Source organism: Rhizobium cerradonense (assembly GCF_030182455.1).
GTDB lineage: Bacteria > Pseudomonadota > Alphaproteobacteria > Rhizobiales > Rhizobiaceae > Rhizobium.
This window is the reverse complement of sequence record NZ_JAQJCK010000004.1, coordinates 454,697-511,626: the sequence shown is the minus strand read 5'-3', so window position 1 is coordinate 511,626 and position 56,930 is coordinate 454,697. Positions and strand designations below refer to the sequence as shown.

Annotated in this window: 53 protein-coding genes and 1 tRNA gene (2 of these 54 running past the window's edge); 26 read left to right on the top strand and 28 right to left on the bottom strand. The window is 60.7% G+C overall.

The annotated features are described in order from the left end of the window. Positions 1-940, bottom strand: partial view of a histidinol-phosphate transaminase gene (gene hisC / locus PH547_RS13110; RefSeq protein WP_104824531.1) — the 5' portion only. It extends 170 nt beyond the left edge of the window; 940 of the gene's 1,110 nt are visible here — the first part of the coding sequence; the start codon lies at positions 938-940; its stop codon lies beyond the left edge, outside the window. Positions 941-1,043: 103 nt separating this feature from the next. Next, positions 1,044-1,823 (bottom strand): class I SAM-dependent methyltransferase, encoded by a 780-nt coding sequence (locus tag PH547_RS13105; protein ID WP_104825233.1) that lies wholly within the window; start codon positions 1,821-1,823, stop codon positions 1,044-1,046. Positions 1,824-1,876: 53 nt separating this feature from the next. Here PH547_RS13105 and gloB point away from each other — a divergent pair, with 53 nt between their 5' ends. The 3 genes from gloB to PH547_RS13090 all read left to right on the top strand — a co-directional run bounded on the left by gloB (position 1,877) and on the right by PH547_RS13090 (position 4,359). Beyond that, a complete protein-coding gene (gene gloB / locus PH547_RS13100; RefSeq protein WP_104824532.1) occupies positions 1,877-2,647 on the top strand; it encodes a hydroxyacylglutathione hydrolase in 771 nt (256 codons plus the stop codon). Next, entirely contained in the window at positions 2,647-3,072 is a 426-nt protein-coding gene (locus PH547_RS13095) for a cupin domain-containing protein (RefSeq protein WP_104824533.1), read from the top strand. Before gloB ends, PH547_RS13095 begins: the two co-directional genes overlap by 1 nt. 132 nt (positions 3,073-3,204) lie before the next feature. Then, positions 3,205-4,359 (top strand): esterase, encoded by a 1,155-nt coding sequence (locus tag PH547_RS13090; protein ID WP_104824534.1) that lies wholly within the window; start codon positions 3,205-3,207, stop codon positions 4,357-4,359. A 21-nt stretch (positions 4,360-4,380) separates the two neighbouring features. Here PH547_RS13090 and yddG read toward each other — a convergent pair whose 3' ends face one another. Further along, a complete protein-coding gene (gene yddG, locus PH547_RS13085; RefSeq protein WP_260303177.1) occupies positions 4,381-5,280 on the bottom strand; it encodes an aromatic amino acid exporter YddG in 900 nt (299 codons plus the stop codon). Positions 5,281-5,329: 49 nt separating this feature from the next. Continuing rightward, the gene (locus PH547_RS13080) at positions 5,330-6,106 is read right to left on the bottom strand and encodes a DUF3108 domain-containing protein (RefSeq protein WP_104824536.1); all 777 of its coding nucleotides are present in this window, start codon (positions 6,104-6,106) and stop codon (positions 5,330-5,332) included. A gap of 237 nt (positions 6,107-6,343) precedes the next feature. On the opposite strand from PH547_RS13080, the gene rpmB reads away from it, so the two are divergent. Both rpmB and PH547_RS13070 read left to right on the top strand, forming a co-directional pair. After that, entirely contained in the window at positions 6,344-6,646 is a 303-nt protein-coding gene (gene rpmB, locus PH547_RS13075) for a 50S ribosomal protein L28 (RefSeq protein ID WP_104824537.1), read from the top strand. A 117-nt stretch (positions 6,647-6,763) separates the two neighbouring features. Continuing rightward, positions 6,764-7,399: a queuosine precursor transporter gene (locus PH547_RS13070; RefSeq protein ID WP_104824538.1), complete on the top strand. Its 636-nt coding sequence runs from the start codon at positions 6,764-6,766 to the stop codon at positions 7,397-7,399. 47 nt (positions 7,400-7,446) lie between these two features. Here the strand turns inward: PH547_RS13070 and PH547_RS13065 are convergent, their stop codons facing one another. The 4 genes from PH547_RS13065 to PH547_RS13050 all read right to left on the bottom strand — a co-directional run bounded on the left by PH547_RS13065 (position 7,447) and on the right by PH547_RS13050 (position 12,480). Further along, a complete protein-coding gene (locus tag PH547_RS13065; RefSeq protein ID WP_104824539.1) occupies positions 7,447-8,463 on the bottom strand; it encodes an esterase-like activity of phytase family protein in 1,017 nt (338 codons plus the stop codon). Positions 8,464-8,649: 186 nt separating this feature from the next. Beyond that, positions 8,650-10,542 (bottom strand): cobaltochelatase subunit CobT, encoded by a 1,893-nt coding sequence (cobT, locus tag PH547_RS13060; RefSeq protein ID WP_104824540.1) that lies wholly within the window; start codon positions 10,540-10,542, stop codon positions 8,650-8,652. 18 nt (positions 10,543-10,560) lie between these two features. Further along, positions 10,561-11,550: a cobaltochelatase subunit CobS gene (cobS, locus tag PH547_RS13055; RefSeq protein WP_104824541.1), complete on the bottom strand. Its 990-nt coding sequence runs from the start codon at positions 11,548-11,550 to the stop codon at positions 10,561-10,563. 309 nt (positions 11,551-11,859) lie between these two features. Further along, positions 11,860-12,480 carry a J domain-containing protein gene (locus PH547_RS13050; protein WP_104824542.1) on the bottom strand — a complete coding sequence of 207 codons (621 nt, stop codon included), beginning with the start codon at positions 12,478-12,480 and terminating at the stop codon, positions 11,860-11,862. 105 nt (positions 12,481-12,585) lie between these two features. Here PH547_RS13050 and PH547_RS13045 point away from each other — a divergent pair, with 105 nt between their 5' ends. Next, the gene (locus PH547_RS13045; RefSeq protein WP_104824543.1) at positions 12,586-12,873 is read left to right on the top strand and encodes a BolA family protein; all 288 of its coding nucleotides are present in this window, start codon (positions 12,586-12,588) and stop codon (positions 12,871-12,873) included. Between the two features lie 4 nt (positions 12,874-12,877). Here the strand turns inward: PH547_RS13045 and PH547_RS13040 are convergent, their stop codons facing one another. The 3 genes from PH547_RS13040 to PH547_RS13030 are packed head-to-tail and all read right to left on the bottom strand — an operon-like array spanning position 12,878 to position 15,905. Then, positions 12,878-14,188 (bottom strand): HlyC/CorC family transporter, encoded by a 1,311-nt coding sequence (locus PH547_RS13040; protein WP_104824544.1) that lies wholly within the window; start codon positions 14,186-14,188, stop codon positions 12,878-12,880. Further along, complete coding sequence (gene aroB / locus PH547_RS13035) at positions 14,185-15,318, bottom strand: 3-dehydroquinate synthase (RefSeq protein WP_104824545.1); 1,134 nt, start codon at positions 15,316-15,318, stop codon at positions 14,185-14,187. The genes PH547_RS13040 and aroB overlap by 4 nt, the downstream gene beginning before the upstream one ends. Then, positions 15,315-15,905 carry a shikimate kinase gene (locus PH547_RS13030; RefSeq protein ID WP_104825234.1) on the bottom strand — a complete coding sequence of 197 codons (591 nt, stop codon included), beginning with the start codon at positions 15,903-15,905 and terminating at the stop codon, positions 15,315-15,317. The genes aroB and PH547_RS13030 overlap by 4 nt, the downstream gene beginning before the upstream one ends. 160 nt (positions 15,906-16,065) lie before the next feature. Here PH547_RS13030 and PH547_RS13025 point away from each other — a divergent pair, with 160 nt between their 5' ends. The 5 genes from PH547_RS13025 to PH547_RS13005 all read left to right on the top strand — a co-directional run bounded on the left by PH547_RS13025 (position 16,066) and on the right by PH547_RS13005 (position 19,956). Beyond that, positions 16,066-16,233: a hypothetical protein gene (locus tag PH547_RS13025; protein WP_028754795.1), complete on the top strand. Its 168-nt coding sequence runs from the start codon at positions 16,066-16,068 to the stop codon at positions 16,231-16,233. 14 nt (positions 16,234-16,247) lie between these two features. Continuing rightward, positions 16,248-17,204 carry a site-specific tyrosine recombinase XerD gene (xerD, locus tag PH547_RS13020; RefSeq protein ID WP_285168403.1) on the top strand — a complete coding sequence of 319 codons (957 nt, stop codon included), beginning with the start codon at positions 16,248-16,250 and terminating at the stop codon, positions 17,202-17,204. A gap of 63 nt (positions 17,205-17,267) precedes the next feature. Further along, on the top strand, positions 17,268-18,221 hold the full coding sequence (locus PH547_RS13015) for an acetyl-CoA carboxylase carboxyltransferase subunit alpha (RefSeq protein ID WP_285168402.1): 954 nt from the start codon (positions 17,268-17,270) through the stop codon (positions 18,219-18,221). 231 nt (positions 18,222-18,452) lie between these two features. Further along, positions 18,453-19,730 carry a L,D-transpeptidase family protein gene (locus tag PH547_RS13010; protein ID WP_283047717.1) on the top strand — a complete coding sequence of 426 codons (1,278 nt, stop codon included), beginning with the start codon at positions 18,453-18,455 and terminating at the stop codon, positions 19,728-19,730. After that, positions 19,723-19,956 carry a sulfurtransferase TusA family protein gene (locus PH547_RS13005; protein WP_283047718.1) on the top strand — a complete coding sequence of 78 codons (234 nt, stop codon included), beginning with the start codon at positions 19,723-19,725 and terminating at the stop codon, positions 19,954-19,956. The genes PH547_RS13010 and PH547_RS13005 overlap by 8 nt, the downstream gene beginning before the upstream one ends. Before the next feature lie 221 nt (positions 19,957-20,177). Here PH547_RS13005 and PH547_RS13000 read toward each other — a convergent pair whose 3' ends face one another. Continuing rightward, positions 20,178-21,365, bottom strand: coding sequence for a CobW family GTP-binding protein (locus PH547_RS13000; protein WP_285168399.1), 1,188 nt, complete (start codon positions 21,363-21,365; stop codon positions 20,178-20,180). Between the two features lie 13 nt (positions 21,366-21,378). After that, on the bottom strand, positions 21,379-22,545 hold the full coding sequence (locus tag PH547_RS12995) for a D-alanyl-D-alanine carboxypeptidase family protein (protein ID WP_483315541.1): 1,167 nt from the start codon (positions 22,543-22,545) through the stop codon (positions 21,379-21,381). A 217-nt stretch (positions 22,546-22,762) separates the two neighbouring features. Here PH547_RS12995 and PH547_RS12990 point away from each other — a divergent pair, with 217 nt between their 5' ends. The 5 genes from PH547_RS12990 (at position 22,763) to PH547_RS12970 (ending at position 25,866) form a co-directional block, all read left to right on the top strand. Further along, positions 22,763-23,923 carry a M20 aminoacylase family protein gene (locus PH547_RS12990; RefSeq protein ID WP_285168396.1) on the top strand — a complete coding sequence of 387 codons (1,161 nt, stop codon included), beginning with the start codon at positions 22,763-22,765 and terminating at the stop codon, positions 23,921-23,923. A 118-nt stretch (positions 23,924-24,041) separates the two neighbouring features. Beyond that, positions 24,042-24,118, top strand: a tRNA-Arg gene (locus tag PH547_RS12985). A gap of 594 nt (positions 24,119-24,712) precedes the next feature. Continuing rightward, entirely contained in the window at positions 24,713-24,964 is a 252-nt protein-coding gene (locus PH547_RS12980; RefSeq protein WP_285168395.1) for a BrnT family toxin, read from the top strand. Continuing rightward, positions 24,958-25,272: a BrnA antitoxin family protein gene (locus PH547_RS12975; protein WP_283047723.1), complete on the top strand. Its 315-nt coding sequence runs from the start codon at positions 24,958-24,960 to the stop codon at positions 25,270-25,272. The genes PH547_RS12980 and PH547_RS12975 overlap by 7 nt, the downstream gene beginning before the upstream one ends. Before the next feature lie 81 nt (positions 25,273-25,353). After that, a complete protein-coding gene (locus PH547_RS12970) occupies positions 25,354-25,866 on the top strand; it encodes a EutP/PduV family microcompartment system protein (protein ID WP_285168393.1) in 513 nt (170 codons plus the stop codon). Positions 25,867-25,916: 50 nt separating this feature from the next. Here PH547_RS12970 and PH547_RS12965 read toward each other — a convergent pair whose 3' ends face one another. Next, positions 25,917-26,183: a BON domain-containing protein gene (locus PH547_RS12965; protein WP_104824557.1), complete on the bottom strand. Its 267-nt coding sequence runs from the start codon at positions 26,181-26,183 to the stop codon at positions 25,917-25,919. Between the two features lie 204 nt (positions 26,184-26,387). On the opposite strand from PH547_RS12965, the gene dxr reads away from it, so the two are divergent. Both dxr and PH547_RS12955 read left to right on the top strand, forming a co-directional pair. Continuing rightward, positions 26,388-27,581: a 1-deoxy-D-xylulose-5-phosphate reductoisomerase gene (gene dxr, locus PH547_RS12960; protein ID WP_285168391.1), complete on the top strand. Its 1,194-nt coding sequence runs from the start codon at positions 26,388-26,390 to the stop codon at positions 27,579-27,581. A gap of 38 nt (positions 27,582-27,619) precedes the next feature. Then, complete coding sequence (locus PH547_RS12955) at positions 27,620-28,534, top strand: pyridoxal-phosphate dependent enzyme (protein ID WP_285168390.1); 915 nt, start codon at positions 27,620-27,622, stop codon at positions 28,532-28,534. A gap of 81 nt (positions 28,535-28,615) precedes the next feature. Here the strand turns inward: PH547_RS12955 and hemA are convergent, their stop codons facing one another. The 4 genes from hemA to PH547_RS12935 form a co-directional block, all read right to left on the bottom strand. After that, entirely contained in the window at positions 28,616-29,827 is a 1,212-nt protein-coding gene (hemA, locus tag PH547_RS12950; protein ID WP_104825237.1) for a 5-aminolevulinate synthase, read from the bottom strand. 214 nt (positions 29,828-30,041) lie between these two features. Continuing rightward, a complete protein-coding gene (locus PH547_RS12945; protein WP_285168389.1) occupies positions 30,042-30,836 on the bottom strand; it encodes an FAD binding domain-containing protein in 795 nt (264 codons plus the stop codon). A gap of 20 nt (positions 30,837-30,856) precedes the next feature. Continuing rightward, on the bottom strand, positions 30,857-33,202 hold the full coding sequence (locus tag PH547_RS12940) for a xanthine dehydrogenase family protein molybdopterin-binding subunit (RefSeq protein ID WP_104824562.1): 2,346 nt from the start codon (positions 33,200-33,202) through the stop codon (positions 30,857-30,859). A gap of 83 nt (positions 33,203-33,285) precedes the next feature. Beyond that, positions 33,286-33,774: a (2Fe-2S)-binding protein gene (locus tag PH547_RS12935; protein ID WP_104824563.1), complete on the bottom strand. Its 489-nt coding sequence runs from the start codon at positions 33,772-33,774 to the stop codon at positions 33,286-33,288. Between the two features lie 300 nt (positions 33,775-34,074). Between PH547_RS12935 and PH547_RS12930 the strand changes: the two genes are divergently transcribed. The 3 genes from PH547_RS12930 to PH547_RS12920 all read left to right on the top strand — a co-directional run bounded on the left by PH547_RS12930 (position 34,075) and on the right by PH547_RS12920 (position 40,918). Next, complete coding sequence (locus tag PH547_RS12930; RefSeq protein WP_104824564.1) at positions 34,075-34,371, top strand: YMGG-like glycine zipper-containing protein; 297 nt, start codon at positions 34,075-34,077, stop codon at positions 34,369-34,371. A 367-nt stretch (positions 34,372-34,738) separates the two neighbouring features. After that, entirely contained in the window at positions 34,739-36,664 is a 1,926-nt protein-coding gene (locus tag PH547_RS12925) for an autotransporter assembly complex protein TamA (RefSeq protein WP_285168388.1), read from the top strand. Positions 36,665-36,727: 63 nt separating this feature from the next. Continuing rightward, a complete protein-coding gene (locus tag PH547_RS12920) occupies positions 36,728-40,918 on the top strand; it encodes a translocation/assembly module TamB domain-containing protein (RefSeq protein WP_285168387.1) in 4,191 nt (1,396 codons plus the stop codon). Between the two features lie 222 nt (positions 40,919-41,140). On the opposite strand, the gene PH547_RS12915 is transcribed toward PH547_RS12920, so the two are convergent. Further along, a complete protein-coding gene (locus tag PH547_RS12915; protein ID WP_028751246.1) occupies positions 41,141-41,569 on the bottom strand; it encodes an Lrp/AsnC family transcriptional regulator in 429 nt (142 codons plus the stop codon). A gap of 197 nt (positions 41,570-41,766) precedes the next feature. Here PH547_RS12915 and rocF point away from each other — a divergent pair, with 197 nt between their 5' ends. The 3 genes from rocF (at position 41,767) to PH547_RS12900 (ending at position 44,535) form a co-directional block, all read left to right on the top strand. Continuing rightward, a complete protein-coding gene (rocF, locus tag PH547_RS12910) occupies positions 41,767-42,702 on the top strand; it encodes an arginase (protein WP_104824567.1) in 936 nt (311 codons plus the stop codon). Between the two features lie 19 nt (positions 42,703-42,721). Then, positions 42,722-43,924 (top strand): ornithine--oxo-acid transaminase, encoded by a 1,203-nt coding sequence (rocD, locus tag PH547_RS12905; RefSeq protein WP_285168385.1) that lies wholly within the window; start codon positions 42,722-42,724, stop codon positions 43,922-43,924. A gap of 134 nt (positions 43,925-44,058) precedes the next feature. After that, a complete protein-coding gene (locus PH547_RS12900) occupies positions 44,059-44,535 on the top strand; it encodes a chemotaxis protein CheW (protein WP_104825238.1) in 477 nt (158 codons plus the stop codon). 85 nt (positions 44,536-44,620) lie between these two features. Here PH547_RS12900 and PH547_RS12895 read toward each other — a convergent pair whose 3' ends face one another. The 9 genes from PH547_RS12895 to PH547_RS12855 form a co-directional block, all read right to left on the bottom strand. Further along, positions 44,621-46,279: an OFA family MFS transporter gene (locus PH547_RS12895; RefSeq protein ID WP_104824569.1), complete on the bottom strand. Its 1,659-nt coding sequence runs from the start codon at positions 46,277-46,279 to the stop codon at positions 44,621-44,623. Positions 46,280-46,397: 118 nt separating this feature from the next. Then, a complete protein-coding gene (locus PH547_RS12890; RefSeq protein WP_104824570.1) occupies positions 46,398-46,655 on the bottom strand; it encodes a formate dehydrogenase subunit delta in 258 nt (85 codons plus the stop codon). Beyond that, complete coding sequence (gene fdhD / locus PH547_RS12885; protein WP_285168380.1) at positions 46,645-47,472, bottom strand: formate dehydrogenase accessory sulfurtransferase FdhD; 828 nt, start codon at positions 47,470-47,472, stop codon at positions 46,645-46,647. The genes PH547_RS12890 and fdhD overlap by 11 nt, the downstream gene beginning before the upstream one ends. 52 nt (positions 47,473-47,524) lie before the next feature. Then, a complete protein-coding gene (gene fdhF / locus PH547_RS12880; protein ID WP_104824572.1) occupies positions 47,525-50,404 on the bottom strand; it encodes a formate dehydrogenase subunit alpha in 2,880 nt (959 codons plus the stop codon). A 6-nt stretch (positions 50,405-50,410) separates the two neighbouring features. Further along, the gene (locus PH547_RS12875; protein WP_104824573.1) at positions 50,411-51,967 is read right to left on the bottom strand and encodes a formate dehydrogenase beta subunit; all 1,557 of its coding nucleotides are present in this window, start codon (positions 51,965-51,967) and stop codon (positions 50,411-50,413) included. Then, positions 51,964-52,443, bottom strand: coding sequence for a formate dehydrogenase subunit gamma (locus tag PH547_RS12870; RefSeq protein ID WP_104824574.1), 480 nt, complete (start codon positions 52,441-52,443; stop codon positions 51,964-51,966). Before PH547_RS12870 ends, PH547_RS12875 begins: the two co-directional genes overlap by 4 nt. A gap of 117 nt (positions 52,444-52,560) precedes the next feature. Beyond that, on the bottom strand, positions 52,561-53,457 hold the full coding sequence (locus tag PH547_RS12865; protein ID WP_104824575.1) for a LysR family transcriptional regulator: 897 nt from the start codon (positions 53,455-53,457) through the stop codon (positions 52,561-52,563). A gap of 620 nt (positions 53,458-54,077) precedes the next feature. After that, positions 54,078-54,416, bottom strand: coding sequence for an ArsR/SmtB family transcription factor (locus tag PH547_RS12860; protein WP_104824577.1), 339 nt, complete (start codon positions 54,414-54,416; stop codon positions 54,078-54,080). Between the two features lie 101 nt (positions 54,417-54,517). Beyond that, positions 54,518-55,288, bottom strand: coding sequence for an SDR family NAD(P)-dependent oxidoreductase (locus tag PH547_RS12855; RefSeq protein ID WP_104825239.1), 771 nt, complete (start codon positions 55,286-55,288; stop codon positions 54,518-54,520). A gap of 98 nt (positions 55,289-55,386) precedes the next feature. Here PH547_RS12855 and PH547_RS12850 point away from each other — a divergent pair, with 98 nt between their 5' ends. Next, positions 55,387-56,160, top strand: coding sequence for a DeoR/GlpR family DNA-binding transcription regulator (locus PH547_RS12850; RefSeq protein ID WP_104824578.1), 774 nt, complete (start codon positions 55,387-55,389; stop codon positions 56,158-56,160). Between the two features lie 117 nt (positions 56,161-56,277). Next, positions 56,278-56,930, top strand: partial view of a glycerol-3-phosphate dehydrogenase gene (glpD, locus tag PH547_RS12845; RefSeq protein ID WP_104824579.1) — the 5' portion only. It continues 859 nt past the right edge of the window; the window shows 653 of its 1,512 coding nt (coding positions 1-653); its start codon is at positions 56,278-56,280; its stop codon lies beyond the right edge, outside the window.

Genomic DNA, 56,930 nt, shown 5'->3' with positions numbered 1-56,930 from the left:
CGATATCGGGGAAGTGAACAAGCACGAAGTTGGCGACCGACGGCGTCACCTCGAGGCCGATCGATTCGAAGGCCTTCGTCACTTTCTCGATCCACAGCGTATTGTGCGCCACGGCCTTCTGGGTGAAGGCCTGGTCGCGGATGGCGGCCGCACCGGCGGCAATGGCTGCCGCATTCATGTTGAACGGGCCACGCACACGGTTCAGCGCATCCACCACATCGGCCGGCCCATACAGCCAGCCGACGCGCAGCGCCGCAAGCCCGTAGATCTTCGAGAAGGTACGGGTCATGACGACATTGGGATTAGAGGAGACAAGCTCGAGGCCGGCTTCATAATCGTTGCGGCGGACATATTCGGCATAGGCAGCGTCAAGCACGAGGATAACATGCTTCGGCAAGCCCGCCTGCAGACGGCGGATTTCGCTGACCGGCACATAAGTGCCCGTCGGGTTGGCCGGATTGGCGATGAAGACGATCTTGGTCTTGTCGGTTACAGCGGCAAGAATCGCGTCGACATCGACAGTACGATCCTTCTCCTTGACCGTCACCGGCGTTGCGCCTGCGGCCAGGATCTGGATCTTGTAGATCAGGAAGCCGTGCTCGGTGATGATGCCTTCATCTCCGGCGCTGAGATAGACATGGCAGAGCAGGCCGAGCAGCTCATCGGAACCGTTGCCGCAGAGGATATTGGCGGTGTTCAGGCCGTGAATGTCGGCGATCGCCTGACGCAACTCCGTGGCCTGCCCGTCCGGGTAGCGTTCCAAATGCTCGCCGGCTGCGCGGAAGGCTTCGATGGCCTTGGGGCTTGCACCGAACGGCGTCTCGTTCGAGGAGAGCTTGAACACCCGCGCCACGCCCGGCGCATGCTCCTTGCCCGGCACATAGGCGGCGATATCGAGAATGCCGGGGCGCGGGACGGGCTTGCTCATTTCCATGCTCATGGGATCGACCTTGGGAAGGGCCGGAAAATTCCGGCTTTAGACATCTCGTGGCATTAATGCGGATTGACGAATTTGTCGAGTGTTTGCCAGTTGGCAAGCCTGCTCATGCACCGTCGCGCGTCGTCGGTATGCCGCGCGGCGCCAGCACCGGCACGAAGACGCGGCGCGAGGCGCGGACGGCGACCGGCAGGCCCTGGTAAAGCCGCTTCTGCGCCTCGACGATGATGACGCCGGAAAAAGCCGGCCAGAGCGTACGCCCGATCCGTTCGAAGGCGCGTCTGAGCCGCAGGACGGTGCGCAGCTTCGAGGGCGGAAAGAACAGCGCCTCGGCGGTCGCACCCGGCGTAAAGTTGGTCTCTCGCAGCAGTGAAGTAAGCTGCCCTCGCGAATAGGGCCGACCGGAGCCGAAGGGTGTATGCTCCATGCGCGCCCATACGCCCGTGCGGTTCGGCACGACGATGACGAGCCGGCCGCCAGGCGCCAGCACGCGCCAAAGCTCCTTCAGCGTCTCGCGCGGGCTTTCGGCGAATTCCAGCGAATGCACCATCAGAACCCGGTCGATGGAACTGTCCGGCAGCGGCAATTCCTCGTCGAAGATCAATGCTGTCGCCGAAACCGAATCCACCGGCCAGTTCACGGCGCCCTGCCCGGCCGGCATGAAGGCGAAAGTGCGTTCGGTGTCGGCGCGGAAACGATCGAGATAGGGAACGGCATAGCCAAGGCCGACAAGCCGTTCTTCCGGCAGCCGCGACCAGATCGAGGAAAGCGCCATGGCGATAGACTGCTCGGCCAAGCGCCCAAGCTCGGAATGATAGAATTGGCGGAGATCGACGATATCGGCGTGCATCGCCACAAATGTTATCAGCCACCCGTTGGACTTCAAGGCCGAACCGCCTACATTCCGATTCAAGCGCATCGATAAGGACTATTTCGACCATGAAACCCTTGGAATTAGAGGTATTTATCTGCCGCTCAGACAATTTCGGCGTGCTCGTCCATGATCCAGAAAGCGGCTACACGGCGTCGATCGACGCGCCTGAAGCAGAGCCTATCCTGGCGGCCGCCAAGCGTCGGGGCTGGACGATCACCCACATCCTCACCACCCATCACCACACCGATCATGTCGAGGGCAATCTGGCGCTGAAGGAGCAATTCGGCTGCGAAATCATCGGCCCGATCAATGAAGCAGTCGCCATTCCCGGCCTCGACCGCGCCGTCAGCGACGGTGACACCTTCGAGTTCGGCGATCATACCGTCAACGTCATCGAGACACCGGGCCATACGGCTGGTCATGTCTGTTACCACTTCGAGGATGACAAGCTGCTTTTTGCCGCCGACACGCTCTTTGCGCTCGGCTGCGGCCGGCTGTTCGAGCGGCCGGCGGCGGATATGTGGGCATCCCTCCAGAAGCTCGCCGTATTGCCGGACGAAACGGCAATCTATTTCGGCCATGAATATACGCTGTCCAACGCCCGCTTTGCCGTTACCATCGATCCCGACAATGAAAGGCTGAAGGCGCGCGCCGCCGATATCGAGGCGCTGAGGGCCGAAGGCAAATTCACCATTCCGACGACGCTCGCGCTGGAGAAAGAAACCAATCCCTTCCTGCGCGCCGCCGATCCATCGATCCGCAGGAATCTGCTGATGGAAAGCCGCAGCAACGAGGAAGTCTTTGCCGAAATCCGCAAGCGCAAGGACAATTTCTGATGCGGCCGGAAGAGATCATCGAGGCACTTTCCATGCAGCCGCATCCGGAAGGCGGCTGGTATGTACAGACGTTCCGCGACGAGCATGGCGGCAACCGCGGCCATTCGACCGCGATCTACTATCTGCTACAGGCGGGCGAACGCTCGCATTGGCATCGGGTGCGCGACGCCGCGGAGGTCTGGCACTACTATGCCGGCGCACCGCTTGCGCTGTATCGCTCCGCCGACGGCAAAACGAGCGAGACGATCGTCCTCGGCGTCGACCTCGCAAAAGGCGAGCGTCCGCAGGCGATCATCCCCGCCGATTGGTGGCAGGCGGCCGAAACTCTCGGCGATTTCACCCTCGTCGGCTGCACGGTCGCGCCGGGCTTCGAATTTTCCAGCTTCGAAATGGCCGCTCCCGGCTGGAAGCCTTCATCAGACTGAACTTTTCCCGTTCTTTGATATCACGTACGACCCAAGGTGGCTGCTTTGCGGACAGCCGCCTTGAAAAACCTTCGCACTGCCGCAGCTTTACACGGGGAGAGAGAAATTGGTTGATGTGGAGGAGATTTTTTCGTGCGCTTGTTGTTCCCCGTGTTTGTTCTGGCGGGCTGTGTCATGAGCCTTCCCGCCGCTGCCCTTGACGCTCCCGCCGCACCGCCGGCGGAACGTCCGCTGAAGGAATTCGTCACCTCCGTCGGCAAAGACGGATCGATCACCTTCCGCCTCTACGCTCCTTCGGCAAAAGCCGTCACCGTCGTTCTCGGCTCGCACAATCCGATCGCGCTGCAACGCGGCGATGACGGCATATGGGCTGCCAAGACCGAGCCGACGAAGCCCAACCTCTATGAATACTATTTCAACGTCGACGGCTTTCGCAGCATCGATCCCGGCACAAATTCGCCCAAGCCGCAGCGGCAGGTGAATACCAGCCTCATCCTCGTGCCCGGCAGCATCCTCGATATTCGCAATGTTCCGCACGGCGACCTGCGATTGGTGACACTACATTCCAAAGCGCTCGATTCGGAGCGCCAGATGTATGTCTACACACCGCCCGGCTATAGCAATCCGACGAAGCCACTACCCGTGCTCTATCTCTATCACGGCTTCGGCGACACGGCCGCATCCTGGATTGCGCAGGGACGGGCACCCCAGATTCTCGACAATCTGCTGGCGGAAAAGAAGATCGAGCCGATGATCGTCGTCATTCCGGACACGGAAACCGACGTGCCGGATGCGGTTGCGGAGAATTTCCCCGCCGCCGAACGCCGGAAAAACTTCTATCCGGCAAATGCCGAAGCAGCGGATCGAGAACTCATCGAGGATCTCATCCCCTATATGAAAAACCATTACCAGGTGCGCAGCGATGCTGACGGACGTGCGGTCGCCGGCCTGTCGCAGGGCGGATACCAGGCGCTCGTTTCCGGCCTCTCGCATCTCGGCACCTTCGGCTGGGTCGCGACCTTCAGCGGGGTGAGCACGACCACCGTGTCGAACAAGGCCGTTGACGCAGCTTTGAGCGGCCCTGACAAGGTCAACAAGCTACGCAACTTCACGGTGACGGTTGGAAGCAAGGACCAGGTCGTCGGCAAGGACGTCGCCGGCCTGAAGGCGATGCTCGAAGAGAAGAAAATCAAACACGACTATCAAGAATACCCGGACCTCGGGCATGAGATGGATGTCTGGCGGCCGTCGCTGATCGCATTCCTGCAAAAAGTCTTCAAGGAATAGGCGGCAACGACCGGAGCGGAGCTATTGCGCCGCTTCCGCCTGTGCCGGGCCGGTATTGTCCCGGCGCAGGATCATCCTGTGCGCTGCCAGCACCGCCCCGCCGGTGACCAGAATGCAGGCAAGCGCGATGCTCCAGCTAGGTTCGGCAAAGCCGAACAAAGTGAGGATCAGCGTCGAGAGCAGCGGTGCAGCATAGCTCGCCGCGCCGAGAATCTGGATATCGCCGTTTTTGACGCCGTAATCCCAGGCATAGAAGGCAGCGCCTACCGGAAAAAGCCCGAGCCCGAATACCGCAATCCATTGCGACGCCGCTTCCGGCCAGATCGTATCCTCCAGGCCAAGATGGCAGACGAGGGAAAGGGCTGATGTCACCAGACAGAAGATAGTGACGACATCGGTCGATACCGCCTCGAACCGGCGGGTGATCAACGAATAGCCGGACCAGGTGAAGGCGCAGAGAAATGCCGCACCGTAGCCGATGGCATGGGCACCCTCGAAGTGAAACCCGTTGCGGCCGACGATCAGCACCGTGCCAGCAAGACCCATCAGCGCGCCGACGATATGGTACCAGCGCAGCCGCTCGCCCGGCAGGAGCGCCGAGCCGACCACGATCAGCAACGGCCAGAGATAGGCGATCAGCCCCGCCTCGACCGCCGGCGCATGGCGCAGCGCGGTGAAATAGAGGAAATGATAGCCGAACAGCCCGGCGATGCCGGTGATCCAGACCTTGGCCGGCTGGCGCAGCAACTGCAGGCGCTCCGGCCTCAAGGCGAGAACAACGATGCCGGGGATGCTGCCGATGGCGAAACAGATGGCGAGCAATTGAAACGGCGGCATCTTACCCGATGCCACCGTCAGCAAGGCCAGAAACGACCACATCACGATGGCCGCAAATCCCGTCAATGTTGCGCGAAACTTCAAGTCGGCCCCCAGTCTGTCGCCGCGGGCTCTTTCCGAATCGAAAGCCCGTCTAGCTACCGTATTTCACGGCAGTAATCGTCACCGTCCCGTATTGCGTCGGGATACGGACGTAGACAGGCGCATATACATTCATGGCATCAGCCTTGGCAAACCAGATCTCCATGCCGTCGCTCTTGGCGAGATAGAGATAATCCTTGCGCGTTCCCTTATAGCCGCTCTTCGGCGTGAAGCGTACGCCACAGGCAATCGTCTTGCCCTTGAAACCATCCGTCGAAAACGGGTGCGATCCCTTCGGCGACAGTTTCAGATCCATGCGCATCTCGCCGTCGAAGACAGGCAAGGTCTGATTGCAGAGGTTGAGATTGGCGGTCGCTGGAAAGATCATGCCGGAAATCGGATCGAGTACCGAGTGCAGATCTCCGTTGCTGAGCGGAATCCAGCTTTGCGGCCGCTTCGGCTCCGGCGTGATCGTATTCGACGTCACATTGCCATCGGTATAGGCGACATCATAGGTGCGTTCCTTCTTTCCGCTCTTGTAATAGAGAGTGTAATGCGTCGCCTGCAGCTTGTTATCGCCGACCGTGCCGGTCACATCGGTTTTCGCATCGATCGACGTGACGAGATCGGCAAGGCCCGCCGACGTAATATCGCCCCGGATGGTAAACTGCTTATCCTTGACCTCGGTCTTGAAATCCGCCCTCGCGATCGGAAAACCGGCGAGCGACACGCGATACTGTGTTTCATGCCGCAGTTCCTCGGCCGATGCCGCCAAGGGCATCGACGCCAGCAGGGCCGAAACAAAAAGCCACCTTCCAAAATGAACCATGACCAAAGCCTTCAACAAAGAGCAGACAGCATATATAGGCGCTTTATGCCCTTGCTGCGACAATCAGAAAACAGCAGCTTTTTGACGGAATTGCGGGAAAGCTCAAGGTTTGGCTTGACGTAGCCGGTCGCTCTGACTATAGAACCGCAACTTTCCAATTATGGCCTGTTGGATTGCGCGCCGGGTTTTGCCCGGGATGACTATCCGATGGCCAAGAAAAACAAAAGTAGGTGTACTATGTCCCGCATGTGCGAATTGACCGGCAAGGCCGTCCTCGTGGGCAACAATGTCAGCCACGCCAACAACAAGACCAAGCGTCGGTTCCTGCCGAACCTCTGCCAGGTCACGCTGATTTCTGACGTTCTTGGCCAGCGTTATCGTCTGCGCGTTTCCGCTGCAGCACTCCGCTCGGTCGAGCATCGCGGCGGTCTCGACGCTTTCCTGATCAAGGCAAGCGAAAACGAGCTCAGCATGCGCGCCCGCCTGCTGCGTCGCCAGATCGTCAAGAAGACCGCTGAAGCTGCTGCCGTAGCAGCCTAAGCTTCCGCGCTTCTAGAAATAATACGGGCTGAAAGGCTTGCACGGATAACCTCCGGACAAGCCTTTTTCCATGCCCGGTTTGTTCCTCGAACTGGTGGCATCACCCAGGATAAAAAAATGCTGACGTCACGCTATACGCTTGTCTACGTTCTGCTGATGACGCTCGTCGTCGTCGCCTCCAACATCCTCGTGCAGTATCCGCTGCAGGCTGAGCTCGCCGGTATCAATCTCGCCGACATCCTGACCTGGGGCGCTTTCACCTATCCCGTCGCCTTCCTGATCACCGACCTGACCAACCGCCAGTTCGGGCCGAAGGCCGCGCGCAAGGTGGTCTTCGCCGGCTTCGTCGTCGGCGTTACGCTATCTTTCTTCACCGCACAGCCGCGTATCGCGATCGCCTCCGGCTCAGCCTATCTCGCTGGCCAGCTTCTCGATATCTCGGTCTTCAACCGCCTGCGCCGTATGGCCTGGTGGCGCGCGCCGCTGTTCGGTTCGCTGATCGGCTCGATGCTGGACACGGTGATGTTCTTCTCCTTCGCCTTCGCGCCCTTCTTCGTCTTCTTCGGCCCCAACGATCCCTTCGCAATCGACTGGGCGCCAATTCTCGGCACTTTCTCGACCTCGGCGCCGCGCTGGATTTCCTGGGCGATCGGCGATTTCTCGGTGAAGATGACCGTCGGCTTGGTCATGCTGCTGCCCTATGGCGCGCTGATGAACGTGTTGAAGCCGACGCAGCCGGTCCGCGCCGCGTAAACAGCTACCCATGCGATTTCATGAAAGCCCGCAAGTCGCGGGCTTTCTCATTTCTGGCTGACCAGCTTCTCATCCCTCAGCCGGAATTCCAGCATCAGGCTTCGCTGCAGGATCGAATGATTGTCGTCGGAGACCATGATCAGGTGGATCGCGCCATCGGCGGCGCGGAAGGCGTCCAGTCCTTCCATATTGTCGATCTGCAGATTGGACCCTGCCTGGAAGATGACGTTGCCGTCGACGACCGCGCCCGGCTTGATATCGCCGCCCGCGATGCGGCGGATACGTACGCCGATACCGTGCGCCAGATCGAAGCGCCGCTCCAGCAGCAGTAGATCGCCGTCGGGTAGGAAAACACCGTCGCTGGCGTCGAAATCGTCGTAATGGCGCACGGTAAAGCGGCCCTTCAACGGTCCGTCCAGAATCGCCGCCAGCATGTTCCCCTGATCGTCCAGGCTGCGCTCCGCGACGATCACCGCTGCTCCCGCAAGCGGGCTCGATTGCGGTGCAGTCATCAGGGCTTCCAGGCTGCGGTTGCCGCGCAATAGTTTCTTCGGAATTAGGATCGGAACGCTGCCGTCGGGCGGAGAAGTCTCGAAACCAGGATCGGGATAGGTGTCGACGCGATGATTCTGCTCATAGCTGACGAGCACATGGTTTCCCCGCAGCGCCAGCCCTTCCGCATCCATCGCGCCTTTGCCGGCATCCGTCTCGCCGAAGCGATCGATCATCGGCATGATGTGGGCATCGACAATGCGCCTCAGCCTGCCGTCCTCATCGCGCTCGATGGCCCCCGTCAGCCAATGACCGGTATCCAGGACCGAAACGAAATGACGCTGATCAGGACGGAAGCGGATGGCGGAGAGGGCGCCGAGAAGTGCGTTGCCGGAGCTGAGTTCAAGACCGCCGAGAAATTCGAGCGCACCGAACCGTGTCTGTTCGGAACCGGGCTTGAATGCCGTTATCGCCGTCGCGTGTATTTCCGCCGGCCCACCTTCCGACGTATCCATAGAGCCGCAGCCGGCGAGCAGCATCACAAGCATGGTCGCGCGGCAAAGGCGTTTCATGGGCTCTCACGGGGCCTTGCAACTAGAGCAATTCCAGGAAAAGTGCGTAGCGGTTTTCCGTCCGGAATTGCGTTAAAACAAAGAGATGGAGCAGTTCAGCGATTCCGTGAAGCGATGAACAGCTCTAGGCGGAAAATCGGCGGAAGCACCGGCCGGAAGGCCGATACAGGTTGGACTATAGGCTGTTCAGCTTGCGCGACGCATACGCGGCAGGCTGGCCTGATCCTCAAACAGCGATGCGAGCTGTTCGGTCATGGCGCCAGCCAACTCGTCGGCATCGACGATCGTCACGGCGCGGCGATAATAGCGAGTGACATCATGGCCAATGCCGATTGCCAGCAGCTCCACGGGCGACCGCGTCTCGATCTGCTCGATCACGGCGCGCAGGTGCCGCTCCAGATAGTTGCCCGGATTAACCGACAGCGTCGAATCATCGACCGGCGCGCCGTCCGAGATCATCATCAGGATGCGGCGCTGCTCGCGGCGGCCGAGCAGGCGGTTATGGGCCCAGATCAGCGCCTCGCCGTCGATATTTTCCTTGAGCAGGCCTTCGCGCATCATCAGGCCGAGATTGGTTCTCGCCCGTCGGTAGGGCTCGTCGGCCGATTTGTAGATGATGTGGCGGAGATCGTTGAGCCGGCCGGGCGTCTGCGGCTTGCCGCCGGCGAGCCATTTCTCGCGTGCCTGTCCGCCCTTCCAGGCCTTGGTGGTAAAGCCGAGGATTTCGACCTTGACACCACAGCGTTCCAGCGTGCGCGCCAGAATATCAGCGCAGGTCGCGGCGACGGTAATCGGCCGGCCGCGCATGGAACCGGAATTGTCGATCAGCAGAGTCACGACCGTATCGCGGAATTGCGTGTCGCGCTCCATCTTGAAGGAGAGCGCCTGCATCGGATCGATGATCAGGCGCGTCAGGCGCGCCGGATCGAGATACCCCTCTTCCAGGTCGAAATCCCAGGCGCGGTTCTGCTGCGCCATCAGCCGGCGCTGCAGGCGGTTCGCAAGCCGCCCTACGGCGCCCTGAAGATGCGCGAGCTGCTTGTCGAGGAAGGCACGCAGGCGCTCGAGCTCCACCGTGTCGCAGAGTTCCTGCGCCGTGGTCGTCTCGTCGAACTCCTCGGTGAAGACGTGGTAGTCGACCTTTTCGTTGAAGTCGGCGAAGGGCGTATTCGGACGGCGGGTCTCTCCCGGCGTTTCCGAATCCTCTTCGCCCTCTTCGCTCATGTCGTCGTCGGAGATTTCGGCGCCATCCATCTCGCCGTCGTCCATCTGCTCATCGGAAGCTTCGCTGTCCTCGGCAGGCGCGGAGTCGGAACCGTCGTCGCTCTCGACGTCCTGATCATCCTGATCTTCGCCGCTCGGCTTGTCCTCCTCGGCAGACTCCTCATCGGAATCCGGCTCCATGTCCTCGTCGCCGTATTCCTCGGCCATGTCCATGGCCGTGAGCATATTGCGGACGACGCGGGCGAAGCTCTGCTGGTCGTTGATGGCAGAAAGCAGATTGTCGAGTTCGCCGCCGGTCTTGTCCTCGATAAAAGGACGCCAGAGGTCGAGCACCTTGCCGGCGCTTTCCGGCGGCCGCTGACCGGTCAGCTTCTCGCGCACGATCATCGCCATGGCCTCGCCGATCGGCGCGTCTTCCTGCCGCTCGATACCGGAGAAATTCGCCTTGGCGTATTTCTCCGAATTCATCGAATTGAGGTTGGCCGCCATGCCGCTCATGCGCAATGCCCCGATCGATTCCACGCGGGCCTGTTCGACGGCATCGAAGATGGAGCGCGCCTCGGCGCCCTGCGGCGCCATGGTGGCGTGGACGCGGGCGTCGTGGCAGGCAAGCCTCAGCGCCATGGAATCGCCAAGGCCGCGCGTCACCGCCAGCTCATGCGCCGTCGGCCGCTTCGAAAGCTCCGGCAGGCGAATGCGCTCGCCCGTCATCCCCGGGCGTTCGTTGGCGAAGGCCACTTCGACCTCGGCATCGCCGGCGATCGAGCGCACGCAGCCGGTAATCGCCCGACGCAACGGCTCCATGTCCACCGGAGCGCCCGGCTTCGCTTTGGAATTGTCTCCGCGACCTGCCATGACTTGCTGGCTCTTCTCTTAGGCTTCGAGCACGATGTTGGCGGCGCTTTCCTTCAGCTCGACGCCGAAAGCGCGCTGATATTGCTCGGCGACCAGCGGCCGCTCCAGCTCATCGCACTTGTTGAGGAAGGTCACACGGAAGGCAAAGGCGACATCGCCGAAGATTTCCGCATTTTCCGCCCAGGTGATGACCGTACGCGGGCTCATGACGGTGGAAAGATCGCCGTTCATGAAGGCCGCGCGGGTCAAATCGGCGACGCGCACCATCTTGGACACGGTATCGCGGCCTTTCTCCGTGCGGAAAGACTTTACCTTCGCCAGCACGATATCGACTTCGTTGTTGTGCGGCAGGTAGTTCAGCGTCGTCACGATCGACCAGCGGTCCATCTGCGCCTGGTTGATCTGCTGCGTGCCGTGATAGAGGCCCGTCGTATCGCCGAGACCGATGGTGTTGGCGGTCGCAAACAGGCGGAAGGCCGGGTGAGGACGGATAACACGGCTCTGGTCGAGCAGCGTCAGGCGGCCGGACGATTCCAGCACGCGCTGGATGACGAACATGACATCCGGGCGGCCGGCATCGTATTCGTCGAAGACGAGCGCGACATTGTGCTGATAGGCCCAGGGCAGAATGCCGTCCTTGAATTCGGTGACCTGCAGGCCGTCCTTGACGACGATGGCATCCTTGCCGACGAGGTCGATACGGCTGACATGGCTGTCGAGGTTGATACGCACGCATGGCCAGTTAAGGCGGGCTGCGACCTGCTCGATATGCGAGGACTTGCCGGTGCCGTGATAGCCGGAGATCATCACGCGGCGGTTATGGGCAAAGCCGGCGAGGATGGCGAGCGTCGTCTCGCGATCGAACAGATAGTCGGTGTCGAGGTCGGGCACATAGGCATCGCCCTTGCTGTACGCCGGAACGCGGATATCGGAATCGATTCCAAAGACTTCACGGACCGAAACGGTCGTGTCGGGAAGCTCGGAAATATCAAGGTCAATCTTGCTCATCATGTCTCCAAGGCGGGCGACTGTCACCCAGCCATATCAATCTCAGCTTTTTTCATCCGTGACGCCGCAGCTTATTGTCCGCATCCGTCCGGTCGGGACATCGGCGATACTTCTCCGGGACTGAAGCGAAACCTCGGCGCGATGAAATGATCGCTTACGAGCATTCTGGAACTGAGTCCCGGACAAGAAACGCCGCGCCCGGAAAGTTGACCGAGGTGCAGCCAGCCAAAAGCGCACCTTGCCGCAGTCGCCTGCGGCCTCAGCCGATTTGGACCATACCTGATTGAAGACGGAGAGCAAGGACAGGAATTAACAAAAACCGTTCTGCTTCAACAATTGATAGGCCTGAATGACCGCGCGAAACCGTTCCTCCGAGCCGCGATCGCCGCCGTTGGCGTCCGGATGGTGCTTTTTCACCAGTTCCTTGTAACGGCTCTTGATCTCGGCGCTGGTGGCATTGGCACCCAGCCCCATCGTGTCGAAGGCTTTCGCCTCGAGCGTCTTCAACTTGCGCTCCTGGGGGAAGCGCGGACCGCGTCCCTGCCCCTGCCCGTCCTTGACGAAACCGAAGGGATCGCGAACGCGGGAATAGGAACCGGAGCGGATGTCGGATTGCAGCGGGCTGTTGCGGGCCGACTTATTGACGCCGACGGTCCAGGTCGGGCGATGACCGGTGATGGCTTCCTTCTGGTAACGCGCGATCTCACCGTCCGAGAGGCCGGAGAAATAATTGTAGCCCTTGTTGTAATCTTTGACGTGCTCGAAGCAGAACAAAAAGAACTGCCCTTCCGCATTGCGCCCGACCGGCGCACGATGCGTACCCTTTTTGTCGCAGCCGTCCCATTGGCACGTCGGCGGAGCCTGTTCGGCCTCCGGCTCGCGCTTGCGGCGGGTTCGAATGCGATCGAAATATTTTGAATCGAGTCTCATGGCGCCCTAATTATGGGGCCTCAGCCACCCCACAACAAGAATTGACAAATGGGAATGTTGCAGGCTTTGTGAAACCTTTTTCGCGAACGAGGTGACGGCGGGAATATGGAAACGACGCTTCAATCCCGCATTGAGAAAAAGCTCAACGACGCCTTCGCGCCCGAGCGTCTCGCTGTCATCAACGAAAGCCATATGCATGCCGGCCATCAGCCCGATATGACCGGAACGGGCGAAACTCATATAAGGGTTCGCATCGTCTCCGCCAAGTTCGCCGGCATGACACGCCTTGCCCGCCATAGGGCAATAACCGAGCTTTTGAAGCCGGAACTCGATGCCGGCCTCCATGCCCTGGCCGTGGAGCCGGCAGCACCGGGCGAAGCGGTGCGGTGGTAACCAGCTACTCCGGCTTCCCCTCTTCCGTTTCCGCTGGCCTGATCCTGATCTTGGTGATGCGGTTCTTCTCCCGCTTCATGACGATGAAGCGCTTGCCGTAGAAGGTGAACGCCTGGCGCTCTTCCGGAATGGTCATTGATTCGTGAATGACGAGGCCGGCGATCGTCGTTGCCTCCTCGTCCGGCAGATCCCAATCGAGGGCGCGGTTCAGATCGCGAATCGGCACGACGCCATCGACGACGATCGAACCATCGGCCTCCTGCCGCACGCCCTGAATATCGAGATCGTGCTCGTCGGCAATATCGCCGACGATCTCCTCCAGAATATCCTCCAGGGTGACGATGCCCTGCACTTCGCCATATTCGTCGACGACGACGGCGAAATGCTGCTTGCGGCGCAGGAAGGCATTGAGCTGATCTTCGAGATTGGTGCTGTCGGGCACGAACCAGGGCTTCTGGGCGATCTTGACGATATCGAGGTTTTCTGGCTCGACATTCCGCTCCGCCAGCGCCCTCAACAGATCCTTGGCATGCACGACGCCGATGATGTTGTCGATCGTACCGCGCCAGAGCGGCATGCGCGTATAGGGGCTGTCGAGAATAGCCCTCACCACGACTTCCGGCGGATCGTCGGCATTGATGGCGCGCATTGCCGTGCGATGGACCATGATGTCGGAAAGCTCCAGCTCGCCGAGATCGAGCACACCGCCCAGCCGGTCGCGGTCCGCCTTGACCACCGAACCTTCGCGATGCAGCAGATCGACGGCGCCGCGCAATTCGTCATACGCCGACAGCATCGACACTTCCCTGGAGAGATTGACACCGAAGATGCTCAGTATCTGACGCACGATGGCGTTGACGACGCTCGACACCGGCCCGACGACGATGACGAAGAGACGTATCGCACCGGCGACATTCAGCGCGAAGCGGTCCGGCGTCGCAATGGCCCAGCTCTTCGGCAGAACCTCGGCGAAAATGACAAGGATGACTGTCATGGCGGCAGTGGCGATCGCCACACCGGAGTTGCCGAACAGGCCAAGGAACAAGCTGGTCGCAAGCGACGACGACAGAATGTTGGCGAGATTGTTGCCGATCAGCAGCGCGCCGATCAACCGGTCGCGACGCTCGATCAGCAGCCGCACGATGCCGGCGCGGCTGTCACCGTTGGCTTCCAACGTGTGGATGCGGCTACGCGAAGCCGCCGTCAGCGCCGTCTCCGAGCCGGCGAAAAAGGCCGAAAGCAGCACCAGCGCGATGATCGAGATGATCTCGGGCCAATATTCCCACAGAACAGCCAGGGTGCTTTCGACCGTCATTGCGGATGTTTTTCCCTTAGGAAACTGAGAACTTCGGAGGAAGGAACGTCATCGGCGACGAAGGATTGCCCGATGCCGCGGGTCAGGATGAAGGTTAGCTTGCCGCTCTTGACCTTCTTGTCCTGGGCTATCGCGTCCATCAGTACCTCGGCCGGCGGCAGCTCGCCCGGAATGTCGCCCATCCGCGTCGGCAGGCCGACCGCCTTCAGGTGCGTCTCGACTCGGTTCGCGTCGTCGGGGCTCGCCAGATTGAGGCGCGAAGAAAACTCGTGCGCCAACACCATGCCGATCGAAACACCCTCGCCATGCACCAGCCGCCGGCTGTCATAGGCGGTGGCCGCCTCCAAGGCATGGCCAAAGGTGTGGCCGAGATTGAGCAGCGCCCGCGGACCGTTTTCGCGCTCGTCGGCAACGACGACGTCGGATTTTGCCTGGCAGCTCGCAGCAATCGCCTCTATTCGCGCCTCGCCGCCGGAGAACACCTCTTTCCAGTTGGCCTCCAGCCAGGCGAAGAAATCCGGCTTGTCAATCAGGCCGTATTTGGCAACCTCGGCATAGCCGGCGCGGAATTCTCGTTCGCTGAGCGTATTCAGCACGTCGGTGTCGGCGAGCACGAGATCGGGCTGGTGGAAGACGCCGACAAGGTTCTTGCCGTGATGGGTGTTGATGCCGGTCTTGCCGCCGACAGAAGAATCCACCTGCGACAGCAGCGATGTCGGCACCTGCACGAAACGAACGCCGCGGCGCACGATGCCGGCAGCAAAGCCGGCGAGATCGCCGATCACGCCTCCGCCAAGCGCGATGACGGCATCGTTGCGCTCGACACGGGCGGTCAGCACGGCATCGCAGACGGCCATCAGATGCTCGAAGCTCTTGGTCTTCTCGCCGGCCGGCAGCACCAGCTTCGACGGCTGAATACCGGCTTCTTGAAGGCTCGCAATCAGGGCATCGAGATAGAGCGGCGCGACATTTTCGTCCGTAATGACAGCCGCTCTGCGGCCCTTCAGCCTTGCTGCGATTTCCTTGCCGGCGCGCGCAATCAGGCCAGGGCCGATCAGAATGTCATAGGCGCGCTCGCCGAGGGGCACGCGGACGAGACGCTCGGCCGATGCCGATGGGATCGCATTCATGGTGTCTTGCTTTCTTCTTTCCCCTCGACGATGGCAGCAAGGACTTCCTTGACCATAACTTCCTTGCCCACATCGCGGGACAAAACCGTGAGATCGGCTTCCGCATAGATCGGATAGCGCGCATTCATCAGCTTTTCGAGGGTCTGCTTCGGATTTTCGGTTTTAAGCAGCGGTCGCGTATCGCGCTTGTTGACCCGCTCCCAGAGCACGTCGAGATCGGCTTTCAGCCAGACCGACAGGCCGCTGCGTTTGACGTGCCGGCGCGTGCGGTCGTTGATGAAGGCGCCGCCGCCGGTGGAAACGACGCGAGGGCCGCCCTTAAGCAGCCGCTTGATCACCCGCGTCTCCAGCGCCCGGAATTCGTCTTCGCCGTAGGCCTCGAACAGCTCGGCGATCGTCATGCGCGACACGCGCTCGATCTCGATATCCGTATCGACGAAGGGAATGCCGAGCTGATGCGCGACCAGCCGGCCGACCGAGGATTTTCCGGCCCCCATCAACCCGACGAGGACAAGATTGCGCGTACCCAATACGGCACGCGCTCTGTCTCTAAGGCTTTCTGCAAGGGTCAGTACTTGTTCACTCATCGGCCCATTCACAATTTGTTTGGAAACGGTATCGTCAAATGCGCCTGTAGCGTCAAGACGCCGCAACATAAACATGTCTGCAATATCCTTCGGCTAACGCTTGTCGGATATGATTACAGTATAGCGTCGGACCAATGATTGGGACGAGGAGAGTTTCTGAATGCCGACCCTGTTTCGCTTCCTTGTCATCTGTGCGGTGATCGCCGGATCGGTCTATGGAGCAATGTGGGCCCTTGTGCTCTTCGTCGATCCGCAGCCGCGCGATGTGACGATCCGCATACCGTCTGAGCGCGTCAACCCGCCAGCGACCGGCTCGGTGAAGCCGTGAGCGCGGAGTTTGCCGTGAAGGACCTGAGCCGCGTCCATATGGAAGCCTTCCTCGAAATGATGAGCGCCGAACGCGGCGCGGCGGTCAACACGCTGCAGTCCTACGAGCGCGACCTCGACGATCTCCATTCCTTTTTGTCCGAGCGCAACGTCCGCCTGACGGAAGCGGCATCGAACGATCTCGGCGCCTATCTCTCCGGTCTTTCCCGCCAGGGCTTCAAGCCGTCGTCGCAGGCCCGCCGCCTGTCGGCCATGCGCCAGTTCTATAAATTTCTCTATGCCGAGGGTCTGCGCACCGATGATCCCACCGGCATTCTCGACGCGCCGAAGAAAGGCCGCGCCCTGCCGAAGACCATGGGTGTCGACGAGGTGACGCGCCTTCTCGCCCAGGCCGAACAGGAAGCGGCCGTCGAAGGCCCGGATCAATTGCAGCATCTACGCATGCTGGTTCTGCTGGAGCTGCTCTATGCCACCGGCATGCGCGTCAGCGAACTCGTTTCCCTGCCGGCGAAAGTCCTGGACCAGGAAGGGCGCTTCCTGATGATCCGCGGCAAGGGCAACAAGGAGCGGCTGGTGCCGCTGTCGCAATCGGCGATCGCTGCGCTGAAGACCTATGGCCGCCGACAGGCGCTGGAGGCGGCAAAGGCCAAGCAGCCCGCTCCAGAAAGCCCATGGCTCTTCCCCGCGGCCTCCAAGCAGGGCTATCTGCCGCGCCAGGTCTTTGCGCGGGATTTGAAGGATCTTGCCATTCGCGCCGGGCTGACGCCCTCGTTGATCTCACCGCATGTCATGCGCCATGCCTTCGCCAGCCACTTGCTCGCCAATGGCGCGGACCTCCGTGTGGTGCAGGAACTTCTTGGCCATTCCGACATTTCGACCACACAAATCTACACACATGTGCTGGAAGAACGGCTTCACCAACTGGTGCAAACGCATCACCCCCTTGCCAAACAGGCCAAAAAACGGGAATAGGACCGGCACACAGGCTATACGTGCCGTCTCTCGTCACGGGCAAAAGGATCGGAAACGCACCTCATGCACAATTATCTCGACTTCGAAAAACCCATCTCGGATCTCGAAGGCAAGATTCACGAGCTGAAGAAACTGGCAAGCGAAGACGAGAGCATCGATACGTCCGACGAAGTCGGCCGGCTCGAAATTCGCGTCCGCGAAGCCATGGCCGATATCTATTCGAAGCTCAATGCCTGGCAGAAGACGCAGGTCGCCCGTCATCCGCAGCGCCCGCATTTCGTCGATTATGCCGGCGCGCTGTTTACGGAATTCACGCCGCTCGCCGGCGACCGCAAGTTTTCCGAGGATGCCGCCATCCAAGCGGGCTTTGCCCGTTTCCGCGGCCAGCCGATCGCCATCATCGGCCAGGAAAAGGGCAATGACACCAAGACGCGCCTGAAGCACAATTTCGGCAGCGCCCGTCCCGAGGGCTACCGCAAGGCGATCCGCATCCTGGAAATGGCCGATCGCTTCGGATTGCCGGTTGTTACCCTGGTCGACACGGCCGGCGCCTATCCCGGCGTCGGCGCCGAAGAGCGCGGCCAGGCGGAAGCAATTGCCCGCTCCACGGAAATGTGCCTGGGCGTCAAGGTGCCGATCATCTCCGTCGTCATCGGCGAAGGCGGCTCCGGCGGCGCGATCGCGATTGCCACCGGCAACCGCGTTTATATGCTCGAACATTCGATCTACAGCGTGATTTCACCCGAAGGTGCCGCCTCGATCCTCTGGCGCGATTCCACCCGCGCCAAGGAAGCCGCCACCAACATGAAAATCACCGCCGAGGATCTGAAGGGACTCGGCATCATCGACGGCATTATCCCCGAACCGCTCGGCGGCGCGCATCGCGATCCGCAGACCGTGATCGCGGCAACGGGCGACATGATTTCCAACGCGCTTGGCGAACTCTCCAGCCGTTCGGGCGAACAATTGCGCAGCGACCGCCGCCAAAAATTCCTCAATATGGGTCGCAATCTCTAACTTCAGTTAGAGACTCGTGATCTCTCAAAACGGGAATGAGGCCAAATCTTGGCCACATTCTTGTTATCGAAACGCTTATGACAAAGAAAAGCTTGCGGCCATGCCGCGGGCGCGTCATAGGCTGGTAAGGAATTGTCAAGTATAAGCCGTCTATGATTCTGTTTCATGTTTCGATTGGGGGCGGCGAAACAGATCGTGCAGCCGCTCTTCGTGTCTATGGGCTAAGTCAGAATGCGCTTCCGTCACCTCGCCTATGTTTCCCTGATGGCGCTGGCTCTCGCCGGCTGTAACGACACGCTGGAATCGGCGTCGGTCGACCTGTCGACGGTGAAAAACAAGGTCGAGCAGCCGCTTCCGAGCCACATCCTTGCCGACATGACGAAAAAGGGCATGGACCGCAATTCGCCGATCATGATCCGCATCTTCAAGGAAGAAGGCGTGATGGAGATCCTCAAGGCGAACCAGAGCAATCGCTTCGAGGTCATCGCCGATTACAAGATCTGCGCCTGGTCTGGCCGTCTTGGCCCGAAGGTGAAGGAAGGCGACCGGCAAGCGCCGGAAGGCTTCTACATGCTGACGCCGGCCAACCTCAATCCGAATTCCAAATATTATCTCGCCATCAACACCGGTTTTCCGAACCGTTATGACGCGGCCAATGGACGCAGCGGCGCCAATCTGATGATCCATGGCGCCTGCTCGTCATCGGGCTGCTATTCGATGACCGACCAGCAGGTGCTGGAAATCTATGCCTTCGCGCGCGACGCGTTCAAAGGCGGCCAGAAGGCGATCCAACTCGAGGCCTTCCCCTTCCGCATGACCGCGGAAAACATGGTCAAGCATCGCCTCAGCCCCAATATCGAATTCTGGAAGATGCTGAAGGTCGGCTACGACAATTTCGAAGTGACGAAGCGTCCGCCGGAAGTTGAGGTCTGCGAGAAGAAATACGTCTTCAACCAGCAGGCCACCGGCCCCTTCAACGCCGGTGGCAAATGCCCCGTCATGACCACCCCGCCGGCCCTGCAGACCGCGCTGCTGAGCCACGACAAGCAGTATGACGCCGACTACAGCGCCGCTCTGAAGAAATATGACGGCATGGCCTGGTATGACCCGACCGAAGCCGAACGCAAGGCTATCGTCGCCAAGCAGCGCAAGGGCCACGATCTCGCCTATGCCCCGACCGGCACCGCGCTTGCGGCCGGCAAGATGATGAAAGTGGCCGATCTGGAGACGATGATGTCCAATCAGTCGGCACAGCAGGTTGCCCGCGGCACCACCGTCGCCAATCCGACGACCGCAAGCATCCGCGTGGCCGGTAACGGCCTTGCCGCGCAGCCGGCGGCTCCGGCCGGCGGCCCCGTGGTCGCCACGGCCGTGCCGGTGAACGTGCCGATCCCGACGGCAAACCCCATGGTCAATCCGCTCGCCTATGCACCCCCGCCCGTCGAAACCGCACAGACCGAGCCGGCCAAGAAGCCGCCCTTCTGGAAGTTCTGGGCCAAGAGTGAATAGCCCGACCAACGCGGTTTACGATCTGCGCGGGCTGAAATGCCCGTATCCGGCGATCAAAACGGAAAAGCGCCTGCGCGGCATGTCGAGCGGCGCGGTTTTGACGGTGGAGACGACGGACCCGCTTGCTGTTATCGACATTCCCCATCTCTGCAACGAGCAAGGCCATACCTTGCTCACAAGCGAGAAGACCGACAGCGGTCATCGCTTCATTATTCGCAAGGGTTGATCGTTCGCAGTCAGGGCCATCCTCGTGGTTCGAGGGTCGCCCTTCGACAAGCTCAGGCCTCCCACCTCACCATGAGGATGGGGGGAGTCCGGCTTTCCTTGGGCACACCTGACACTGCACTCTGATTATGGGCGGCAATGCCCACAGATCAGGCTCACCCTGAGGTGGCCCACAGGGGCCTCGAAGGGCGAGGCGGGTTGCTTGATCTCATCGGGGTGAAACTAAAATCGCATCCCCGGTACGGCCAGCGGATTGTCCTGAAGTGCGGCGCGATCCGGCGTATCGACGCGTGGCTTGCTCAGGAACGCGTCGAACAAGCCCTTCACGAAATCTTCGGGCAGATCCTTGGTGATGATCACCATGCGCGTGCGCCGGTCTTCGGGATTGGGCCAGGCGGGCAGGCGCACCGGCGGGTGGAAGATATTCTGCACGCCATGCAGCACGACCGGACGCTCCGGCCTGTCGGACATGGCAACGATCGCCTTCATCCGCAGCAGCTTTTCGCCATGCGCGGAACGTAGGAGGTCGATGAACATTTCCAGCGCGATCGGATCGATCGGTTGGCTCTCGACGATCGAGAAAGAGCGGATCGACTCGTCGTGACGGTTCACATTATGGGCGTGCTGATGCCGATGGCCATGATGATGGTGGCCATGGTGGTGATGGCCGTGCCCCTCGTGATGATGGTGGTCGTGCTCATGGTCGTGATGATGATCATGGTCATCATCGGCCTCAAGCTCGTCTCGCAGCCAACGGCCAACGTCGGCGATCTTGGAGGCCGGATCGTAAAGGCCGTTGACGAGAATGGCGGCGCGGCCCGCCTCGTTGCTGTCGGCGTTCAAGATCTGCGCCCGCGGATTGAGCGCCCGCAACCGGCTCTCCAGCATGTCGACGGAAGCAGCGCCTTCCAGGCCGGTCTTGGAGACGATCAGCCGGTCGGCGACCGCCACCTGCTTGCGCGCCTCTTCGTGGTTGTCGAGCGTCTGCAAGCCATTGACCGCATCGACGATGGTGATCACGCCATCCAGATCGAAATTGGCGGCGATGATCGGATTGCCCATGATCGACTGCATCACCGGCGCCGGATCGGCAAGGCCGGTCGTTTCGACGACGACGCGCTTCAGCGGGCGGATCCGGCCGGTCTGCATGGCGTCCATCAGATTGGCGAGCGTATCCACCAGCTCGCCGCGCACCGTGCAGCAGAGGCAGCCATCGGAGAGCTCGATGATGGAATCGCCGGAGCTTTCGACCAGCAGGTGGTCGATGCCGACATCGCCGAATTCGTTGATGATGACTGCGGCGTCCCGCATCTCCGGATCCTTGAGGATGCGGTTCAGCAATGTCGATTTACCGGCTCCGAGAAAACCGGTCAGGATCGAAACCGGCACCCTCTCCTGCGGAACGCTCATGGTTCAGGTCCGATCAGTAAGTGGGACGCGGCATGGGAATGGGTATGCCGGTGACATCGCCCGTGGCGGCAATCTTGTCGCCCTTCACGGCCTTATCGCCCTTTGCCGTCACATCGTCCTTGTCGCCCTTGCTCGCGGTCGCAACGTCCTGACCGCCGATCAGGCCGGCATAGACGAAATTCGGCTCGTGATCCATTTCATGGATGTAGGGCGACTGCACCTTCGTGCGGCCGGTGGGATCGCGGGTTTCGCTTCGATGTTGTGCGCCCTTGGCGCTGCAAATATCGGCGGTGATGTCGGCAACTTCGTCTTGGCCCGTTCCATAGGGCTGCAGGCTCGCCAGCGTGTCCCGCCCGGAGAACTGGTTCTCAAAACCCTTTTCCAGGAAATTGGCGGAATCATCGGCGCGTGCGGCAAGGCTGTCGGTGCCGAGAACGACGGAGACCAGCGTGCGGCCGTTGCGGGTGGCCGAGGCGATCTGGTTGAAGCCGGAAGCGCATATGAAGCCGGTCTTCATGCCGTCGGCGCCATCGAAGCGGCCGATGAGCATGTTGATGTTCTGCACCTGCTTGACGCCGTTGGTGAAGCCTTCCAGCGAGAAATAGCCGGCATATTGCGGGAACTCGCGGCGTAGTGCCACGCTGACAACGGCAAGATCGCGCGCCGTCGTGTACTGACCCTTGCCGGGCAGGCCGTTGGGATTGATGAAATGCGTGTCACGCATTCCGAGGCGGACGGCTTCCGCATTCATGCGCGCGACGAAGCCCGGCTCAGAACCGCCAACCGTCTCGGCGATCGCCATGGCAAGGTCATTGGCGGATTTGATCAGCATCATCTTCAGCGCATTGTCGAGCGTCAGCTTCTGCCCCGGCTTGAAATACATCTTCGCCGGCGGCTGCGAAGACGAAAGCTTCGACATGACGACGGGCGTGTCGAGCGTGACCTGGCCGGACTGGAGGGCGCGGAAAGCGACATAGACCGTCATCAGCTTGGTCAGCGAGGCCGGGTACCACTTGCGGAAGGCGTCTTCATGATCGAGCACGCGGCCGGTGCTGACATCGACGAGAATATGCGGATTGGCCTCGGCCACATGCGCAGTCGACAGGAAAAGCATGGATGCGGCTGCGGCCATGGGAACCAGCCGCAGGGCGGCATACAAACGATTCTGCTTCGTCAGCACGGTCTATCCTTCAGAAGTCCGGAATTTTCTCGAAAGCTCCCCCTATTTAACCTATATGGCTAAGAGAAGGCAAAGGCGATTGACGAGTTTATTGCCAGCCGATCACAGCCTTGTGATCACATGTGCTGCATCAAAAAGTGCGATGTGATGTGGAGGACTGTGTGCCGGATGAAATTGCTAGACCCGAATCCGATATTGAGCAGCAGGAAAAATCAGCATGCCGATTTTGAACAGAGCCGCCGAACTCCAGGACGAAGTGACGGAATGGCGCCGCTATATCCATACAAGGCCTGAGCTCATGTATGCGGTGGAAAACACCGCCGCCTTCGTCGCCGAAAAGCTCAAGGCATTCGGCGTCGACGAAATCGTCACCGGCATCGGCCGTACCGGCGTCGTCGGCCTTATTCGCGGCAAAGGCGAAGGCCGCACCGTCGGCCTGCGCGCCGACATGGACGCGCTGCCGCTCACCGAAATCACCGGCAAGCCCTGGGCTTCCGAGACACCCGGCAAGATGCATGCCTGCGGCCATGACGGCCACACCGCCATGCTGCTGGGCGCCGCGAAATATCTCGCCGAGACCCGCAATTTCAACGGCAACATCGCCGTGATCTTCCAGCCGGCCGAAGAAGGCGGCGCCGGCGGCGACGCCATGGTCAAGGACGGCATGATGGAGCGCTTCCGCATCGAGGAAGTCTACGGCATGCACAATCTGCCGGGCCTGCCGGTCGGCCAGTTCGCCATCCGCAAGGGCGCGATCATGGCGGCGACCGACGAGTTCACCGTCACCATCAAGGGGCGCGGCGGCCACGCCGCCATGCCGCACACGACGATCGACCCCATCGCCATCGGCGCGCAGATCATCACCAACCTGCAGCTCATCGCCTCACGCAGCGCCAATCCGCTGAAATCGGTGGTCGTCTCGGTCACCAAGTTCAATGCCGGCAACGCCTATAACGTCATTCCGAACGACGCCAGCTTCGTCGGCACCGTGCGCACGCTCGACGCCGAGATCCGCGACCTCGCCGAACGCCGCTTCCGGCAAATCGTCAGCGGCATCGCCGCCAGCCACGACGCGGAGGCGGATATCCAGTTCCACCGCAACTATCCGGTCACCGTCAACCACGCCGACGAGACCGAGCACGCGATTGCCGCCGCACGCGACATTGCGGGTACTGCCAACGTCATCCCCAACATCGATCCCATGATGGGCGGCGAGGATTTTTCCTACATGCTGAACGCCCGCCCCGGCGCCTTCATCTTCGTCGGCAACGGCGAGACCGCCGGCCTGCACAACCCGGCCTACGACTTCAACGACGAAGCCATCGCCCACGGCATTTCCTATTGGGTCCGGCTTGCCGAACAGCGCCTGAACGCCTGAGCCGCCACCATCTCTCCGTGCGCCTGACTGTGGCGCACGGACAAGCAAAAGCAGATTGTCTCCAGGACGTAAAAGAGCTTGGCTTCAGGCCCTTGCTTTTGTATGGATCAATGTCAGTGGTCCCGTAGCTCAGCAGGATAGAGCATCAGATTCCTAATCTGAGGGTCACGCGTTCGAATCGCGTCGGGATCACCATTGGTTTTCAAAGGCTTAGGTTCATTCCGGCTCCTCGCTTTGAACGGTGACAACCCTCGCTTCCACTTTGTTCACCCTGTCGACGACAGCATCACGATCGAGCGTCATCAAATTAGATTCATTAGCAATTCGCCCAACAGTTGAAAGAGCAATTCAAAGAACGCTGCGGGTGAGTATGCGGCGGGCCAGCTAACCACGAAACCAACAAATCCAAGCGCGATGGCCGCAACCAGACCATGCTTTTCCCAACCATATGCCGCACCTATGCCTATAGCGATAGCAGTTATTGCGAACGCCCAGATGCACCGAAAGACGATCGTCAAAATTCTTAGCATTCTGTCCCTCAGCGTCTGCGGCTTGTAAGAATCATTGAGAATAAGAGCGGCAGCGCTGGAAATGTGGTTATGCTGAAGACAAACGGCAACCTCCCGATATCGCCATCGCCGCCACTCCAAGATAGGCACGCACATCCCACAATCCGTTCGCCTGACTCGCTTGGAGCGGCTTATGAGTGCATCGTCAGGTGCATGGTTATTCCATTTTTCGTGTACGAATATTCTTGCTGCCCATTGAATTTCCGTGTACGAAAATTATATGGAGATTATCTGGGACGAGCTGAAGCGCGAAACAAACCTGGCCAAGCATGGCCTGGACTTCGCCGATCTCGATATTGAATTCTTCGCAGGTTCTATCGTCGTTTCCGCGAATGATGGCCGCTCCATGGCCATCGGTGAATTGGACGGGCAAATCGTTGCAGCCGTCGTATTCAAGCCGCTTGGCTCAGAAGCCATCTCGGTCATTTCGATGCGCCCCGCAAGCCGCAAGGAAAGGAAGCTCTTATGGTGACGAAGTTCTCTTCGCGGCGCCCTCTAAATGAGAGAGAAGAAGCCGAAATTCAAAAGATGATCGCGTCCGATCCAGATGCTCCAGAAGCAACGGATGAGCAACTTGCTCAGGCGAAACCCTTCGCAGAAGCCTTTCCGGATCTGATGGGAAGCATCAAGCGCGCCAGAGGGCGGCCAAAAATGGATGCACCGAAAGTCGCCGTCACCCTGCGAATAGATCCGGATGTCCTTGAGCAATTCCAGTCCAAGGGAAAGGATTGGCGAAGTGATATGACGCAGGCGCTACGCAAGGCTGCTGGGCTCAAATAAGCCTCATCTCGAACCTGGGCCCCCTGCTAAAACGACCACAGCAGCCTTTGCCTCGATGCCCTATGAGGCTATCTTTCATACATGACGCGGGTGATGGTGATCGGCAATGCGGGCGGCGGAAAGTCGACGATGTGCAGGGCATTGAGCGCTGTACATGCATTGCCTTATTTCGCAATCGACAAGATTCAGTGGAAACCGAATTGGGTCCAGACGCCCAAGTTGGAATTTGCGGCGTCTCATGAAGCCTGGTTTTCGCAAGAACGGTGGCTGATTGATGGCTACGGGCCGTGGGAATCCGTTCAACGTCGCATGGATATGGCCGATACGATTGTTTTCGTGGATCACCCGATATGGATTCATTACTGGTGGGCCACCAAACGCCAGGTGAAGTCTTTATTCCGTGGCCGCCCGGATGGACCTGACGGATGCCCGATGTTTCCGGTTACTATTCGTCTCTTCAAAATGATGTGGTGGCTGCATCGGGAAATGCGTCCAAAACTGCTTGCCGCAATCGAAGCTCACCGCGGCCACGCACGGATCATCCACATTCGATCACCGAAAGAGCTTGCTGAGTTCGCTGCCAACCCAAGATAGGCAACAGCGCGTCCCCCAACCCTGTTGTCGGAAGGTGGGCGCCCTGACCCTCACCCCACCAAAATCCTGTTCCTTACCAGCCTCACCCCCGGAACGGCCTCGGCCACCACAGTCGCCCGCTCGATTTCCTGCGGTGTTGCCGCTGTTCCGTCCAAACGGATTTCCTGGCCGACGGCGGTCACCGTGACGTCGGAGGCGTCGAGGCCGCCGGCGACGGCGAGCGCATCGGCGACGGTGGATTCCAGTGCCGAGCGTTTGGCGTTTTCGCTTTCTATTTCAGGCCTTACGCCGTGAAACGTAGCTGCTTTAAAAACCATTTTTGCCCTTCTCCTGCGCCTCTGCCGGATGGGAAACGCGGTATCTGCGTATTGGTTCATTAGCAGCCCGAAAATTGCCGCTGAACCCGGACATTCCAGCAGGAAGGGACCTGAGAGCGACTCGCCAATATAGCTGCGGACTTGCCGCCTCCCACGATCCCCTGTAGAGCCATGGGCGATCACAGCAATATTCGGACACGTGGAATGACCATCGGGAGCAAGGCGCCGCGCCGCCTGACGATATTGGGTTCGACCGGCTCGATCGGACAAAACACGCTCGACGTCATCGCCCAATTGGGCGGGCGCGAGGCGTTCGATATCGCCGCAATCACCGGGCACGACAATATCGATCTCCTGGCGAGCCAGGCGAAAGCCTGTGGCGCCGCTCTCGCCGTCACGGCCAATGAAGACCGGTATCAGGCTCTGAAGGATGCGCTTGCCGGCACCGGCATTGCCGTGGCCGCCGGCAGAAACGCTCTCATCGAGGCCGCCTCCATTCCATCCGACTGGGTGATGGCGGCGATTGTCGGCACCGCCGGCCTTGCGCCGACGCTTGCGGCCGCGCACCGCGGCGCCGATATCGCGCTTGCCAACAAGGAATGCCTGGTCTCCGCAGGCGAACTCTTCGTCCGTGCCGTCAGCGAAGGCGGCGGACGGCTGATTCCGGTGGACAGCGAACACAGCGCGATTTTCCAGGCGCTCGAGGACGACCAGCAGCATGCGGTCGAGCGCATCATCCTGACCGCCTCGGGCGGCCCCTTCCGCACATGGTCGCGCGACGAGATGGCCAATGTCACGGCAGCGACCGCGCGCGCGCATCCGAACTGGTCCATGGGCCTGAAGATTTCCATCGGCAGCGCTTCGATGTTCAACAAGGCGTTGGAGATGATCGAGGCCAAACATCTGTTCAATGTCTGCCCGGATCAGATCGAGGTTATCGTCCACCCGCAATCCATCGTCCATTCGATGGTCGGCTATACCGACGGCTCGGTGCTGGCGCAGCTCGGCTGTCCGGACATGCGCACGGCGATCGGCTATGCGCTGACCTATCCGTCCCGAACAAAACTCAATGTCGATCGGCTGGATTTTGCGAAATTGGCCCGGCTGGATTTCGAAGCGCCGGACGAGGTTCGTTTCCCCGCACTGCGCCTTGCCCGCACCGCGCTGCAACGCGGCGGGCTGCAGGGCGCCGTCATGAATGCCGCCGAAGAGATTGCCTTCCAAGCCTTCGTGGATGAACACATCGGCTTCCTCGAGATGGCCGATATTGCCGAAGCGGTCATGGACCAAATGATCGGGATTGGCAGCGCCGAAACGATGGATGCAGTCTTTGCCGCCGATGATGAGGCACGCGGCCGCGCCAGCGCGCTTATTGCCCAGCGCGACAAGGCAGCCTAACATCCTCGCCAACAGCGCTTTTGCGGAGAGATCACTCCATGGCACTTCACCTCGAAACTCCGCTCCTCGAATCCCGACCGCTCAGCCAGGTTTCCGGATGCTCCATCTGGCTGAAAATGGATGCGCTCCAGCCGCCCGGCTCCTTCAAGATCCGCGGCATAGGGGCGGCCTGCGAACATCATGCCAGAAACGGAAAGCGCCGCTTCGTATCCTCCTCCGGCGGCAATGCCGGCATTGCGGTCGCCTATGCCGGCCGTCGCCTTTCGATCCCCGTATCGGTCTTCGTTCCCGAAACAACGACCGAACGGGCAAGATCGTTGATCCGCCAGGAGGGCGCCGAGGTTTTCGTGCACGGGGCATCCTGGCAGGAGGCAAACGAACACGCGCTGCAGGCGGTCGACGCGGGAACGGCGTTCATCCACCCCTTCGATGATCCGCTCGTCTGGACAGGCCACGCAACGTTGATCGACGAGGTCGTCAGGGCCGGCGTGCCGTTCGACGCCGTCGTTCTTTCGGTCGGCGGCGGCGGGCTGCTGGCCGGCATTTCGGAAGGACTTGATCGTAACGGTCTTCAGCATGTTCCGATCATCGCCGCCGAAACGGAAGGCGCCGCCTCGCTCGCAGCCGCCGTGAAAGCCGGCAAACCGGTGGAATTGCCCGCTATCACCAGCATTGCGACATCATTGGGTGCACGAAAAGTCGCCGAACGCGCCTTTGAGATTACGCGGAATAGGCCGGTCGATTGCGTTGTTGTCGATGACCGGGCTGCCGTCGACGCCTGCATGCGCTTCCTCGACGATCACCGCGTTCTTGTGGAGCCGGCTTGCGGCGCCGCATTGGCCGTCGCCTACGCCCATGCCGATCAGTTGGCACGCTTCGAGCGCGTGCTGATGATCGCCTGCGGCGGAGCGACCGCGACTCTCACGCAGTTGCAAGCCTGGCAAGCATCCTGATCGATGCCGGAACTCAAAAAATCAGGGCGCGGAAACGACATTTCCGCGCCCTGACGAAGGGATGAGAATGTAAGCGGTGACTTACGCGACAGCTCTTGCCAGCGCACAGCGCGACCAGAGTGCATGCAGCGCGCCGACGAGATGGTCGATATCGGCGTCGGAATGCAGCGGCGTCGGCGTGATGCGCAGCCGTTCGGTCTTCTTCGGCACGGTCGGATAGTTGATCGGCTGGACGTAGACGCCCATATCAAGCAGCAGATCCGAGATCCACTTGCACTTGGCGGCATCGCCAACCAAAACCGGCACGACATGGCTCGGATTCGGCATATGCGGAATGCCTGAGGCATCGAGCTGCGCGCGCAACCGGCGAACCCGATCCTGATGGCGGGCGCGTTCGAACTGGCTGACCTTCAGGTGTCGGATCGAGGCGACTGCGCCTGCCGCCAATGCCGGCGGCAATGATGTCGTAAAGATGAAGCCGGACGCGAAGGACCGGATGAAATCGCAAAGTGCGGTCGAGGCGGCGATATAGCCGCCCATGACGCCGAAGGCCTTGCCGAGCGTGCCCTCGATCACCGTCAGCCGGTCCATCAGGCCTTCGCGTTCGGCAATGCCGCCGCCGCGTGGGCCGTACATGCCGACAGCATGCACTTCGTCGAGATAGGTCATGGCGCCGTATTTGTCGGCGAGATCGCAGATCTCCTTGATCGGAGCGATATCGCCATCCATCGAATAGACGCTCTCGAAAGCAATGAGCTTCGGCGCCTTCGGATCGGCAGCCTTCAGCTTGGCTTCGAGATCATGCAGGTCATTATGCTTCCAGATGACCTTGTCGCACTTGGCGTAGCGGATACCTTCGATCATCGAAGCGTGGTTCAGCGCGTCGGAGAAGATGATCAGGCCAGGAATCTTCGCGCCGAGCGTGCCGAGCGTCGCCCAGTTGGAAATATAGCCGGAGGTGAAGATCAGCGCCGCTTCCTTGCCGTGCAGATCGGCGAGTTCCTGCTCCAGGAGAACATGGTAGTGGTTGGTGCCAGAAATATTCCGGGTGCCTCCCGCACCCGCGCCACAGTGATCGATGGCCTCTTTCATGGCTTCGATCACCTTGGGATGCTGGCCCATGCCGAGATAGTCGTTCGAGCACCAGACGGTTACGTCCTTGGAGCCTTCGGGCGTATGCCAGGTCGCGCGCGGAAAGCTGCCGCGCTGACGCTCCAGATCGGCGAACACGCGATAGCGGCCTTCCTTGTGTAGACCGTCCAGTTCACCTTTGAAAAATGCTTCGAAATCCATCATCTGCTCCAGAACCATGCGACCGTTTTCATGATTGCCGGTCTGCACGTCAACCCCTCCGCATCGCTTTCGCACTCGCTGCGGCAAATGGCCCTTAATTTTGAACAATTCCAGACAACAATTGTCAATCACCGAGAATTGACAATCGAACCTTTCTGGAACTTCGAAGCCGGAAAGGCAGCTAAGCCGCCCTTCCGGCAGTTTTCACGAGGCTTTATGCCGCCGCCGCGGCGCGCTTGGCCATGACCTTGATCAAATTGGCACGATATTCCGCCGTGGCATGCAGATCGGAGAGCAGCGCCGACGAATCGATCGCCACGTTGGCGAGCGCATCCGGCGACCAGTTCGCCGCAAGCGCCTGCTCCATCCCGTCATGACGGAAGACCCCATCGGCACCCGCGCCGGTGACTGCGACCCGCACACCACCCGTTCCCTTGGCAACGAACACGCCGGTCATGGCGTAACGCGAAGCTGGATTGGGAAACTTGGCGTAGCCGGCCTTTTCCGGTGCCTCGAAGGTTATGGCGGTGATCAGCTCGCCCTCCTCCAGCGCCGTCTCGAACAGGCCGGTGAAGAAATCGTCGGCCGCGATCTGACGCCTGTCAGTAACGATGGTGGCGCCCAAGCCCAGTATGGCCGAAGGATAATCCGCCGCCGGGTCGTTGTTGGCGACCGAGCCGCCGATCGTGCCCATATGGCGGACATGCGGATCGCCAATCATGCCGGCAAGATCGCAGAGCGCCGGACAGACGGCGCGGATCGCCGCCGAGGAGGCGACCTCCGCATGCGTCGTCGCAGCCCCGATCGTTACCCTGCGGCCGTCGACGCGGATGCCCTTCAGCGCCGGAATATGCCTGAGATCGACGAGATCGCTCGGCGAGGCCAGACGCTGCTTCATGGTGGCAATCAGTGTCATGCCGCCGGAGACATATTTTCCCTCCGACGTATCGGACAGAAGCTTGACGGCTTCGTCGACCGAGGAGGCGCGGTGATAGTTGGTTGCGTACATGGTTTTCTCCTCCCCTTGTCTCAGGCCACGGCCTGCGCCGCTTCCCACACCTTGAGCGGCGTGGCGGGCATTGTCAGGGCATTATTGCCGATCGCATCGGTAATGGCGTTGATCAGCGCCGGCGGAGAGCCGATGGCGCCCGCCTCGCCGCAGCCTTTGATCCCCAGCGGATTGTTCGGGCAAGGAGTGTTTTGGTGCGACAGGTTGAAGGACGGCAAGTCGTCGGCGCGCGGCATGGCGTAGTCCATGAAGCTCGCCGTCAGCAACTGGCCGCTGGCATCGTAATGCACGCCTTCCAGCATCGCCTGCCCGACCCCCTGGGCGATGCCGCCATGCACCTGTCCCTCGACGATCATCGGATTGATGATATTGCCGAAGTCGTCAGCGGCGACGAACTGGATAATGTCGGTCTTGCCGGTTTCCGGATCGACCTCGACTTCGCAGATGTAGCAGCCGGCCGGGAAGGTGAAGTTGGCCGGATCGTAGAAGGCGGTTTCCTTCAAGCCCGGCTCCATGCCGGCGGGCAGGTTATGCGCCGTATAGGCGGCCAGCGCCACCTGGAACCAGGGCAGCGACTTGTCGGTACCGGCGACTTTGACTTCGCCGTTTTCGATGACGATATCGCTCTCGTCGGCTTCCATCAGATGCGCGGCGATCTTCTTCGCCTTGGCCTCCACCTTGTCGAGCGCCTTCACCACGGCGGACATGCCGACCGCGCCGGAACGTGAGCCATAGGTGCCCATGCCCATCTGCACCTTGTCGGTGTCACCATGAACAATCGACACGCTATCGATCGGCACGCCGAAACGGTCTGCGACGAGCTGAGCGAAGGTCGTCTCATGACCCTGGCCATGGCTATGCGAACCGGTGAGCACCTCGACGGTGCCGACCGCATTGACCCGAACCTCGGCCGATTCCCACAGGCCGACGCCGGCGCCGAGCGACCCCACCGCCTGTGATGGCGCGATACCGCAGGCCTCGATATAGCAGCTCATGCCGATACCGCGCTTCAGTCCGCGCGCCTCCGCGGCCGCCCTGCGGGCCGGGAAACCGTCCCAATCGGCCTGCTGCATGGCGGCGTTGAGAGAGGCCTCATAGTCACCAGCGTCATAATTCATGATCACCGGCGTCTGATGGGGGAAGGAGCGGATGAAGTTGGTTCGCCTGAGTTCCGCCGGTGAAACGCCGAGCTCGCGCGCCGCCGTTTCCATGGTACGTTCCAGCAGATAGGTTGCCTCCGGACGCCCGGCACCGCGATAAGCATCGACCGGCACCGTATTGGTATAGACAGTGCGGACATTGGCGTGGATCGCCGGGATTTCATATTGGCCCGAAAGCAGCGTCGCGTAGAGATAGGTCGGCACCGCCGAAGAGAAGAGCGACATATAAGCGCCGAGATTGGCGATCGTGTCGACCTTCAGTCCGACAACGCGGTTTTGCGCGTCGAAAGCCATCTTCACCTTCGAGACATGGTCGCGGCCATGAGCATCGGTTAGGAATGCCTCGGTACGGTCTGCCGTCCATTTGACCGGCACGCCGGTCTTCTTCGACGCCCAGAGACAGACGATCTCCTCGGGGTAAATGTAGATCTTGGAGCCGAAACCGCCGCCGACATCAGGCGCAATGACGCGCAGCTTGTTTTCCGGGGCGACATTGTAGAAAGCGCTCATGACCAGCCGGGCCACATGCGGGTTCTGGCTGGTGGTGTAGCACGTATAATGATCGTCGCCGGCATCATAGATGCCGAGGGTCGCGCGCGGCTCCATGGCATTCGGCGAGAGCCGGTTGTTGTGGATTTCAAGTTCCGTGACATGGGCCGCCTCGGCGATTGCCTTGTCGGTCGCCGCGGCATCGCCGAGCTCCCAGTCGAAGATCAAATTATCGACCGCTTCCGGATGGAGCTGCGGCGCGCCGGGCTTCAGCGCCTCGACCGCCTCGATCACGGCAGGAAGCTCTTCATAATCCACGACGACGGCTTCGGCGGCATCGCGAGCCTCGCCAAGCGAATCGGCAACGACGATCGCCACGGCATCGCCAACATAGCGCACCGTCTCGACAGCCAGCGGCCGCCAGGCGCCCATCTTCATCGGCGAGCCGTCCTTGGAATGAATCATCCAGCCGCAGATGAGGTTGCCGATGCCATCGGCCAGCAATTGCTTACCATCCAGCACGCCAATCACGCCCGGCATGGCCAATGCGGCCGAGGCATCGATGCCGGTGATCTTCGCATGCGCATGCGGGCTGCGGACGAAATAGGCATATTTCATGCCCGGCGCCACCATATCGTCGGTATAGCGCCCCTTACCCGTCAGAAATCGTTTGTCTTCCTTGCGCGCGACGCGCGCGCCAATGCCTTCAACGCCCATGACATCCTCCCATTGGGGTTCCGGGGTCGGCAATCCGCCAAGATAACGGTCGTTGGCGTTCGCCAGACAATCTCGGTGAAATTTTATTCGGCCGCCTGTTTGGCGGCATGCATCTCAGCATTGGCGGCAAGGACCGCCTTGACGATATTGTGGTAGCCGGTGCAGCGACAGATATTGCCGTCAAGTTCGGCCCGCACAGTCTTTTCGTCCAGCGCGCCGCCATGGCGATTGATCATGTCGACGGCTGTCATCACCATGCCGGGGGTGCAGAAGCCACATTGCAGGCCGTGATGCTCCTTGAAGGCGGCTTGAACGGGATGCAGTTCGCCATTGGCAGCCAGACCCTCGATGGTTGTAATATCGGAGCCGGATGCCTGCACGGCCAGGATCGAGCAGCTCTTGATCGATTTGCCATCCATGTGAATGACGCAGGCGCCGCATTGTGTGGTGTCGCAGCCGACATGCGTTCCTGTCAGGCCAAGCTTTTCTCTGATGAAATGGACGAGCAGCATGCGATCCTCGCACTCGCCGCCGACCGTCCGGCCGTTCACCGTCAAAGTCACTTTTGACATATTTTCCTCCTCGCCTCTCCTCCAGAGGCAACAGTCATCATTTGACTTTTTTGTAGTGCAATCAACCTCTACTTTAGAAAGACGGTGGATTTTTCTCTCCGTCTAGTTCCTTTTCTTTGCCAAATGTTGATCTATCGAGTTTAGCACCAAAAAAACCGCAACTGCCCAATGGACAAACATATTTTGCACGATATTTCTTCGTAGCTGCAGGGACTGCAAGGACAGCCCATCGTGGTGGAGCTGAAAAAATTGGGACGGCGTTGGCCGGGGTACCGGCTTAACTAACGTTGGAGAGAATATATGAAGAAAGCTCTTATGCTCGCATTGGTCGGCTTGTCTATCGCAAGCTGCACCCCGACTGAACAAGGCGCCGGCATCGGCGCGGCATCTGGCGCCATCATCGGCGGCGCCGTTACCGGCAATGTCCGTGGTGCAGCCGTCGGCGCCGCGATTGGCGGTGTTTCGGGTGCAGTGATCGGCAGCGTCGCCGAACAGCCGGGCCAGTGCTACTACCGTGACCGCTATGGCCGCCGTTACATCGACGATTGCCCGCGTGGCGGCTATCGTCGCAGCTACTATGATGGCGGCGGCTACTGATCCAATACGGATTTGAGATACCGAAGTCCCGGGCCTGAGGTCCGGGACTTTTTGATTCCGGCTCCTCGTCTTTTCATCTGTAAGAGGTGCAAAACTGGTGTCGCCCCAAGGGAAATGACGCCAATTTCAACGCTGGATCGAAGCAATGACCATGGGAGCGACGACCGCCATTTGCTCGCTAAAGAACGCTGAAATAGCCCTAAGTCCCGGACGAAAATCCGGGATTTTTCGTTTCCGCCGCGGTCTTTTGCAGGTTTTTGAGTCTAAAAAGGTACACGCGGGACGGTTTTGCCTCTATGGTGGCCCGCGCGTTAACCCGGGGGAAACGCCAAACTGAGAAAGTTCTTATATAACCGTAAAGCGGCGTATGCATAAAAGAACTGGTCCGAGGAAGAGTATTGCGTATCGGCGAGCAGGCACCGTAATGGCGGTTGCGGCAACGATTGCGCTCGGCCCACTCCATGCCGGAAACGCGTTTGCTTTCAAACTGTTCGGCATGACGCTCTGGGGCGAAGACGATACGACAGACCAGGTTTCCGATCCCGTTCATTACACCGTCGATTTCAAGACGGACAATCTCGACAAGGATCTCAAGGAGGCCTTGACCGACAGCTCCATGCTGGTTTCGGACAAGAAAAAGCCCGTCTCCGGCGACCTCGGCGTCGTCATCAAGGCGCGCGATGATCGCGACCGGCTGATCGCCACCCTCTATGAAAAAGCGCGCTATGGCGGCGTGGTCACCATCACAGTCAACGGCACCGATATCGATGCGCTGTCGCCGAATCCCACCTTTGGCCGTTCGAAGCCCGTCGCAGTCACCATCAGCGTCGATCCGGGCCCGGTCTTCACGCTAGGCAAGATCAAGCTGCTCGGCGATGCCCGCGGCCTGGACCCTGCCGGCTATGGGCTTGTGCCGGGCGGCGACGCCGGCTCGCTGACGATCCTGAAAGCCGGCGACAAGATCGTCGTCGACTTCAAGAACCAAGGCCATCCGCTCGCCAAGCTGATCAAGCGCGATGTCGTCGCCGATCACGAGACCAACAGGGTCGACGTGGCGCTCAGCGTCGAAAGCGGGCCCATGGCGCCGATCGGCAATGTCGGCGTCAGCGGCCAGAAATCGGTCGACCCGGATTTCATCAAGCGCTATGCCCGCATCAACGAGGGCAAGCCCTATTCGCCGGATGAGCTGAAGAAAGCTTCCGACCGCCTGCGTAAGCTCGGGGTCTTTTCGAGCGTCACCATCCGCGAGGCCGACAAGCTTGCCCCGGACGGCAGCATTCCCATGACCATCGAAGTGGCTGAAGGCAAGCAGCGCTATTTCGGTGTCGGCGCGCAATATTCCACCATCGACGGTTTCGGCGTGCAGGGCTATTGGGGCCATCGCAACCTGACCGGCCGGGCGGATTCGCTGCGCATCGAAGGATCGGTCTCCCGTATCGGCGAAACCACTGATGTCGGACAGCTCGACTATAGCGCCGGCATTACCTATGTCCGGCCAGCGACCTGGTATCCCTCGGCAACCTTTACCGCCGGCCTGAAAATGCAAAGCCTGCATCCGGATGCCTATGATGCCGATACCATCACCGCGAGCGGGAGCCTTGCCTACGAGCTCTCCGATCAGGATACCGTCTCCGGCGGCGGCGAAATTAGCTATGAGCAGGACAGCACCGATGCCTACGGTGATCAAAACTATCTGACGCTGGCGATCCCGCTCGAATATGTCAGGGACACGCGCGACAACAAGCTGGACCCGACTGCGGGCTACCGCGCCTCTATCAGCGCCAAGCCGAGCTATGAAGCAATAGGCGGCGGAGTGTTTAGCTCCTTCGAAGGCTCGATTTCCGGCTATCAGGGCGTCGGCGCCAACGATAATGTCGTCTTCGCCGGGAAGCTTTCTCTCGGCTCGCTGATCGGCTCCAACAGTATAGAGGACATTCCGGCGACCCGGCGTTTCTATGCCGGCGGCGGCGGCTCGGTACGCGGCTACGCCTACCAGGAAATCACGCCTTATAATTCCAATGGCGATGCGCTCGGCGGCCGCTCCTATGCCACCGCCTCTCTTGAAGCCCGTATCAAGATCACCGATACGATCGGCATCGTGCCTTTCGTCGATATGGGCAGCGTCACCGACAGCACTTTTCCTGACTTTTCCGATCTTCGCATTGGCGCGGGCGTCGGTGTGCGCTACGCTACACCCTTCGGTCCCATCAGGCTCGACGTCGCCGTCCCGCTCAAGAAATATGAGAATGGTACGGCATACGGCATCTATGCCGGCATCGGTCAAGCCTTCTGACACGCCGTACGATCGCAGACGGTTCAGCACGCGGTTACAAAAATTGAGGTTACTGTCGCTCTCATGAGCATGTTGATTCGAATTGTCGGGAGATTGGTGCGCCTCATCGCCTATGCGTTCGTGGCAATTCTCGTGCTTGCGATCGCCGCCGTGCTCATTGTCGGCTTTGTACCCGCCGCGACCGACTATGCCGTCAATCAGGTGGCGAAGCTCGTCTCGACACCGGACCAGACCATCACGATTGCCGCGCCGTCGGGTCTTCTAACCGGCAACCTCCGCGTCGGCTCGATTGCGGTTGCCGACACCAAGGGCACCTTCGCGAAGGTGCAGAATCTCGCCATCGATTGGTCGCCGGTCTCCCTGCTGACGGGCACTTTCCATGCCGACCGCGTTGCCGCCGACGCCGTCGATTTTCAACGCCTGCCGGTGTCAACGGCAAAACCGGCGGCGGAATCGCAAGCAACGACGAGTGAAGGCAAAGGCTTCTCGCTGCCCATCGCCGTCGATATCGGCGCCATCGCATTGCCGAATCTCCGCATCGGGCAGGCCGTTGCCGGTCAGGATTTCGCGCTTGCCGCCAACGGCAGCGTCAAGGCGAACAGCAGCAGCGTCGACCTCATCCTCGATGCCAATCGCCAGGACGTTCCGGACGCCAAGCTCTCCGCCGATATCGCTTTTGCACCGGCTGAAAACCGCCTGAACCTGAAGGCCGAAATCGCCGAACCGCGTGACGGAATGCTGGCCGGGATGCTGCATCTGCCGGGCGGCCCGGCGATCAATATCAATCTTTCCGGCGAAGGCCCGTTATCGAACTGGACCGGCAAGCTGCAGGCAGCACTCGACGGCAAGCCGACGGTATCGATCAATGGCCATCATGCCCTTTCCGCCGAAGGGCTGCACCGTATCGACGTAAAGGGCGGCGGCGACGTCGATTCATTGCTGCCGCCGACCTTCCGGCCCCTCTTTGCCGGCCAGACGACGATCGACCTTGCGGCGACCTTCGACGGCAAGGGCAAGATCGATATCCAGACCGGCAATCTCGCCACCGGCAGCGTCGTCATCGCCGCTTCCGGCACGCTCGATCCCTCAGGCAATAACAGCCTCAACGCCAACCTGCTCGGCACATCGGGGCCTGTGGATTTCCGCTGGCCGATGGAAGACGGCGAAGTGCGGGCGATGATTTCGCGTGTCGATGTCGCGCTGACGGGCGCTGCGCCGTCCGCGAAGATCGATGCCAAGGCCTCGCTCGAAAGGGTCAGCACGCCGCAGGGCCAGATCGGTCAGGTGAATCTTAGCGCCAAGAGCGACGCCTTCAACCTGACCAACGGCTCCGGCCCGCTGCAGCTTCGCCTCGTGATCGGCCAGACGGCCTTCATCAGCCCCGACCTCAACCGCCTTATCCGCGCGCCGGTCGCGCTGACGGCGCCCTTGCAACTCTCGCCCGACATGATCGGCTTCAACAATACGACGCTGGAAAGCGCCAGCATCGGCGGCACCATCAACGGCAAATACACGCTGTCATCGAAGTCGCTCACCGGCAACTTCAAGATCTTTGCGCTGCCCGCCGTACTGCCAGACGGTGTGTCCGACAAGTTCGAGGGGACGATCTCGCTGGAGGGTCAGGTCGCCGGCACCGTGCCGACGAAAATGAACCTGTCCAACCTGGCCCTGAAATCGAATGTTGCCGAAATCAGCGGCAGTGCCGCGCTCGATGGCCAGGCGCTGACATCGGATATCACCGGCAAACTGCTCGATCTCTCCAAGCTCGTCCCCAATGCCGAAGGACAGGCGGATATCGGCCTGAAAGCCAAGGGCCCGCTGGCCGCGCTCGGCATCGATGCGACGCTGAAAGCGGTCAACGTCAAGCTGGCCGGTCGCCTGCTGGACACGCTCGATGTGGCGCTGACCGGAACCGCCGATCCGAATGCGCCACAGGCGAGCGTACAGGCAAGCGGCGCAATCGAGGGCAAACCGATCAGCATTACCGCCGATGCGACCTCGCAGAACGGCCGCACCAGCATTCCGAAGCTCGCCGTCGAAGTCGGCGCCAACAAGCTGCAGGGCAAGCTGGATCTTTCGCCAAGTTTCGAACCGTCGGGCGCGTTGAACTTCGATCTGCCTGACCTCAGCCTGCTTGCAGCCCTCGCGGGGCAGAAGGCCGACGGCGATCTCAAGGGTTCGATCGATCTCTCCAACGCCAATGGCAAGATCGGCCTGAAAGTCAATGCCAGCGGCAGCGGCATTCGCCGCGACGATCTCTCGATCGACAAACCGGCCATCGCGCTGACCGTCGACGACCTCAAGGCTTTTTCCGCCAATGGCAGCATCCGCGCCGACGCCATCGCCTCCGGCGCCGACCGCATTGCCAATCTCGGGCTGACCTTCACGCAGCAGGGCAACCGCACGGTTTTCGATCTCAAATCGAACTACGACAACGCGCCGCTGACAGCCAATGGCAATGTCGAAACCGGCGGTGGCCAGACGGTCGTCAGCCTCGATAATTTCGCCGGCGCGCCGCGCACCATTCCGGTCAAGCTGGCATCGCCGACCAAGATCGTCGTCAAAGACGGCACGGCATCGCTGAGCGGCCTCACCATCCAGACCGGCGGCGGTTCGGTGACGGTCAACGGCACGGCTGGACAAGCGCTGAATATCACCGCTGAGATCGCCAACCTGCCCGCCAGCCTCGCCAATGTCTTCGCCCCGACGCTTGCCGCCGAAGGTGCGATCTCCGGCAAGGTGACGGTGACCGGCAAGCCGGCCGCACCCGTCGTCGCCTTTCAGACCAATTGGTCCGGTGCGGCGACCAGCCAGACGAAATCGGCCGGGCTCGGCCCGCTCGGCATCAAGGCGAACGGCCAGTTCGCCAACAACACCGTCACCATCGACACGAACCTTACCGGCCAGAATGGCCTGGCGCTCAACGGCGGCGGCACCGTCGCCATTGCCGGCAGCAAGGCCCTGGGGATGAGTTTCTCCGGCACCCTGCCCTTCGACGCGGTGGCCGGGCAGCTTGCCGCGCAGGGCCTCAGCATGACTGGCACGGCGAAGATCGACATACGGATCGCCGGCACGACCGCCGCACCTGCCGTCACAGGCACGATCACCACCGACGGCTCCAAACTCGTCGATGTCCGTCGCAATCTCACCCTCAACGGCCTCGCCGTCACCGTCACGCTCGACGGCAGGCAGGCGGTGATCTCGCGGCTCAACGGCAATCTCGCCAGCGGCGGCAGCGTATCGGCAAGCGGCACGGTCGGCATTGTTCCGGACAGCGGCTTTCCCGCCGACATCCAGTTGAAATTCAACGATGCCACCTATGTCGACGGCACGCTGGTGACCGCAACCATCAACGGCACCCTCAACATCAAGGGGCCTTTGCTGACCGCACCAGCGCTCACCGGAAGTCTGCGGCTCAACAAGGCATCGATCACCGTGCCGGAAAAGCTGCCGGCCTCGCTCTCCGAGATCAATATCAAACACAAGAACGCACCCGCCGCCGTCAGCGCCCAGTTCAGGGACCAGAAGCCTCAGGGCCCGCGCGATAAATCCACCACCCTCGGTATCGACCTGCAGCTTGACGCGCCCGCGCAGATTTTCGTCCGCGGCCGCGGCATCGACGCGGAACTCGGCGGCAATATCACAGTTCGCGGCACGGCCGCCAATCCGATCGTCTCCGGCGGCTTCACCATGCGGCGCGGACGCCTGACTATCCTCAGCCGCCGTCTGGATTTCACCAACAGCAGCAAGATCACCTTCGGTGGCGACCTGACGCCTGCCCTCGACATGGAAGCCACATCGACCGTGAATTCCACAACCATCACCGTCGACGTCACGGGTTTGGCTACCGACCCGAAGATCAGCTTTTCCTCGTCGCCTGCCCTACCGCAGGACGAGGTGCTGGCGCAACTGATCTTCGGTCAATCGATGTCCAAGCTTTCAGCCCTGCAGATCGCCCAGCTCGCCGATGCCGCGAGCCAGCTCGCCGGCGGCCGTTCCACCTCCTTGTTCGAGGGGCTGCGTAGCCATCTCGGTGTCGACGATCTCGACATCACGACGGACTCAAAGGGCCAGGCCCAGGTTGGCGCCGGTAAATATCTGAACAAGCGCACCTATATCGAGCTGCAGCAGGGCGCCTCCAACAACACCAAGGCGATCATCAATCTCGACGTAGGCCGCGGCGTTAAGCTACGGGGCGCAGCCGGCTCGGATGGCGCAGGCGAAGCCGGGATCGTTTATGAGCATGAGTATTAAGGAGATCACACGACTTTCTGCTCAAGCCAATCCGCGGCCACCTCGCCCTTCGAGGCCTTGCCGCTTTCGCTGACGCTTAAACGTCAAAGTACCCCAGGGTGAGGTTGAGAGAGTTTTGGGGCGCGCAAGAGATCAGTCCTCACCCGCAAGCCTCCTGGGCTTGTCGAAGGGGGCTGGAGCCTCAAAGGGCGAGGGCGGGTGGTGCCTCCTTGGAAAGAATGTTTAAAATCCCATCTTGCTCGTCTTCAGCAGGATATTGGACTCCGTCGTGTTGATACCGTTGATCAAGCGAATCCTGCGCAGCGTTTCGTCGAAGGAAGCGAGATCGCGATCCTCCAGCTCGGCGATGAAATCCCATTTTCCGTTGGTGCTGTGCAGCGCCCTCACCTGCGGCAGGCCGCGAAGCTGATCGGCGACCTTATCCGCCAATTTGCCGAGCACCTCGATCATGACGATGGCGCGCACCCCGGCGGAGCGGGCCTCGTGGCCGGTTCTGATGGTAAAGGCGGTGATGGTGCCATTGTCGACCAGCCGTTCGATGCGCGCCGTCACCGTGGCGCGTGAGGCGCCGGTCGCTGCCGCAAGCGACGAGACGGAGGTGCGGGCGTTGTGGCGCAACGCACTCAGGAGGTCACGATCGAGATCATCCATGGACTTATCATTCTGCTAAATGGCATTTATCAATCTGTCGAAGACTACTCGATTTTTGACAATTTTCCATCTTTTTGCTGTCATCTCCGTCGCTGATAATCGACACCGACAGCCAACCTGTATCTTGGATAACGCATAGGCCTTCCCGAAAGCCACTCTGCACTTTTCGGGCTTATGCGCTGAACGGAGGACCGCCGATGAACGTAGAACCCACATCCATCACGCTGATCGGCGTTCCGCTCGAGGAAGGCTCCGGCCGCCGCGGCGCCGGCATGGGCCCGACGGCCCTGCGCATCGCCGGCATCGAGACGATGCTGACCGAACTCGACCATCGCGTCACCGACAGCGGCGACCTGCATCCGGCCCCCGCCGCCGACCTGCCGGACCATCCGAAAGCGCATAATCTGAAGACCGTTGGCGCCTTCACCCGCGCTCTGGAAGCCAAGGTTTACGAAGTTGCCTCATCGGGCGGCTTCCCGCTGATCCTCGGCGGCGATCACAGCCTTTCCATGGGCAGCGTCTCCGGCATGGCGCGCCATGCGGCTGAGGTTGGCCGGCCGCTGTTCGTGCTCTGGCTCGACGCGCATTCAGACTTCAATTCGCCGGCCACATCTCCATCGGGCAATATTCACGGCATGCCAGTCGCCTTCTTCTGCGGCGAAGCGGAGATTGCCGATATCCTGCCGGCCTCCCGCCCGCTGGTCGATCCGAAGAAGGTATTCCAGGTCGGCATACGCTCCGTCGACCCGCACGAGCGCCAGGAAATCCGCGAGCATGGCGTCAACGTCTTCGATATGCGCTCGTTGGACGAGCAGGGCGTGGCAGCCATCATGCGCCAGGTGCTCGACACCATCAGCGCCGCCAATGGCCTGCTGCATGTCAGCTTCGATGTCGATTTCCTCGATCCGGATATCGCGCCGGGTGTCGGGACGACCGTGCCGGGCGGCGCGACTTTCCGCGAAGCCCATCTCATCATGGAAATGCTGTCCGACAGCGGCCTCGTCTCGTCGCTGGATCTGGTCGAGCTCAATCCCTTCCTCGACGACCGCGGCAAGAGCGCCCGCGTCCTGGTGGAGATGGCGGCGAGCCTCTTCGGACGACGCATTTTCGATCGCCCGACACGGGCAGCATAATTCTCGGGGGGAACTTACCATGAGCGCATCAACCGATCTTATCGCCACTGAACAGCGCCTCGGCGCCCATAATTACAAGCCGCTCGATGTCGTGCTGACCCGCGGCGAAGGCGTCTATGTCTGGGACACCGACGGCAAGCGCTACCTCGATTGCCTGTCAGCATATTCCGCGGTCAACCAGGGGCATTGCCATCCGAAAATCCGCGAGGCGATGATCGAGCAATCCGGCAAGCTGACGCTCACCTCCCGCGCCTTCCGCAACGACCAGCTCGCCTATCTCTACGAGGAGCTGGCGGCGCTGACCGGCTCGCACAAGATCCTGCCGATGAACTCCGGCGCCGAAGCCGTCGAAACCGCGATCAAGGCGGTGCGCAAATGGGGCTATGAGGTGAAGGGCGTTCCGGAAAACCAGGCCGAGATTATCGTCTGCTCCAACAATTTCCACGGCCGGACGCTCAGCATCATCAGCTTCTCGACCGATCCGGATGCCCGCACCGGCTTCGGCCCCTATACGCCGGGCTTCCGCACTGTTCCTTTCGGCGATGCTGAGGCCTTTGCTGCCGCGATCAACAAAAACACCGTCGCAGCGCTGATCGAGCCGATCCAGGGCGAGGCCGGTGTCATCATTCCCGCGCCCGGCTACTTCACCCGCGTGCGCGAACTCTGCACCGTCAACAACGTCACCCTCATCCTCGATGAGATCCAGACTGGCCTCGGCCGCACGGGTAAGCTGCTCGCCGAGGAGCATGAGGGCATCGAGGCCGACGTAACGCTGATCGGCAAGGCTCTGTCGGGCGGCTTCTATCCCGTCTCCGCTGTGCTTTCCAATTCTGAAGTGCTTGGCGTCTTGAAGCCCGGCCAGCATGGCTCCACCTTCGGCGGCAATCCGCTGGCCTGCGCCGTCGCTCGCGCCGCGCTGCGCGTCCTGACTGAAGAAGGCATGATCGAGAACGCCGCCGTCATGGGCGATTATTTCCTCGAAGGCCTGCGCTCGATCCGTTCGAATATCGTCAAGGACGTCCGCGGCCGCGGCCTTATGATGGCGGTGGAGCTGGTGCCGGAAGCCGGCGGGGCACGACAATATTGCTACCAGCTCAAGGATATCGGCCTGCTCGCCAAGGACACGCACGACCACACGATCCGCCTCGCGCCGCCCCTGGTCATCACCCGCGATCAGGTCGATTGGGCACTGGAACAGATCGACAAGGTGCTGGCCCAATAGGCCTGATCTTGAGAAGTACCTAAAGTATATCCTGCCGAAATCTCTTCGGCAGGTTTAGGTTTGAGCAACATTCTTGCGTTATTCTCATGATAACGCGTCAGTTTTGGCGCCATACTTGAATGGGAAGAATGTTCATGGCCACGATCAATTCCACCAGCTTCAGCGGCGACACCTTGGAGATCATTGCCTTCCGGCTTCATGATCAGGAGTTCTGCGTCAAGACCACCACGATCCGCGAAATCCGCGGCTGGGCGCCGTCGACGCCGATCCCGCATGCGCCGGCCGATGTCATCGGCGTCATGAACCTGCGCGGCTCGGTCATTCCGATCATCGATCTCGCCTACAAACTCGGCATGAAGAGCACGGTCGCAAACGAGCGCAGCGCCATCGTCGTCGCCGAAGTCCACAACATGGTCATCGGTATGCTGGTCGACCGCGTTTCCGACATCCTGACAATCTCCTCGAGCCAGGTCCAGCCGGTCCCTGAGGTCACGGCTTCCTTCGATCGCGCCTTCTGCGAAGGCATCATCGCCACCGAAAGCGGCATGATCTGCTTCCTGAACCTCGCCAAGATGTTCAAGGAAAACGAAACGGAAGAACTCGCCGCCTAAACGCTCGTTCTTCATACCATTCTCTATGAATAGAGCCGCCCCGGTTTTCCAGGACGGCTTCTGCATGCAGTCGCCGTGCCGGGGTTCAGCCAAACAGCGCGTATGTGCTCTTGATCGTCACCCAGACGCCCCAGAGCAACGGGATGCCGACGATCGCCCAGGCGATCAGCGCCCTGGCGTCGAGGCCGCCTGTGCCGATGCCGAAGGAACCGGTGGGGCCGGCGTTCGCGGCGGCGGTTCTCGCCTGCAAGGCAGCAACCTCGCCATCCGACATGAACCATTTGTCCGAAAGCGGCTTCACCAGCGAGTTGGCGATCAGACCCAACGCCAACATGCCGGCGAGGATATACATGGTGAAGCTGTAAAGCTGCGCGCCTTCGACGCCGGCAGCCTTCTGCGCCTCGCGGATATAGTTGACCACCACCGGACCGATGATGCCGGCCGTCGCCCAGGCGGTGAGCAACCGGCCATGGATCGCACCGACGAACTGCGTGCCGAAGATATCAGCGAGATAGGCGGGAACCGTGGCGAAGCCGCCGCCATACATCGACAGGATGATGCAAAGGGCACCTACGAACAGCACCTTGCTGTGAATGCCCGCTGCCCACGGTGCAAGGACATAGAGCGCAATCCCGATAACGAAGAAGCAATAATAGGTGTTCTTGCGCCCGATTCTATCGGACAAGGATGCCCAGAAGAAGCGACCGCCAATATTGAAGAGCGACAGGAGACCGGCAAAGCCCGCGGCGATCACAGCGACGGCGGCCACCTGGTCTTTGCTCAGAGCGGCGAACGTCACATCCGGCAGACCGATCAGCGCACCACCGAAGATTTCCTGTAGCATCGGCGAAGCCATGCCGATGACGCCGATGCCAGCCGAGACGTTGAGGCATAGCACAGCCCAGATCAGCCAGAACTGCTTGGTCTTATGGGCGTCGCGCAGATGCACGTGCTTGGTCGTGATCATCGTGCTCTTGGCGGCGGGCGGCGTCCATCCATCCGGGCGCCAGCCGGCCGGCGGCAGGCGGTAGCCGAAGGCGCCGCCCATCATGAAGACGAAGTAGATCGCCGCCATGACGACGAATGTCTGCCAGACTCCGGCTGAACCGTCGCTGCGGAAGCTGGTCATCAGCAGGTTGGCGAGCGGCGCGCCGATCATCGCTCCTCCCCCGAAGCCCATGATAGCCATGCCCGTCGCCATGCCGCGCCGATCGGGAAACCATTTGATAAGCGTCGATACCGGCGAGATATAGCCGAGACCGAGACCGACGCCGCCGATGACGCCGGCGCCGATCCACATCAGCCAAAGCTGATGGAAGACGACGCCGATCGCGGCAACCAGAATGCCGCCGCACCAGCAGCAAGCGGAGACGACGCCCGCCTTGCGCGGCCCGACCCGCTCCAGCCAGCCGCCCCAAATGGCAGCGGAAGAGCCCAGCAATACGAAAAACAAGGTATAGATCCAGCCGAGATCGCTGACGCGCCAATCGCAGCTCGTGGTGACGAGGGCGGAAAGAAGATTGAGGCCAGCGCATTCGGCCGGCGGCGTCGAAATGCCGAGCGCTTTCGACAATGGCAGCCAGAAGACGCTGAAACCATAAGCCATGCCAATGCAAAGATGGATCGCCAGAGCTGCCGGCGGCACCAGCCATCGATTGAAACCGGGTTTGGCGATAATGCGCTCGCGATCGAGCAAACCTGATGTTATCTGTTCTCTTGAAATATCTGTTTCCGCAGTCGTCATGAACAACTCCTCCTTGATTCAGAGACTGGAAATTCTCAATTTTTCTACTTTAAATTGCATTAACGAGCAGATTCCGCCATCCTCCCTTCTTATTCAGAATATCTAATATTTGACCGGATCAGTCTTGCTTGACTGGCTCCGGCCTATGGATCAATGGGGCTGCCTCCAGCACCAAGGGATCCAATCCACTATTTCCATTATCAATTATTTCGAAAAACTGCCGCCGCATCCGCGGATCCCAGAATTTATTGATATGCGTCGCAACGCCCTGTGCCGCCTCGTTGGCTGGCTGCGTTTTGAAGAAAGTGGCGATCTGGTTCGCCATATAGACGAGCTTGGCTGACGTTTTGCCGTGGGGTGTTTCGTCAGGCGACATCGGCGATGCTCCCTGGGGTAATGCGCTGCGGATGGGTGAAAATCTCAAAATCGTCGCCGCGCACCAGTGCTACCAGCGTCATGCCGGCTTCTTCGGCGGTGCGGATGGCAAGTGCGGTCGGCGCGGAAATGGCAATGAGGACGGAGCTGCCCAGTATCGCAGCCTTCTGCACCATCTCGACCGACAAGCGGCTGGTGACGGCAACGACGCCCTCAGGCCCCTTATGGCCGGAACGGATGACGGCGCCGCAGAGCTTGTCCAACGCATTATGGCGCCCGACATCTTCACGCACGGCGATCAATCCCTCGGCCGAAATATAAAAGCCCGCCCCATGCACGGCGCGGGTCTCATGGTTCAATACCTGCGCGTCGCTCAAAAGAGCGACCGCTTTGACGATATCCCCATACGAGATTGTCAGAGCGACCTTCGAAACATCCGGCACCTCGCGCACCGCCTGCTCGATCGATTCGATGCCACAGAGCCCACAGCCGACCGGCCCGGCCATATGCCGCCGCCGGACGCGCAGCGCATCGGCCGCGTCATCGACCAGAGTGATCTGCATATCGATCCCCCGCTCGTCCTCTATCGGCTCGATCGCGGCTATCTGATCGACATTGGTAATGATGCCCTCGGTCAGGCTGAAGCCGACCGCAAAATCCTCGATATCGGCAGGCGTACCCATCATCACCGCATGCGACGTGCCGCCATAGGAAAAGGCAATCGGAACTTCTTCCGGCACGGTGCGCGTACCCGAGCGTACCAGGCCATTGCGGCGGGCAGTTTCGGGGACGGTCGTGGTGGGGGTGAAACGGGTCATGTGGCGACCCTTCCTTCTCCCCGACGGGGAGAAGGGGTCAATCCATCGGATATCACTCCGCTGCCTCCAGCTTCCCAGCAATCCGGCGCGATTGCCGCGCTTGTTCGTCATAGTCGATCTGCCATTGCGACGGGCCGTTGGAGGGCGAGACCTGCACCGCCGTCACCTTGTATTCCGGACAATTGGTCGCCCAGTCGGAATAGTCGGTTGTGATGACATTCGCCTGCGTGTCCGGATGATGGAAGGTCGTGTAGACGACGCCGGGGGCCACGCGATCGGTGATCAGCGCGCGCAGCGTCGTGTCGCCCGAGCGGCTGGCGAGCTTGACCCAATCGCCGTCGCGGATGCCGCGCTGTTCGGCATCGTGCGGATGGATCTCCAACCGGTCCTCCGCATGCCAGACAACATTGTCCGTCCGCCGCGTTTGTGCGCCGACATTGTACTGGCTGAGGATACGCCCGGTGGTGAGCAGCAGCGGAAAGCGCGGGCCGGTGCGTTCGTCGGTCGCGACATATTCCGTGCGGATGAACTTGCCCTTGCCGCGCACGAAACCATCGACATGCATGATCGGCGAGCCAAGAGGCGTCTTCTCGTTGCATGGCCACTGCACCGAGCCCATCTTTTCCAGATAGTCATAGGAGACAAGCGCGAAGCTCGGCGTCGTCGCGGCGATCTCGTCCATGATCTCGGACGGATGCGTATAGTTCCAGGCAAGGCCCATGGCCTGCGCCATCTTCTGCGTCACTTCCCAATCCCCATAGCCGTTGCGTGGGGTCATGACTTTGCGCACGCGATTGATGCGACGCTCGGCATTGGTGAAGGTGCCGTCCTTTTCGAGGAAGGTCGAGCCCGGCAGGAAGACGTGGGCGTAGTTGGCCGTCTCATTCAGGAAGAGGTCGTGAACGACGACGCATTCCATGGCGGCAAGGCCGGCGGCGACATGCTTGGTGTCCGGATCGGACTGCAGAATATCCTCACCTTGGATGTAGATGCCTTTGAAGGTGCCATCGACGGCGGCATCGAGCATGTTGGGGATGCGCAGACCGGGCTCGTTGTTGAGCTTTACGCCCCAGAGCTTTTCGAAGATGTCACGCGTCGCATCGTCGGAGATGTGGCGATAGCCCGGCAGCTCATGCGGGAAGGACCCCATGTCGCAGGAGCCCTGCACATTGTTCTGGCCGCGCAACGGGTTCACGCCGACGCCCGGACGGCCGATATTGCCCGTCGCCATGGCGAGATTGGCGATCGCCATAACGGTCGTCGAGCCCTGGCTGTGCTCAGTGACGCCAAGGCCGTAATAGATCGCGCCATTGCCGCCCTTGGCATAGAGGCGGGCCGCGCCACGCACGAGATCGGCGGGAACGCCGGTGAACTTTTCCGTCTCCTCCGGGCTATGCTGCGGCTCGGCGACGAAGGCAGCCCAATCCTCGAATTCGGACCAGTCGCAGCGTTCGCGGATGAACTTCTCGTCGAACAAGCCTTCGGTGACGATGACATGGGCGAGCGCCGTCAGCATGGCGACGTTGGTGCCCGGCTTCAGCGGCAGGTGATAGCTCGCCTCGACATGCGGCGTGCGCACCAGATCGATGCGGCGGGGATCGATGACGATAAGCTTGGCGCCCTGGCGCAGCCGCTTCTTCAGCCGCGAACCGAAGACCGGATGGCCGTCCGTCGGATTGGCGCCGATGACGACGACGACATCGGAATGTTCGACGCTGTCGAAATCCTGCGTGCCGGCCGAAGTGCCGAAGGTCTGGCCGAGGCCGTAGCCGGTTGGCGAATGGCAGACGCGGGCGCAAGTATCGACGTTGTTGTTGCCGAAGCCGGCGCGCACCAGCTTCTGCACGAGGTAGGTCTCCTCATTGGTGCAGCGCGACGAGGTGATGCCACCGATGGAGTCGCGGCCGTATTGATATTGCAGGCGCTTGAACTCCGTGGCGATGTGGGCAAAGGCCTCATCCCAGGTGACTTCCCGCCAGGGATCGCTGATCTTCTCGCGGACCATCGGATTGAGGATGCGGTCCTTGTGAGTCGAATAGCCGTAGGCGAAGCGGCCCTTGACGCAGGAATGGCCGCGATTGGCTTGGCCGTCCTTCCAGGGCACCATGCGCACCAGTTCCTCGCCGCGCATTTCCGCCTTGAACGAGCAGCCGACGCCGCAATAGGCGCAGGTGGTGACGACGGAGTGTTCCGGCTGGCCGATCGATATCACCGATTTCTCGGTCAGAGTCGCGGTCGGGCAAGCCTGCACGCAGGCGCCGCAGGAAACGCATTCCGAATCGATGAAATGCTCATGCATGCCCGCCGAGACGCGCGAGCCAAAACCGCGGCCCTCGATAGTCAGCGCGAAGGTGCCCTGCACCTCCTCACAGGCATTCACGCAACGGGAGCAGACGATGCATTTCGACGGATCATAGGTGAAATAGGGATTGGACTCGTCCTTAGGCATCCATTTCTGATTGATGTCGCCGTTGTTGCGTGCCTTGACGTGATTGTCGCCGTCGTAGCCATAGCGCACGTCGCGCAGACCGACAGCGCCCGCCATATCCTGCAATTCGCAATCGCCATTGGCGGCGCAGGTCAGGCAGTCGAGCGGATGGTCGGAGATATAAAGCTCCATCACGCCACGGCGAATATCCTTCAATCGTCCGGTCTGTGTGTGCACCACCATGCCCGGCGCCACCGGCGTCGTGCAGGAAGCCGGCGTGCCTGCCCTTCCCTCGATCTCGACCAGACAGAGGCGGCAGGAGCCGAAGGCATCGATCATGTCGGTGGCGCACAGCTTCGGCACCATGATCCCGGCTTCTCTCGACGCGCGCATGACCGAGGTACCTTCCGGCACGGTGATTTGCTGCCCGTCGATGGTCAAGGACACCATGCTTTCGGAGCGGGAGGCTGGAGTACCGTAATCAATTTCGGAAACAAGGGACATCTGGTCTTACTCCGCCGCTTCAATCAGGGGAACCGGAGAGAAATCCTCCGGAAAATGCGTCATCGCGCTCATGACCGGATAGGGCGTGAACCCGCCGAGTGCGCAAAGCGAGCCGAATTTCATCGTGTTGCAGAGATCGGCAAGCAGCGCCCGGTTCTGTTCCGGCTCGATGCCGCGTGCGATCTTGTCTGCCGTCTCGACGCCGCGGATCGAGCCGATACGGCAGGGCGTGCACTTGCCGCAGCTTTCCACCGCGCAGAATTCCATGGCGAAACGCGCCTGCTTCAACATGTCGGCCGTATCGTCGAAGACGACGATGCCGGCATGGCCGATCAGCCCGTCCTTGGCCGCAAAGGCTTCATAGTCGAAGGGCGTATCGAAGAGCTTGCGAGGGAAATAAGCCCCCAGCGGCCCGCCGACCTGCACCGCCTTCACCGGCCTGCCAGACCTCGTGCCGCCGCCGATCCTGTCGACGATATCGCCAAGCGATAGGCCGAAGGCCGTCTCATAGAGGCCAGCATGTTTGACGTTGCCGGCGATCTGGAGAGGAATCGTGCCGCGCGAACGGCCCATGCCGAAATCGCGGTAGAAGGCAGCCCCCTTGTCCATGATGACCGGGACGGAGGCGAGCGAAATGACATTGTTGATGACGGTCGGACAGTCGAACAGGCCCTTATGCGCCGGCAGCGGGGGCTTGGCGCGCACAACGCCGCGCTTGCCTTCCAGGCTGTTGAGCAGCGACGTTTCCTCGCCACAAACATAGGCGCCGGCGCCGCTGCGGATCTCCATATCGAAAGCCTTGCCGGAGCCAAGCACCGAGGCACCGAGAATGCCGGCAGCTCTGGCGATCTCGACCGCCTCGGTCATGACGGCAATCGCATGCGGATATTCCGAGCGCGTGTAGACGAAACCCTTGGTCGCGCCGGTCGCTAGGCCGGCGATCGCCATGCCCTCGATCAGCACGAAGGGATCGCCTTCCATGATCATACGGTCGGCGAAGGTGCCGCTGTCGCCCTCGTCGGCATTGCAGACGATGTATTTGCGGTCGCCCGGCGCGTCGAGCACCGTCTTCCATTTGATACCGGTCGGGAAACCTGCACCACCGCGACCGCGCAGGCCGGAATCGGTGACCTCCTTGACGATATCGCCTGCCGCCATGTCGACGGCGCGACGCACCCCCTTCAGACCGCCATGGGCTTCATAGTCTTCCAGTGAAAGAGGATCTGTGATGCCGCAACGGGCGAAAGTGAGACGGGTCTGTTCCTTGAGGAATGGGAGGTTTTCGACCTCCCCAAGACAGAGCGGATGAGCGCCGCCGGTGATCAGCCCGGCATCGAAAATATCAGCCACGTCCTTGGCCTTCACCGGCCCATAACCGATACGCTTGCCGTCGACTTCAACCTCGACCAGCGGCTCCAGCCAGAACATGCCGCGCGAGCCGTTGCGCACAATCTGCGCATCAAGACCCCGGCTGGCGATCTCCTGCGCGACCGCCTTCGCCACCTTTTCGGCACCGAGGGAAAGAGCGGCAGCATCGCGGGGAATGTAAATCTTCACCGTCATCGGCGCGCCTCCTTCACGAGGTCTTCGACGGCCTCATCGTCCAGGCGGCCGTGCAGCTCGCCGTCCAGCATCGCCGACGGCGCGCAGGCGCAGAGGCCGAGACAGTAGACCGGCTCCAGCGTCACGCTGCCATCCAGCGTCGTCTGGTGAAAATCGATACCAAGCAGCCGCTTGACGTGCTCGGCCAGCGCATCGCCGCCCATCGACTGACAGGCTTCGGCACGACAGAGCTTCAGGACATGACGGCCAGCGGGATGATCGCGATAATCATGGTAGAAGGTCATCACGCCATGCACTTCGGCGCGCGATAGGTTCAGGGCCTTGGCGATCAACGGAAGCGTATCCTGCGGCACATAACCGAATTCCTCCTGGATCCCGTGCAGGATCGGCAGGAGCGGACCTTCCATCGACTTCATGCTGTCGATGATAACGCCGGCGCGGGCCGCGATCTCGCCCGAACCAAGATGCAAATTCATATGCAGCCCTCCCAGGCTTTCCTCCGTAAACAGGCGTCGACGCGTGCTCACCAAACAAAAATCGCAAGGAAGAGGCGGGGGATCAATAAGGTAATCCCGTCAGTCGATAGAAAACTCCTATCGACTCTTATTGCCTTCGGCCAGCAATCGTGCCTCGTGCAGCAAAGCGGAGACAAGCGGCGTAAACGGTTCGCGATGGGTGGCCACCAGGCCGACGAGATGCTCCGCCTCCGGCTCCGTGATGGGGATCTTATGAATATCGGCCGGAAAGCCGAAGGAATCGGCGATATTCTTCGGCATGATGCTCGCCCAGCGTCCGGTCTGGACATGGGAAAACAGCACGATCATCGAATTGGATTCCAGCGTCGGCCGGGCGGTCGCGCCGGCTTCGCCGAGATGCCGGTTGATGATCCGGCGGTTCTGCATATCGGCCGTCAATAGACAAAGCCGAAGATCGCCCACTTCCTTCCACGTCACACTTGTGCGCTCGGCCAGCGGGCTGCCGGCGGCCGTTATCAGATGATAGCGCTCGGCATAAAGCGGCACGCTGGTGACGCGGCCGAGCGGCTCGTTTTCCAGATAGGTGATGCCGGCATCGATCTCGAGGTTTTCAAGCAGGCTCAGCACCTGCAGCGAATTGCGCGAGGTAATGGAGAAGGTGACGTCGGGATGCCGCTCCTGAAACGGCGCGGTGATCTTCTGCACCATGGCAAGCGCCGTCGGAATGGCGGCGATGCGGAGATGGCCGGCAAGCCCCTTGCGCGCAGCCCGCATTTCCTCGCGCATGGTTCTGGTATCGCCGACGATGCGTCGCGCCCATTCCAGCACCCGCTGGCCCTCCGGCGTGAGCCCCTGAAAGCGCGAGCCGCGGCTGACGAGCATGACGCCGAGCTGATCCTCCAACTGCCTGATCGCCGCCGACAATGTCGGCTGCGTCACCCCGCATTCCTCCGCAGCACGGCCGAAATGCTTCTGGTTGGCAAGCGCGATGAAGAATTCCAGCTTATCGATCATTTAACTCTCCTGAATGCGAGAGTTAAACGGGCCAGGGCATCAGCGCAACATTGGAAAATAGAAGTGAGGCATTGGGGCGGTTCACCGCACTCCTCCAGCAATCACACCCCGTCTCTGCCTCTGAAGGCGCAAGTAAGAATGCAGCCGGAAAGGCTTTCGCCAAATCCGGCTGCATTCACTAGCTTCTACTGCCGTCGTCGGAAATCGTGCCCCTCCGAAAATTCCCTAGAGAGCGGTCTCGCCACCAGCCGATGAGCGCTCAATGAAAACGCGAGGGATAAACGGTATCGCATCCTGTTCGGCAGAGGCAGCATTTCTCGCACGGGCCGTTTTTTCCAGAAGTTTCGCAAAGTCGCTCAACGATACGCGATCGGCACGGAGCATCTGGCGGATCATCGGATCTCGCAGAACTTCCGAAATCGTCATTTCACTATTCTGCACGGCCTATCCTCCTTTTATCTTATAAGGGAGTATTAGCGGCCTTGCATAACACTGTCATGTCAGGCAGTTGACGATACGATGATGAATTGAAGGCCAAAACGAGGCTTCGGAAATTTCCGAATAAACGCAGAGGCCAGTCGGCAGTCGCGGCTCAAGCCTGACAGCCCGAGGAGGACGTTTCAGCAATCGCCCGTGCAGAAGATTTTTTGCAGCGAATTGATTGCGGCGCAGATTTCAGAACTGGCGACAGCATAATAGATGAGCCGGCCTTCGCGACGCGTATCGACCAGCTTTTCCAGGCGAAGCCGCGCCAGATGCTGAGAAACCACCGCCTGCTGCAGACCGAGCAACCCCTCGATCTCCGTAACGGTCTTTTCGCCAGTGGCCAGCATAAAGAGGATGATCAGCCGCGTCTCGTGCGACAGAGCCTTCAACAAAATGCTCGCCCGCCGGGCCTCCGCCGTCAGTTCCTCGACATTATGCTCGGCGGCACCGCCAGGCGGTGGAGACAGCGACATAGGATGGCCTCTAGTGATAACTCACATAGAGATATGTTTATAATATTATGAATCCATAAGCTGGTTCAAAAGGTCGCAGAACACCAAAAAAGGTCCGATTATCAGCAGATAAGCTGTCCTCCGTTGATCTCGATCACTTGGCCGGTGATGTAGCCCGAGAGCGTTGGCGCGGCGAGGAAGAGATAGGCAGGCGCGCAATCCTCCGCTGTGCCCAGACGCTGTAACGGGATCGACCGGCGGGTCTGTTCGAGTTTTTCCTTCGACGAATACCGCTCGTGGAAATCGGTGGCGATGGTTCCCGGCGATACGCAATTCACCCGGATCCCGTCCGGCGCCAGCTCGCGCGCCAAAGCCTTCGAGTAGGTGGCAACGAAAGCCTTGGAGGCGGAATAGATCGCCGACCCAGGACTGCCGCCGGTCAAAGCCGAGATCGAGACCGTATTGACGATCGCCGCCTGCCCGGCCGCCCGCAACAGCGGCAACAGCGCCCTGGTCACCTCGACGACCGAGGTCTGGTTGAGCTGGACAATCCGGTCATACCACTCGTCGGTCAATTCGCCGGCCGGAAAGCGGCCGACCATGGTACCGGCATTGTTGACCAGCACATCGATGCGGTCGAACACATCAGCGGCGGCGAGAGCAAAGTCCCTGGTGCCGCTTTCACTGGTGAAATCAGCGGGAACGAGAAAGGCGCGACGATCCAGTTCGGCCTCCAACAGAAAATCCGGCAGCTCACGGCCGGGGTCGCGGCCGACATGGACGAGAACGCGCGCACTGCAATCGAGAAACTGCCGCGCCACCTCCAGCCCGATGCCACGGCCGGCGCCGGTGACGACGACATTGCGATTTTCGAATAGCTTCGGATGAAACACCATGACCTCCCCAATGTGCAGAATCCGCGCGTCGGCAATTGCGGAATTTTCACTTTATCATATGATGACGAAAAAACGAAAGAAAGGGAGCGTCGACAATGTTCCTATCCGGACGCCAGACGGAGATTCTGGAAATCGCCAAGGCTGAGGGGCGCGTGCTGGTGGAGGAACTGGCGCTGCGTTTTTCGGTAACGCCACAAACCATCCGCAAGGATTTGAACGATCTCTGTGACGGCCGCGTTCTATCGCGCGTCCACGGTGGCGCGATCTTTCCCGGCGGTACGGAAAACGTCAAATACGAAGCGCGCCGCTCCATCGCCGCCCCTGAAAAGCAGGCGATCGGCCGCGCCGCCGCCGGCTTGATCCCCAACAACACCTCTCTTTTCATCAATATCGGCACCACCACGGAAGCAGTCGGCGAGGCGCTCCTCGGCCATCACGAATTGATGGTCATCACCAATAACATCAACGTTGCCAATAAGTTACGTATTTTCCCGTCGATCGAAGTGGTTATCGCGGGCGGCGTCGTGCGCGGCTCGGATGGCGGCATCGTCGGGGAAGCCGCGGTCGATTTTATCAGGCAATTCAAGGTGGACTACGCCATCATCGGGACTTCGGCTGTCGACGCCGACGGCGCGCTTTTGGATTTCGATTTCCGCGAAGTGAAAGTGGCGCAGGCAATCATTGCCAATGCCCGCCATGTCATCCTGGTGGCCGACAGCACCAAGTTCGAACGCACCGCTCCGGTGCGCATCGGCCATCTCTCGCAAGTCCATACTTTCGTTACCGACGAATGTCGCGTCGAATCCGTCCGCGCCGCCGCGGCGGAACACGGCGTTCGCCTGTTGGAAACCTCGCGCCGCCAGAATTGATCCTCACATCGCTTTCGTCACGAAACGTTCGTTTGACATTCGGATTGATTTCGTTTTAGATGAATCAATTTTCGAATTTTCCATTTCCCAAAATGGCAGACCTTTTCGGAGGGGCGGGTGAGCGAGCAGATTTACGACATTTTCGTTATCGGCGGCGGCATCAACGGCTGCGGCATAGCTCGTGACGCTGCCGGACGCGGCTACAAGGTGGCGCTTGCGGAAATGAATGATTTCGCCTCCGGCACATCGTCCGGGGCGACCAAGCTCATCCACGGCGGCCTGCGCTACCTCGAACATTATGAATTCCGCCTGGTGCGCGAGTCGCTGATGGAGCGTGAAGTGCTCTGGGCGATGGCGCCGCACATCATCTGGCCGATGCGTTTCGTCCTGCCTTACCACAAGGGCGGCATCCGCCCGGCCTGGTTGATCCGCCTCGGCCTCTTCCTCTATGATCATCTCGGTGGCCGCAAGCTGCTGCCGCCGACCGCGACGCTGGACATGAAGAGGGACCCGGCGGGAAAACCGCTGAAGGCGTTGTTTACCAAGGCTTTCGAATATTCCGACGGCTGGGTGGACGATGCGCGCATGGTCGTGCTCAACGCCCGCGACGCGGCCGATCGCGGCGCCACGATCATGCCGCGGACCAAGGTAATTTCCGCTCGTCGCGAAGGGGTCACCTGGACGATTGAAACACAGGACACCGTCACCGGCGAGAAGCGCACGTTCCAGTCGCGCATGCTCATCAATGCCGCCGGTCCCTGGGTCGACCA

What these genes read in the sequence shown, in the direction of transcription:
- PH547_RS13045 (WP_104824543.1), top strand. Translation starts at nt 12,586, where the DNA reads ATGGAAACGACGCTTCAATCCCGCATTGAGAAAAAGCTCAACGACGCC.
- fdhD (WP_285168380.1), bottom strand. Translation starts at nt 47,472, where the DNA reads ATGACCCGTTTCACCCCCACCACGACCGTCCCCGAAACTGCCCGCCGC.
- hemA (WP_104825237.1), bottom strand. Translation starts at nt 29,827, where the DNA reads ATGGATTTCGAAGCATTTTTCAAAGGTGAACTGGACGGTCTACACAAG.
- PH547_RS12930 (WP_104824564.1), top strand. Translation starts at nt 34,075, where the DNA reads ATGAAGAAAGCTCTTATGCTCGCATTGGTCGGCTTGTCTATCGCAAGC.
- aroB (WP_104824545.1), bottom strand. Translation starts at nt 15,318, where the DNA reads ATGAATGCGATCCCATCGGCATCGGCCGAGCGTCTCGTCCGCGTGCCC.
- rpmB (WP_104824537.1), top strand. Translation starts at nt 6,344, where the DNA reads ATGTCCCGCATGTGCGAATTGACCGGCAAGGCCGTCCTCGTGGGCAAC.
- PH547_RS13040 (WP_104824544.1), bottom strand. Translation starts at nt 14,188, where the DNA reads ATGACGGTCGAAAGCACCCTGGCTGTTCTGTGGGAATATTGGCCCGAG.
- PH547_RS13095 (WP_104824533.1), top strand. Translation starts at nt 2,647, where the DNA reads ATGCGGCCGGAAGAGATCATCGAGGCACTTTCCATGCAGCCGCATCCG.
- PH547_RS12875 (WP_104824573.1), bottom strand. Translation starts at nt 51,967, where the DNA reads ATGACGGTGAAGATTTACATTCCCCGCGATGCTGCCGCTCTTTCCCTC.
- cobS (WP_104824541.1), bottom strand. Translation starts at nt 11,550, where the DNA reads ATGAGCAAGATTGACCTTGATATTTCCGAGCTTCCCGACACGACCGTT.
- PH547_RS12925 (WP_285168388.1), top strand. Translation starts at nt 34,739, where the DNA reads ATGCATAAAAGAACTGGTCCGAGGAAGAGTATTGCGTATCGGCGAGCA.
- PH547_RS13015 (WP_285168402.1), top strand. Translation starts at nt 17,268, where the DNA reads ATGCACAATTATCTCGACTTCGAAAAACCCATCTCGGATCTCGAAGGC.
- fdhF (WP_104824572.1), bottom strand. Translation starts at nt 50,404, where the DNA reads ATGTCCCTTGTTTCCGAAATTGATTACGGTACTCCAGCCTCCCGCTCC.
- PH547_RS13010 (WP_283047717.1), top strand. Translation starts at nt 18,453, where the DNA reads ATGCGCTTCCGTCACCTCGCCTATGTTTCCCTGATGGCGCTGGCTCTC.
- PH547_RS12900 (WP_104825238.1), top strand. Translation starts at nt 44,059, where the DNA reads ATGGCCACGATCAATTCCACCAGCTTCAGCGGCGACACCTTGGAGATC.
- PH547_RS12850 (WP_104824578.1), top strand. Translation starts at nt 55,387, where the DNA reads ATGTTCCTATCCGGACGCCAGACGGAGATTCTGGAAATCGCCAAGGCT.
- PH547_RS12955 (WP_285168390.1), top strand. Translation starts at nt 27,620, where the DNA reads ATGGCACTTCACCTCGAAACTCCGCTCCTCGAATCCCGACCGCTCAGC.
- PH547_RS13025 (WP_028754795.1), top strand. Translation starts at nt 16,066, where the DNA reads ATGCCGACCCTGTTTCGCTTCCTTGTCATCTGTGCGGTGATCGCCGGA.
- dxr (WP_285168391.1), top strand. Translation starts at nt 26,388, where the DNA reads ATGACCATCGGGAGCAAGGCGCCGCGCCGCCTGACGATATTGGGTTCG.
- PH547_RS13065 (WP_104824539.1), bottom strand. Translation starts at nt 8,463, where the DNA reads ATGAAACGCCTTTGCCGCGCGACCATGCTTGTGATGCTGCTCGCCGGC.
- PH547_RS12915 (WP_028751246.1), bottom strand. Translation starts at nt 41,569, where the DNA reads ATGGATGATCTCGATCGTGACCTCCTGAGTGCGTTGCGCCACAACGCC.
- PH547_RS12975 (WP_283047723.1), top strand. Translation starts at nt 24,958, where the DNA reads ATGGTGACGAAGTTCTCTTCGCGGCGCCCTCTAAATGAGAGAGAAGAA.
- PH547_RS12920 (WP_285168387.1), top strand. Translation starts at nt 36,728, where the DNA reads ATGAGCATGTTGATTCGAATTGTCGGGAGATTGGTGCGCCTCATCGCC.
- PH547_RS12965 (WP_104824557.1), bottom strand. Translation starts at nt 26,183, where the DNA reads ATGGTTTTTAAAGCAGCTACGTTTCACGGCGTAAGGCCTGAAATAGAA.
- PH547_RS12865 (WP_104824575.1), bottom strand. Translation starts at nt 53,457, where the DNA reads ATGATCGATAAGCTGGAATTCTTCATCGCGCTTGCCAACCAGAAGCAT.
- PH547_RS12890 (WP_104824570.1), bottom strand. Translation starts at nt 46,655, where the DNA reads ATGTCGCCTGACGAAACACCCCACGGCAAAACGTCAGCCAAGCTCGTC.
- rocD (WP_285168385.1), top strand. Translation starts at nt 42,722, where the DNA reads ATGAGCGCATCAACCGATCTTATCGCCACTGAACAGCGCCTCGGCGCC.
- PH547_RS13080 (WP_104824536.1), bottom strand. Translation starts at nt 6,106, where the DNA reads ATGGTTCATTTTGGAAGGTGGCTTTTTGTTTCGGCCCTGCTGGCGTCG.
- PH547_RS13050 (WP_104824542.1), bottom strand. Translation starts at nt 12,480, where the DNA reads ATGAGACTCGATTCAAAATATTTCGATCGCATTCGAACCCGCCGCAAG.
- PH547_RS12935 (WP_104824563.1), bottom strand. Translation starts at nt 33,774, where the DNA reads ATGTCAAAAGTGACTTTGACGGTGAACGGCCGGACGGTCGGCGGCGAG.
- PH547_RS12980 (WP_285168395.1), top strand. Translation starts at nt 24,713, where the DNA reads ATGGAGATTATCTGGGACGAGCTGAAGCGCGAAACAAACCTGGCCAAG.
- PH547_RS12990 (WP_285168396.1), top strand. Translation starts at nt 22,763, where the DNA reads ATGCCGATTTTGAACAGAGCCGCCGAACTCCAGGACGAAGTGACGGAA.
- PH547_RS12860 (WP_104824577.1), bottom strand. Translation starts at nt 54,416, where the DNA reads ATGTCGCTGTCTCCACCGCCTGGCGGTGCCGCCGAGCATAATGTCGAG.
- PH547_RS12945 (WP_285168389.1), bottom strand. Translation starts at nt 30,836, where the DNA reads ATGTACGCAACCAACTATCACCGCGCCTCCTCGGTCGACGAAGCCGTC.
- gloB (WP_104824532.1), top strand. Translation starts at nt 1,877, where the DNA reads ATGAAACCCTTGGAATTAGAGGTATTTATCTGCCGCTCAGACAATTTC.
- PH547_RS13070 (WP_104824538.1), top strand. Translation starts at nt 6,764, where the DNA reads ATGCTGACGTCACGCTATACGCTTGTCTACGTTCTGCTGATGACGCTC.
- rocF (WP_104824567.1), top strand. Translation starts at nt 41,767, where the DNA reads ATGAACGTAGAACCCACATCCATCACGCTGATCGGCGTTCCGCTCGAG.
- PH547_RS13000 (WP_285168399.1), bottom strand. Translation starts at nt 21,365, where the DNA reads ATGAGCGTTCCGCAGGAGAGGGTGCCGGTTTCGATCCTGACCGGTTTT.
- PH547_RS12970 (WP_285168393.1), top strand. Translation starts at nt 25,354, where the DNA reads ATGACGCGGGTGATGGTGATCGGCAATGCGGGCGGCGGAAAGTCGACG.
- PH547_RS12870 (WP_104824574.1), bottom strand. Translation starts at nt 52,443, where the DNA reads ATGAATTTGCATCTTGGTTCGGGCGAGATCGCGGCCCGCGCCGGCGTT.
- PH547_RS13030 (WP_104825234.1), bottom strand. Translation starts at nt 15,905, where the DNA reads ATGAGTGAACAAGTACTGACCCTTGCAGAAAGCCTTAGAGACAGAGCG.
- cobT (WP_104824540.1), bottom strand. Translation starts at nt 10,542, where the DNA reads ATGGCAGGTCGCGGAGACAATTCCAAAGCGAAGCCGGGCGCTCCGGTG.
- PH547_RS12895 (WP_104824569.1), bottom strand. Translation starts at nt 46,279, where the DNA reads ATGACGACTGCGGAAACAGATATTTCAAGAGAACAGATAACATCAGGT.
- PH547_RS12940 (WP_104824562.1), bottom strand. Translation starts at nt 33,202, where the DNA reads ATGGGCGTTGAAGGCATTGGCGCGCGCGTCGCGCGCAAGGAAGACAAA.